The sequence below is a fragment of the Arcobacter thermotolerans genome (assembly GCF_983172305.1).
In genome coordinates this window covers 173,015-227,183 of the sequence record NZ_CFAFZJ010000003.1, presented here as the reverse complement: position 1 = coordinate 227,183, position 54,169 = coordinate 173,015, and the positions used below count along the sequence as shown (strand labels likewise).

At 27.9% G+C, this 54,169-nt stretch carries 53 protein-coding genes and 1 pseudogene; 30 read left to right on the top strand and 24 right to left on the bottom strand.

Going from position 1 to position 54,169, the window contains the following annotated elements:
* Window positions 1–272: 272 nt before the first annotated feature.
* Entirely contained in the window at window positions 273–473 is a 201-nt protein-coding gene (locus AC5LG6_RS04195; RefSeq protein ID WP_066167308.1) for a helix-turn-helix domain-containing protein, read from the top strand.
* A 51-nt stretch (window positions 474–524) separates the two neighbouring features.
* On the opposite strand, the gene prpF is transcribed toward AC5LG6_RS04195, so the two are convergent.
* From prpF to prpB, 4 genes are all read right to left on the bottom strand, one after another.
* Window positions 525–1,700: a 2-methylaconitate cis-trans isomerase PrpF gene (gene prpF / locus AC5LG6_RS04190; RefSeq protein WP_498585777.1), complete on the bottom strand. Its 1,176-nt coding sequence runs from the start codon at window positions 1,698–1,700 to the stop codon at window positions 525–527.
* A 278-nt stretch (window positions 1,701–1,978) separates the two neighbouring features.
* Window positions 1,979–4,570 (bottom strand): Fe/S-dependent 2-methylisocitrate dehydratase AcnD, encoded by a 2,592-nt coding sequence (acnD, locus tag AC5LG6_RS04185; protein ID WP_066405128.1) that lies wholly within the window; start codon window positions 4,568–4,570, stop codon window positions 1,979–1,981.
* Between the two features lie 76 nt (window positions 4,571–4,646).
* On the bottom strand, window positions 4,647–5,789 hold the full coding sequence (prpC, locus tag AC5LG6_RS04180; protein ID WP_373681281.1) for a bifunctional 2-methylcitrate synthase/citrate synthase: 1,143 nt from the start codon (window positions 5,787–5,789) through the stop codon (window positions 4,647–4,649).
* A gap of 57 nt (window positions 5,790–5,846) precedes the next feature.
* Complete coding sequence (gene prpB / locus AC5LG6_RS04175; protein WP_066167319.1) at window positions 5,847–6,734, bottom strand: methylisocitrate lyase; 888 nt, start codon at window positions 6,732–6,734, stop codon at window positions 5,847–5,849.
* A gap of 173 nt (window positions 6,735–6,907) precedes the next feature.
* On the opposite strand from prpB, the gene AC5LG6_RS04170 reads away from it, so the two are divergent.
* Both AC5LG6_RS04170 and AC5LG6_RS04165 read left to right on the top strand, forming a co-directional pair.
* On the top strand, window positions 6,908–7,885 hold the full coding sequence (locus AC5LG6_RS04170; protein ID WP_066167321.1) for a hypothetical protein: 978 nt from the start codon (window positions 6,908–6,910) through the stop codon (window positions 7,883–7,885).
* Window positions 7,886–7,938: 53 nt separating this feature from the next.
* On the top strand, window positions 7,939–8,865 hold the full coding sequence (locus tag AC5LG6_RS04165) for a D-2-hydroxyacid dehydrogenase (RefSeq protein ID WP_498585776.1): 927 nt from the start codon (window positions 7,939–7,941) through the stop codon (window positions 8,863–8,865).
* 27 nt (window positions 8,866–8,892) lie between these two features.
* Here AC5LG6_RS04165 and AC5LG6_RS04160 read toward each other — a convergent pair whose 3' ends face one another.
* From AC5LG6_RS04160 to serB, 3 genes are read right to left on the bottom strand one after another with little or no spacing between them, the layout of a single operon-like run.
* Entirely contained in the window at window positions 8,893–10,245 is a 1,353-nt protein-coding gene (locus AC5LG6_RS04160; protein ID WP_066220075.1) for a class II 3-deoxy-7-phosphoheptulonate synthase, read from the bottom strand.
* A gap of 60 nt (window positions 10,246–10,305) precedes the next feature.
* On the bottom strand, window positions 10,306–11,298 hold the full coding sequence (locus AC5LG6_RS04155; protein ID WP_498585775.1) for a transaldolase: 993 nt from the start codon (window positions 11,296–11,298) through the stop codon (window positions 10,306–10,308).
* A gap of 3 nt (window positions 11,299–11,301) precedes the next feature.
* On the bottom strand, window positions 11,302–11,928 hold the full coding sequence (serB, locus tag AC5LG6_RS04150; protein ID WP_066167331.1) for a phosphoserine phosphatase SerB: 627 nt from the start codon (window positions 11,926–11,928) through the stop codon (window positions 11,302–11,304).
* A gap of 79 nt (window positions 11,929–12,007) precedes the next feature.
* Here serB and AC5LG6_RS04145 point away from each other — a divergent pair, with 79 nt between their 5' ends.
* The 3 genes and pseudogenes from AC5LG6_RS04145 (at window position 12,008) to gltS (ending at window position 14,555) form a co-directional block, all read left to right on the top strand.
* Window positions 12,008–12,922, top strand: coding sequence for a methylenetetrahydrofolate reductase (locus tag AC5LG6_RS04145; RefSeq protein ID WP_498585774.1), 915 nt, complete (start codon window positions 12,008–12,010; stop codon window positions 12,920–12,922).
* Entirely contained in the window at window positions 12,919–13,308 is a 390-nt protein-coding gene (ruvX, locus tag AC5LG6_RS04140; protein ID WP_498585773.1) for a Holliday junction resolvase RuvX, read from the top strand. Before AC5LG6_RS04145 ends, ruvX begins: the two co-directional genes overlap by 4 nt.
* 21 nt (window positions 13,309–13,329) lie before the next feature.
* Window positions 13,330–14,555 (top strand): annotated as a pseudogene (gene gltS, locus AC5LG6_RS04135) (sodium/glutamate symporter).
* A gap of 21 nt (window positions 14,556–14,576) precedes the next feature.
* Here gltS and AC5LG6_RS04130 read toward each other — a convergent pair.
* The 4 genes from AC5LG6_RS04130 to acpS form a co-directional block, all read right to left on the bottom strand.
* Window positions 14,577–15,281 carry a DsbA family protein gene (locus AC5LG6_RS04130; RefSeq protein ID WP_260884432.1) on the bottom strand — a complete coding sequence of 235 codons (705 nt, stop codon included), beginning with the start codon at window positions 15,279–15,281 and terminating at the stop codon, window positions 14,577–14,579.
* Window position 15,282: 1 nt separating this feature from the next.
* The gene (locus AC5LG6_RS04125) at window positions 15,283–15,636 is read right to left on the bottom strand and encodes a DsrE/DsrF/TusD sulfur relay family protein (protein WP_498585772.1); all 354 of its coding nucleotides are present in this window, start codon (window positions 15,634–15,636) and stop codon (window positions 15,283–15,285) included.
* 10 nt (window positions 15,637–15,646) lie between these two features.
* On the bottom strand, window positions 15,647–16,234 hold the full coding sequence (locus AC5LG6_RS04120; protein WP_260910711.1) for an ML domain-containing protein: 588 nt from the start codon (window positions 16,232–16,234) through the stop codon (window positions 15,647–15,649).
* A gap of 161 nt (window positions 16,235–16,395) precedes the next feature.
* Entirely contained in the window at window positions 16,396–16,749 is a 354-nt protein-coding gene (gene acpS / locus AC5LG6_RS04115; protein WP_066220058.1) for a holo-ACP synthase, read from the bottom strand.
* 29 nt (window positions 16,750–16,778) lie between these two features.
* Here acpS and AC5LG6_RS04110 point away from each other — a divergent pair, with 29 nt between their 5' ends.
* Both AC5LG6_RS04110 and panC read left to right on the top strand, forming a co-directional pair.
* The gene (locus AC5LG6_RS04110) at window positions 16,779–17,738 is read left to right on the top strand and encodes an ABC transporter permease (protein WP_498585771.1); all 960 of its coding nucleotides are present in this window, start codon (window positions 16,779–16,781) and stop codon (window positions 17,736–17,738) included.
* A gap of 24 nt (window positions 17,739–17,762) precedes the next feature.
* Window positions 17,763–18,581, top strand: coding sequence for a pantoate--beta-alanine ligase (gene panC, locus AC5LG6_RS04105; protein ID WP_498585770.1), 819 nt, complete (start codon window positions 17,763–17,765; stop codon window positions 18,579–18,581).
* A 29-nt stretch (window positions 18,582–18,610) separates the two neighbouring features.
* Here panC and AC5LG6_RS04100 read toward each other — a convergent pair whose 3' ends face one another.
* Window positions 18,611–19,045, bottom strand: a complete 435-nt coding sequence (locus AC5LG6_RS04100; protein ID WP_081560786.1) for an META domain-containing protein — start codon at window positions 19,043–19,045, stop codon at window positions 18,611–18,613.
* A gap of 118 nt (window positions 19,046–19,163) precedes the next feature.
* On the opposite strand from AC5LG6_RS04100, the gene rimO reads away from it, so the two are divergent.
* On the top strand, window positions 19,164–20,504 hold the full coding sequence (gene rimO / locus AC5LG6_RS04095) for a 30S ribosomal protein S12 methylthiotransferase RimO (protein WP_498585769.1): 1,341 nt from the start codon (window positions 19,164–19,166) through the stop codon (window positions 20,502–20,504).
* 8 nt (window positions 20,505–20,512) lie between these two features.
* Window positions 20,513–21,499: a tRNA lysidine(34) synthetase TilS gene (gene tilS, locus AC5LG6_RS04090; protein WP_498585768.1), complete on the top strand. Its 987-nt coding sequence runs from the start codon at window positions 20,513–20,515 to the stop codon at window positions 21,497–21,499.
* 126 nt (window positions 21,500–21,625) lie between these two features.
* Here tilS and AC5LG6_RS04085 read toward each other — a convergent pair whose 3' ends face one another.
* Complete coding sequence (locus tag AC5LG6_RS04085; protein ID WP_498585767.1) at window positions 21,626–22,639, bottom strand: OmpA family protein; 1,014 nt, start codon at window positions 22,637–22,639, stop codon at window positions 21,626–21,628.
* A gap of 6 nt (window positions 22,640–22,645) precedes the next feature.
* Window positions 22,646–23,812, bottom strand: a complete 1,167-nt coding sequence (locus AC5LG6_RS04080; RefSeq protein ID WP_498585766.1) for a MotA/TolQ/ExbB proton channel family protein — start codon at window positions 23,810–23,812, stop codon at window positions 22,646–22,648.
* Between the two features lie 80 nt (window positions 23,813–23,892).
* Here AC5LG6_RS04080 and AC5LG6_RS04075 point away from each other — a divergent pair, with 80 nt between their 5' ends.
* Entirely contained in the window at window positions 23,893–25,125 is a 1,233-nt protein-coding gene (locus tag AC5LG6_RS04075) for a L,D-transpeptidase (protein ID WP_498585765.1), read from the top strand.
* Between the two features lie 2 nt (window positions 25,126–25,127).
* Here the strand turns inward: AC5LG6_RS04075 and AC5LG6_RS04070 are convergent, their stop codons facing one another.
* Window positions 25,128–25,721 carry an HPP family protein gene (locus AC5LG6_RS04070; RefSeq protein WP_066405155.1) on the bottom strand — a complete coding sequence of 198 codons (594 nt, stop codon included), beginning with the start codon at window positions 25,719–25,721 and terminating at the stop codon, window positions 25,128–25,130.
* Window positions 25,722–25,842: 121 nt separating this feature from the next.
* Here AC5LG6_RS04070 and AC5LG6_RS04065 point away from each other — a divergent pair, with 121 nt between their 5' ends.
* The 12 genes from AC5LG6_RS04065 to rpsI all read left to right on the top strand — a co-directional run bounded on the left by AC5LG6_RS04065 (window position 25,843) and on the right by rpsI (window position 36,334).
* Window positions 25,843–26,397, top strand: a complete 555-nt coding sequence (locus tag AC5LG6_RS04065; RefSeq protein WP_498585764.1) for a PhnA domain-containing protein — start codon at window positions 25,843–25,845, stop codon at window positions 26,395–26,397.
* A 62-nt stretch (window positions 26,398–26,459) separates the two neighbouring features.
* Window positions 26,460–27,515 (top strand): substrate-binding domain-containing protein, encoded by a 1,056-nt coding sequence (locus AC5LG6_RS04060; protein ID WP_498585763.1) that lies wholly within the window; start codon window positions 26,460–26,462, stop codon window positions 27,513–27,515.
* 67 nt (window positions 27,516–27,582) lie between these two features.
* Window positions 27,583–29,313 carry a GGDEF domain-containing protein gene (locus tag AC5LG6_RS04055; protein WP_498585762.1) on the top strand — a complete coding sequence of 577 codons (1,731 nt, stop codon included), beginning with the start codon at window positions 27,583–27,585 and terminating at the stop codon, window positions 29,311–29,313.
* 62 nt (window positions 29,314–29,375) lie between these two features.
* Window positions 29,376–30,308 (top strand): phosphate ABC transporter permease subunit PstC, encoded by a 933-nt coding sequence (pstC, locus tag AC5LG6_RS04050; RefSeq protein WP_066220023.1) that lies wholly within the window; start codon window positions 29,376–29,378, stop codon window positions 30,306–30,308.
* The gene (pstA, locus tag AC5LG6_RS04045) at window positions 30,305–31,492 is read left to right on the top strand and encodes a phosphate ABC transporter permease PstA (protein WP_498585761.1); all 1,188 of its coding nucleotides are present in this window, start codon (window positions 30,305–30,307) and stop codon (window positions 31,490–31,492) included. Before pstC ends, pstA begins: the two co-directional genes overlap by 4 nt.
* Before the next feature lie 14 nt (window positions 31,493–31,506).
* On the top strand, window positions 31,507–32,277 hold the full coding sequence (pstB, locus tag AC5LG6_RS04040; RefSeq protein WP_498585760.1) for a phosphate ABC transporter ATP-binding protein PstB: 771 nt from the start codon (window positions 31,507–31,509) through the stop codon (window positions 32,275–32,277).
* On the top strand, window positions 32,277–32,945 hold the full coding sequence (locus AC5LG6_RS04035) for a phosphate signaling complex PhoU family protein (RefSeq protein WP_066405166.1): 669 nt from the start codon (window positions 32,277–32,279) through the stop codon (window positions 32,943–32,945). The genes pstB and AC5LG6_RS04035 overlap by 1 nt, the downstream gene beginning before the upstream one ends.
* Window positions 32,946–32,969: 24 nt before the next feature.
* On the top strand, window positions 32,970–33,377 hold the full coding sequence (locus tag AC5LG6_RS04030) for a phosphate-starvation-inducible PsiE family protein (RefSeq protein ID WP_066360555.1): 408 nt from the start codon (window positions 32,970–32,972) through the stop codon (window positions 33,375–33,377).
* A 4-nt stretch (window positions 33,378–33,381) separates the two neighbouring features.
* Window positions 33,382–34,065: a response regulator transcription factor gene (locus AC5LG6_RS04025; RefSeq protein ID WP_066220011.1), complete on the top strand. Its 684-nt coding sequence runs from the start codon at window positions 33,382–33,384 to the stop codon at window positions 34,063–34,065.
* Window positions 34,059–35,444, top strand: a complete 1,386-nt coding sequence (locus AC5LG6_RS04020) for a sensor histidine kinase (RefSeq protein WP_498585759.1) — start codon at window positions 34,059–34,061, stop codon at window positions 35,442–35,444. The genes AC5LG6_RS04025 and AC5LG6_RS04020 overlap by 7 nt, the downstream gene beginning before the upstream one ends.
* A 75-nt stretch (window positions 35,445–35,519) precedes the next feature.
* The gene (gene rplM / locus AC5LG6_RS04015; RefSeq protein ID WP_024774422.1) at window positions 35,520–35,939 is read left to right on the top strand and encodes a 50S ribosomal protein L13; all 420 of its coding nucleotides are present in this window, start codon (window positions 35,520–35,522) and stop codon (window positions 35,937–35,939) included.
* A gap of 5 nt (window positions 35,940–35,944) precedes the next feature.
* On the top strand, window positions 35,945–36,334 hold the full coding sequence (gene rpsI / locus AC5LG6_RS04010; protein WP_066348181.1) for a 30S ribosomal protein S9: 390 nt from the start codon (window positions 35,945–35,947) through the stop codon (window positions 36,332–36,334).
* 80 nt (window positions 36,335–36,414) lie between these two features.
* On the opposite strand, the gene tenA is transcribed toward rpsI, so the two are convergent.
* Both tenA and thiM read right to left on the bottom strand, forming a co-directional pair.
* Window positions 36,415–37,092, bottom strand: coding sequence for a thiaminase II (tenA, locus tag AC5LG6_RS04005; RefSeq protein ID WP_390837706.1), 678 nt, complete (start codon window positions 37,090–37,092; stop codon window positions 36,415–36,417).
* A 16-nt stretch (window positions 37,093–37,108) separates the two neighbouring features.
* A complete protein-coding gene (gene thiM / locus AC5LG6_RS04000) occupies window positions 37,109–37,930 on the bottom strand; it encodes a hydroxyethylthiazole kinase (protein WP_498585758.1) in 822 nt (273 codons plus the stop codon).
* Between the two features lie 101 nt (window positions 37,931–38,031).
* Between thiM and AC5LG6_RS03995 the strand changes: the two genes are divergently transcribed.
* From AC5LG6_RS03995 to AC5LG6_RS03985, 3 genes are read left to right on the top strand one after another with little or no spacing between them, the layout of a single operon-like run.
* Complete coding sequence (locus tag AC5LG6_RS03995) at window positions 38,032–39,543, top strand: peptide-binding protein (protein WP_498585757.1); 1,512 nt, start codon at window positions 38,032–38,034, stop codon at window positions 39,541–39,543.
* Between the two features lie 11 nt (window positions 39,544–39,554).
* The gene (locus AC5LG6_RS03990) at window positions 39,555–40,211 is read left to right on the top strand and encodes an HAD family hydrolase (protein WP_260910749.1); all 657 of its coding nucleotides are present in this window, start codon (window positions 39,555–39,557) and stop codon (window positions 40,209–40,211) included.
* The gene (locus AC5LG6_RS03985) at window positions 40,212–41,246 is read left to right on the top strand and encodes an AbrB family transcriptional regulator (RefSeq protein ID WP_498585756.1); all 1,035 of its coding nucleotides are present in this window, start codon (window positions 40,212–40,214) and stop codon (window positions 41,244–41,246) included.
* A 21-nt stretch (window positions 41,247–41,267) separates the two neighbouring features.
* Here AC5LG6_RS03985 and AC5LG6_RS03980 read toward each other — a convergent pair whose 3' ends face one another.
* Genes AC5LG6_RS03980 through AC5LG6_RS03965 form a run of 4 tightly spaced genes read right to left on the bottom strand, consistent with a single transcriptional unit; the run spans window position 41,268 to window position 44,625 of the window.
* Window positions 41,268–41,864, bottom strand: coding sequence for an ABC-type transport auxiliary lipoprotein family protein (locus AC5LG6_RS03980; protein WP_498585755.1), 597 nt, complete (start codon window positions 41,862–41,864; stop codon window positions 41,268–41,270).
* Window positions 41,851–42,771 carry an MlaD family protein gene (locus AC5LG6_RS03975; protein WP_498585754.1) on the bottom strand — a complete coding sequence of 307 codons (921 nt, stop codon included), beginning with the start codon at window positions 42,769–42,771 and terminating at the stop codon, window positions 41,851–41,853. Before AC5LG6_RS03975 ends, AC5LG6_RS03980 begins: the two co-directional genes overlap by 14 nt.
* Window positions 42,771–43,508 (bottom strand): ABC transporter ATP-binding protein, encoded by a 738-nt coding sequence (locus AC5LG6_RS03970; protein WP_498585753.1) that lies wholly within the window; start codon window positions 43,506–43,508, stop codon window positions 42,771–42,773. Before AC5LG6_RS03970 ends, AC5LG6_RS03975 begins: the two co-directional genes overlap by 1 nt.
* Window position 43,509: 1 nt before the next feature.
* Window positions 43,510–44,625 carry an MlaE family ABC transporter permease gene (locus AC5LG6_RS03965; protein ID WP_498585752.1) on the bottom strand — a complete coding sequence of 372 codons (1,116 nt, stop codon included), beginning with the start codon at window positions 44,623–44,625 and terminating at the stop codon, window positions 43,510–43,512.
* 140 nt (window positions 44,626–44,765) lie between these two features.
* Between AC5LG6_RS03965 and luxS the strand changes: the two genes are divergently transcribed.
* The 3 genes from luxS to AC5LG6_RS03950 are packed head-to-tail and all read left to right on the top strand — an operon-like array spanning window position 44,766 to window position 46,892.
* Window positions 44,766–45,281: an S-ribosylhomocysteine lyase gene (luxS, locus tag AC5LG6_RS03960; protein WP_260908473.1), complete on the top strand. Its 516-nt coding sequence runs from the start codon at window positions 44,766–44,768 to the stop codon at window positions 45,279–45,281.
* A 1-nt stretch (window position 45,282) separates the two neighbouring features.
* On the top strand, window positions 45,283–46,032 hold the full coding sequence (locus tag AC5LG6_RS03955; RefSeq protein ID WP_498585751.1) for a tRNA (5-methylaminomethyl-2-thiouridine)(34)-methyltransferase MnmD: 750 nt from the start codon (window positions 45,283–45,285) through the stop codon (window positions 46,030–46,032).
* 47 nt (window positions 46,033–46,079) lie between these two features.
* Window positions 46,080–46,892, top strand: a complete 813-nt coding sequence (locus AC5LG6_RS03950) for a D-alanyl-D-alanine carboxypeptidase family protein (RefSeq protein ID WP_260958931.1) — start codon at window positions 46,080–46,082, stop codon at window positions 46,890–46,892.
* A gap of 4 nt (window positions 46,893–46,896) precedes the next feature.
* Here AC5LG6_RS03950 and AC5LG6_RS03945 read toward each other — a convergent pair whose 3' ends face one another.
* Window positions 46,897–47,394: a hypothetical protein gene (locus AC5LG6_RS03945; RefSeq protein ID WP_141051330.1), complete on the bottom strand. Its 498-nt coding sequence runs from the start codon at window positions 47,392–47,394 to the stop codon at window positions 46,897–46,899.
* Window positions 47,395–47,474: 80 nt separating this feature from the next.
* Here AC5LG6_RS03945 and AC5LG6_RS03940 point away from each other — a divergent pair, with 80 nt between their 5' ends.
* Window positions 47,475–50,021: an ABC transporter substrate-binding protein gene (locus tag AC5LG6_RS03940; RefSeq protein ID WP_498585750.1), complete on the top strand. Its 2,547-nt coding sequence runs from the start codon at window positions 47,475–47,477 to the stop codon at window positions 50,019–50,021.
* 24 nt (window positions 50,022–50,045) lie between these two features.
* Here the strand turns inward: AC5LG6_RS03940 and metH are convergent, their stop codons facing one another.
* Window positions 50,046–53,519, bottom strand: coding sequence for a methionine synthase (metH, locus tag AC5LG6_RS03935; protein ID WP_498585749.1), 3,474 nt, complete (start codon window positions 53,517–53,519; stop codon window positions 50,046–50,048).
* 46 nt (window positions 53,520–53,565) lie between these two features.
* A complete protein-coding gene (locus tag AC5LG6_RS03930; protein WP_066219969.1) occupies window positions 53,566–54,150 on the bottom strand; it encodes a hypothetical protein in 585 nt (194 codons plus the stop codon).
* Between the last annotated feature and the right edge of the window lie 19 nt (window positions 54,151–54,169).

Below are 54,169 nucleotides of genomic sequence, written 5' to 3'. Positions count from 1 at the left end.
AAAAAACAAACTAGCAACTACTAAAAATATCTTTGCACCAAGAATTAATCTTTGGCTCAATAGATAAAAATAGAGTATAAAAGTTATTGGTAAAAATAAAAATATGAATTCATATGAGTTAAATAACAATGAAGTTTCCCCTAATAGATATAAAATAGGAATAATATTCCGAAATAAGAAAAGATTATATACATATTTTTCCCAATATATAATTAATATAAGAAATATTTTCCGAATTTTTTTAATAGATTGTTTCTTGTAGAGTTTTCTTTATGAAACTAACACAACAAGATAAAGCAAGATTATTAGGAATTGATGCAAGGACTCTTAGAAATTGGAGAAAAGAGAAGACATATTTATACGATATTATAGAAAAAGGTTTTGCATTTGAAGAGTTTGTAAAAACTGCTCAAGAAAAAATTGATGATTTAAAAAAACTAGAAGATAGTTTGAAAAAAGATAAATTAAAGTGATTTAAAAGTTTATATAAAGAGTTAAAATTAAGGCTAAGCCTTAATTTTAATTTATCCCATAATATCAGCAGGTGCGTAAACTTCACCTTTCATAATAATTCTTGCACTTCGGCTCATTGTAGCTTTATCAACTATATATTTTCCATTTTCTTTTTTGATAACTGCTCCAACTTTTAGTGTTCCAGATGGGTGCCCAAACTCAACAGCAGTTTTCTCACCTCCACCAGCAGCTACATTTACTAAAGTTCCTTCAATACAAGCAGCAACCCCAATAGCTACTGAAGCTGTTCCCATCATAGCATGGTGAAGTTTTTGCATAGATAAAGCTCTTACATGAAGGTCAATTTCGCTAGCTTTTACCTCTTTTCCACTTGAAGTTGTAAAATCACTTTTTGGAGCAACAAATGCAATTTTTGGAGTATGTTGTCTAGTCTCTGCTTCTTTTAAATCACTTATAAGACCCATTTTTAAAGCACCATAAGATCTTATTTTTTCAAATCTTGCTAAGGCTTGGGCATCACTATTAATATCAGCTTGAAGTTCTGTTCCTTTATAACCAATATCAGCAGCATTTAAAAATATTGTAGGAATTCCTGCTGTTATCATAGTTGCTTTAAATGTTCCAATTCCAGGAACTTCTAAATCATCTACTAAATTTCCCGTAGGAAATAACTCTTCACTTGGATCAACTGGTTCTGCAAACTCTAAATTTATCTCTTGGGCAGGGAAAGCAACACCATCAATATAGTAATCTCCCATCTCTTTTACTTGTCCATCAACCATTGTTACATAACAAAGAATTGTTTTTTTGATATTTGCTTGCCAAATTCTTACACAACAAACACCATTTTGTGGAACATTATCAACAAGTCCTTCATGAATAGCAAAAGGTCCAACTGCTGAACTTAAATTTCCACAATTTCCACTCCAATCCATAAAATCTTTGTCAATTGCAACTTGTCCAAAATAGTAATCAACATCGTGGTTTGGAACAGTTGATTTACCAACTAAAATAGCTTTAGAAGTACTAGAAGTTGCTCCTCCCATACCATCCATTTGTTGTTTATAAATATCAGGACTTCCAACTATTCTTTGAAGAAGTTTATCTCTTTTTACTCTGTCTTCTTGAGCCTCTTTTGGAAGATCTGCTATATTAAAAAATGTACCTTTTGAAGTTCCACCTCTCATATATGTTGCTTTTACTCTTATTTGTGGTATGTATGCCATATTTATTCTCCTTTTAAAATTTTATAAAATAGTTCAAAAACTGCTTTATAAAAATTTATATAGGAAAGTTGTTTTGTAAGAAATGGGACACTTTGTCTTTTTAGGAAAAAGATTTTCGAGATAAATTTCGTTAAAAAAATGAAACTGTTTGAAGCAAACTTTAGTTTGCAAGTTTTTCATTTTTAGAAATTTATTGAAAAAATCCCTAAAAAGGCAACGGGTGTCCCGATTTTCTTTTGTTACTTTTCTTTGTAAAAAGAAAAGTAACAGCTTAATAGTTATTTGTTTTCAGCAATAACATCTTTTGCGAATTTTTGTAAAATTCCACCAGCTTTGTAAACTTCAACTTCTGCAGTTGTATCTAATCTACAAGTTACTTTGAACTCTACTTTTTCACCATTTGCTCTAGTCATAGAAACTGTTAAATCACCTCTTGGTTCAATGTTTCCTAATATATCAAATGTCTCTGTTCCATCTATGTTGTAAGTGTGTCTTGTATCACCTTTTTTAAATTGTAGTGGTAAAACACCCATTCCAACAAGGTTAGTTCTATGAATTCTTTCAATTGATTCAGCAATTACAACTTCAACACCTGCAAGTCTTACACCTTTAGCTGCCCAGTCTCTTGAACTTCCTTGACCATAGTTTGTTCCAGCAACGATAATTAATGGTTGTTTTCTTTCCATATAAGTCTCTATTGCTTCCCACATTCTTGACTCTTTGCCTTCTGGCATAATTTTTGTTAGGCTTCCTTGTTTAACTTTACCATTCTCATCTTTAACCATTTCATTGTATAGTTTTGGATTTGCTAAAGTTGCTCTAAGTGCTGTGTTATGGTCACCTCTATGTGTTGCATAAGAGTTTAAATCCTCAAGTGGCAATCCCATTTTTAAACAATACTCACCAGATGCACTGTTTGCTTGAATAGCATTTGAAGGTGATAAGTGGTCTGTTGTAATATCATTTGGGAATACTCCAAGTGGTCTTAAGTTTTTAAGAGCTGGCATACTCATAAATGCATCTTCCCAGTATGGTGGTTTTTGAATATATGTTGATTTTGCATCCCATTTATAAAATGGTTCAGCTTTTTCACCTTTGTCTGATTTTGCAAACATTGGATCATATATTTTTGCAAACATCTCTGGTTTTACAGATTTGTAAACAATTGCATCAATCTCTTCATCACTTGGCCAAAGATCTTTAAGTCTTACTTCATTTCCATTTTTATCAATTCCAATAACACCTGTTTCAATATTAACTCTAATACTTCCAGCAAGTGCATATGCAACTACAAGTGGAGGTGAAGCTAAGAATGCCTCTTTAATAAATGGGTGAATTCTTCCATCAAAGTTTCTATTTCCTGATAAAACAGCAGTTGTATAAACACCACTTGCTGTTGCTTCAGCTTCAATTTTAGGATCAAGTGCACCACTCATACCGTTACATGTTGTACATGCAAATCCTACAATTCCAAATCCTAATTTCTCTAATTCACCTAAAAGACCTGAATCTTTTAAATAAATTTCAGAAACTTTTGAACCTGGAGCAAGTGAAGATTTTACCCATCTTTTTCTTGTAAGTCCAAGCTCATTTGCTTTTTTAGCTAATAATCCAGCTGCAACAACGTTTCTTGGATTTGATGTGTTTGTACATGATGTGATAGCAGCAATTAAAACCGCACCATCTGGCATAACATCATTTGAAATTTCGATTTTTTTAGCAATTCCTCTATCATCAAGAGCTGATACAGGAAGAAGTTTATGTGGTTGAGATGGACCTGCTAATGTTCTTGTAACAGTAGTTAAATCAAATTTAATTGTTCTTGCATATGTTGCTTCACTTAAAGTATCTGCCCATAGACCATTTGCTTTTGCATAAGTTTCAACTAATTTTACTTGCTCAGGACTTCTTCCAGTGATTCTTAAATAATCAATAGTTCTATCATCAATAGCAAACATAGCAGCACTTGCACCATACTCAGGAGTCATATTTGAAATAGTTGCTCTATCTCCTAAATCAAGATATTTAATTCCGCTTCCATAAAACTCTAAATATGCAGAAATAACATTGTTATCTCTTAGAAAAGAAGTTAAAGATAAAGCTATATCAGTAGCCGTAATTCCAGCACCTCTAGTACCAGTAATTTCAACTCCAATGATTTCTGGAACCCTCATATAAGATGGATTTCCAAGCATTACATTTTCAGCTTCAAGTCCACCAACTCCAACAGCAATAACTCCAAGAGCATCAACATGAGGTGTGTGTGAATCAGTTCCAACAAGTGTATCAGGAGATGCAATACCATCAATATTGTGAATAACTGGAGACATTTTCTCAAGGTTAATTTGGTGCATAATACCATTTCCTGGAGGAATAACATCTACATTATCAAATGCTTTTTTAGTCCAGTTAATGAAATCAAATCTATCCGCATTTCTTCTATCTTCAATATCTCTATTTTTTTGGAAAGCATCTGGATCAAATCCACCACACTCAACTGCTAATGAGTGGTCAACGATTAATTGAGTTGGAACAACTGGATTAATTTTTTGTGGATCTACACCTTTACTTGCAACTGCTTCTCTTAGCCCTGCTAAATCAACGAAAGCTGTAAGCCCTAAGATATCATGACAGATAACTCTTGATGGATACCAAGGGAAATCTTTGTCTGTTCTTTTTTCTATTAATTGAATAAGTGAATCTTTTAAATCTTCACTTGGACATTTTCTAAGTAAGTTTTCTGCTAATACTCTTGATGTGTAGTTAAGTTTTGCAAAAGAACCAGGAGTGATATCTTCAACTGCACTTTTTACATCATAATATTTAGTATCTAAACCATCTAATTGTTTAAGATATTTTTCGTTTGTCATTTTATTTTCCGTTTTCTATTTTTTAAAGTTTATTGTAAAAAAAAATTTAGGCTAAATTTAGCCTAAATTTTAAAGATTATTTTCTATCTTCTAGTGGGACATAAGCTCTTGGCTCTGGTCCTGTATAGTTAGCTGATGGTCTAATAATTTTTCCATCTTCTCTTTGTTCAATTACGTGTGCACCCCATCCTGTAACTCTTGCGATAATAAAGATTGGAGTAAACATATCTGTTGGAATTCCCATTTGATTATATGAAACAGCAGAGAACCAGTCAAGATTTGGGAACATTTTCTTTTGATCCCACATAACTTCTTCAAGTCTCGCAGCTACATCATACATTAACATATTTTTATTCTCTTCAGATAGCTCTTTTGCAACTTTTTTGATAACTACATTTCTTGGATCTCTTGTAGCATAAACAGGGTGTCCAAATCCAATGATAATCTCTTTTTTAGCAATTCTTTCTTTAATATCTTTTTCTGCTTCATCTGCTGAAGAGTATCTTTCTTGAATTCTAAATGCAACTTCATTAGCACCACCGTGTTTTGGACCTCTTAAAGCACCAATAGAACCAGTAATACAAGAATACATATCTGAATTTGTTCCAGCAATTACTCTTGAAGTAAATGTTGAAGCATTAAATTCATGCTCAGCATATAAAATTAAAGATACATGCATAGCTTTAACCCAAGATTCTCTTGGTTTTTCACCATGTAATAAGTGTAAGAAATGTCCACCAATTGTATCATCATCAGTTACAACATTAATTCTTTTTCCATTGTATGCAAAATGATACCAGTATAAAAGCATAGAACCAAAAGATGCCATTAATTTATTGATAATATCTTGAGCTTCAGCTTTTGGATGAGACTCATCTTCTTGATTTAATGCTCCAAGAACTGAACAACCTGTTCTCATAACATCCATTGGATGACAAGTTTTTGGTAATTGCTCTAATGCAATTTTTACACCTTCTGGAATATCTCTAAAAGATCTAAGTTTTGCTTTATATGCTTTTAACTGCTCTTTATTTGGTAATTCACCATGAACGATTAAATATGCAATCTCTTCAAATTCAGCTTTTTCAGCAAACTCTAAAATATCATATCCTCTATAATATAAATCATTTCCTGTATTTCCAACTGTACATAATGCTGTACTTCCAGCTGCTACACCTGAAAGTGCAACAGATTTTTTTGGTTTAAACTCTGTACTCATAGTACTCATATTTTCTCCTTAGTTTGATTTAATTTTAAATAAAATGTTCAAAGCTAATTACTTAGCTTTACCTTTAGAAAATAATTCATCCATTTTTTGCTCATAAGCGTGGTAGTTTAACATATCGTATAACTCCATTCTTGTTTGCATTGTACTAATAACACCTTCTTGAGTTCCTTTATCTTTTAACTCTTGATAAACATTTAATGCAGCTTTGTTCATTGCTCTAAATGCTGAAAGTGGGTAAAGAACCATTGCAATTCCAACACTTGCTAACTCTTCAGTTGTAAATAAAGGAGTTGCTCCAAACTCAGTAATATTTGCTAAAACTGGTACAGTCATAGCATCTGTAAACTCTTTATACTCTTTTAAAGTGTGAACAGCTTCAGCAAAAATAGCATCAGCTCCAGCTTCAACATAAGCTTTAGCTCTAGCAATTGCAGCAGCTTGTCCTTCACTTGCATGTGCGTCAGTTCTTGCAATAATGTAGAAATCAGGATCTAACTCTTTTTTAGCATCAACAGCAGCTCTGATTCTATCACACATCTCTTCAGTAGATACTAACTCTTTATTTGGTCTATGACCACATCTTTTTGCAGCAACTTGATCTTCAATGTGCATTCCAGCAGCACCACTTCTAATAAACTCTTTAACAGTACGAGCCACATTAAATGCATGTCCCCAACCTGTATCAGCATCAACGATTAATGGAGTATCACAAATAGAAGTAACTCTTCTAATATCAATACAAACATCTTCAATCATTGTCATACCTAAATCTGGTAAACCATAAGAAGCATTTGCAATTCCTCCACCACTTAAGTAAATAGCTTTGTGACCTACTTTTGTTGCTTGTAATGCTTGGTATGCATTAATTGTTCCAACAATTTGTAGTGGACTTGAAGCTTTTAGGGCTTCTCTAAATTTTTTTCCTGCACTTGTCATCTTTTATATCCTTTAAAAATATTGTAAGAAAATTATATCAATTTTGTTTTTTTTTGTATGTACTATTTTGTTTTAAGAATTTACAATTTTTATACATTTTTTATTATTTGAACATAATTTGTTTTTATGTATTATTTTTGTACAATATACGAAAATTTTATTAAAGGAAGCTTATGGATTTTAAAAATTCAATAGAAAAATTTATAGAGATATTTAATCGTTCAAACTTAAGTATTTCAAAATTTGCTAGCTTAATTGATAAGGATAGAAGAACTATAACATCGTGGATTGATAGAGTTAGTAATGTAGAAATAAGTAACGATATAAAAACTAAAATCTGCAAAGAGTTTAGATATCCTGAGTATATTTGGGAAGATGCTTGTAGTGGTGATGAATTTTTAAAATCTATTACATCTATACCTCAAAAAGAGGTTAGAATTATTGATGAAGATTATAAAGGAAGACTTCAATATATAATTGAACATGAAAAAAATAGAAGATTTGTAATTCAAGCACAGTTTCCAGGACCAATGTATAGAGATAGTGCTGTACGAAAAGTGTACAAAACAACAAATAGTTCTGAAATAGAAGAGTTAAAACAAGAAAGAATTAACCAAATGCTAAGATATGACTACGATACAACTGAGTGGTACTCTATAAAATCAGTCCTTAGCTTTTGTTTTGCAAGTATTGGAAACTTTTTTACAAGAGAAGAAAAAATAAAAGTATTAGAACTTATGCATGAACTTTTTAACAATAACTACAATAAAAAACTATTTTTATTTGACTCATTCTCAAGAAAAATATATGGAATGGAGACAACATATATATCTATAAATGTAAAAAATAAAATACTATTTTTTAAATCCCCAATTGAATCTGTTTTTATAGAGATAAGAAATAAAAGCTTAGTTGAAAGAATGCACAAATATTATAGTTCATCAATAGAAGCACCATCTCATGTAAATTTTTTGGATTCTGTAAAGATTTTAAAGATACTTCAAGATGCTGTAAAATACAATAACACAATAACTCAAGCTTATGAAACAATAAATCGTGAAACAAACTATGGAGAGCTTTTTTACAATAATCTTAGTATTGATTTACAAAAAGAGGTAACTCCACCACGAATTGCCCATAGACGAGATTAATATGAAAAATTCCTTTTAATTTATTAGGAATATACAAACTAAAGGATAAAAAAATGAAAATAGTAATTTTAGATAGAAAAACATTGGGTTATGATATAGATGTATCAGTTTTTGAAAAATTTGGTAGTGTAATCTCTTTTGATGTAACAAAACCAGATGAAACAAAAGAGAGAATAAAAGATGCAGATATTATTTTAACAAATAAGGTTTATGTAGGAAAAGAGGAGCTAGAAGAGTCAAAAGTTAAACTAATTTGTATAACTGCAACAGGTACAAATAATGTAGATTTAATTTATGCAAAAGAGGCAAATATAAATGTAAAAAATGTGGCAGGTTATTCAACTTCAAGTGTTGTGCAGTTAGGGTTTTCAATGATTTTTTACTTTGTTCAAAAACTAGACTATTATAAAAAATATGTAGATAACGGTAATTGGCAAAAAAGTGATATTTTTACTCATATAGATATGCCTTTTTTTGAACTTGATGGAAAAAAAGTTGGAATTATTGGTCTTGGAGAAATAGGAAGAGATTTTGCAAAAAAAGCCAAAGCCTTTTCTTGTGAAGTTGTTTACTACTCTACAAGTGGGAATAATCAAAATAGCGAATACAAAAGTGTTAGCTTAGAAGAGTTATTAAAAACTTGCGATATTATATCTGTTCATGCACCTTTAAATGAAAAAACAAAAGATTTACTAGGATATAAAGAACTAAATCTTTTAAAAGATGGTGCTATTTTACTTAATCTTGGTCGTGGTGGAATTATAAACGAAACAGAATTAGCAAAAATTTTAGATGAAAAAGAGATTTATTGTGGTCTTGATGTTGTTACAAAAGAGCCAATTGAACAAAACAATCCACTTTTAAGTGTAAAAAATAAGCAAAGACTTCTTTTGACTCCTCATATTGCATGGGCTAGTATTGAAGCTAGAAAAAGATTAATAGAAAAAGTTGCTAAAAATATAGAAGATTTTTTAAAGTAAAAAAGTAGATAAAATCTACTTTTTTACCTATTTTCTAGCTTCTTTTAAAGTATTTGCTATCATAAATGATAGTTCTAAAGCTTGATCAGCATTTAATCTTGGATCGCATTGTGTATGATATCTACTAGCTAAATCACTTTGTGTAATAGCTGCTGATTTACTTCCTGTACACTCTGTAACATTTTGTCCAGTCATTTCAAGGTGAATTCCACCAGCATAAGAACCTTGAGCTTTATGAATTTGGAAAAACTGTTTTACCTCTCCTAAAATTGCTTCAAAATCTCTAGTTTTATAACCATTTTCAGCTTTTATAGTATTTCCATGCATTGGATCACTTGACCATAAAACTTTTTTACCCTCTTTTTCAACTCTTGCTAAAAGTTTTGGGAAATATTCAGCAATTTTTTCATTACCCATTCTTACAATTAAATTTAATCTTCCAGCTTCATTTTCAGGATTTAAAACATCAATTAGTTTGATTAACTCATCCTCTTTCATAGATGGACCAACTTTACAACCAATTGGATTTTTAATACCTCTAAAATATTCAATATGAGCACCATCTAAATCTCTAGTTCTATCTCCAATCCAAAGCATATGAGCTGAACAATTAAACCAATCTTTTGTGATTGAATCTCTTCTTGTAAGTGCCTCTTCATAATTTAGTAAAAGTGCTTCATGAGATGTAAATAGAGTTGTTTGGTTTAGCTGTGGAGTATTTTCACTTGTAATTCCACATGCTTTCATAAATGCTAAACTTTCACTAATTTTATTTGCTATCTCTTCATATTTAGCACCTAAAGTATTATCTTTTACAAAGTCTAAATTCCATAGATGAACTTGATTTAAATCAGCCATTCCACCTCTTGCAAATGCTCTTAAAAGATTCATAGTTGCAGCACTTTGATTATATGCTTTCAGAAGTTTTTTTGCTTTTGGCTCTCTTGAACCAATATCAAAATCTATATCATTTATAATATCTCCTCTGTATGAAGGAAGACTTAATCCATCTATATCTTCAAAATCAGAACTTCTTGGTTTTGCAAACTGACCTGCAACTCTTCCTACTTTTACAACAGGACAACCTCCTGAAAAAGTTAAAACTACTGCCATTTGCATCATTACTTTAAATAAATCTTTTATATTTGTCGCATTAAATACATTAAACGATTCAGCACAATCTCCACCTTGAAGTAAAAAAGCTTCACCATTTACAACTTTAGCAAGTTGTTTTTTAAGATTTAAAGCCTCTCCTGCAAAAATAAGTGGAGGATAAGATGCTAACTCTTTTTCTACTTGTTTTAAAGTTACTAAATCATTATAAGTTGGTTGTTGTTTTATTGGAAAATCTCTCCAGCTACTTGGACTCCATGTTTTCATATTTTACCTTTTATATATTTATTATTGGAAAAATTTTATCCAATATATCTTAAATCAAAATTAATGTTTTAATTTTGATAATAACTCTTTAAATGATACTTTAAATGCATCAAGACCTTCACTTAAAAGCTTTTCATAAACATCTTTTAATTTAATCCCATTTTGCTCTAAACTTTTAAAGTATTTATCACACTCATCTTCACTAATAATAACACTTTGCTCTTTTTTCCCATCTTTTAACCAATCTTCAATAGTTCCAAGAGGTGCTGTATTTACAGAATTTGGATATATCAAATTATATATATAATATGTAGGACTTAACTCATTCCCTTTTACTCCAGTACTTGCAAAAAGTGTTCTTATATTTGAGTTCTCTAATTTATTTACTTCATAGTAACATTTTGTAGCATTTACAATCCCTAATTTAGATGTAGCAAGACCTTTAGCACCTAGAGTTGTATCCATTAATCTATCAAATCTTGAAACAAAAACAGATACAACACCTTTTGTATCTTTGTTTGAAGCTTTAATTCCATCATCAAGTGCAATTGCACAATTTCTAGCTTGTTGTGGTGAAAAAATTAAAGTTGCATTTATATGAATTCCTCTACTACTTAACTCTCTCATAGCAATATATCCAGCATCAGTTGCTGGAATTTTTATCATTACATTATCAGCATTTAAACTTTTGTAAATTCTAAGTCCTTCTTCTATAGTTCCAGCTGCATCATCACATAAAAGAGGGTCAACTTCAATAGATATAAATCCATTATTTGTATCAATTTTATAAAGTGGTTCTAAAAGTTCAGCTGCTCTTCTTATATCTTTAAATGCCAACTCTTCATATATTTTTTTTTGATCATTTGCTTGTAACATATCAAGTTGCTGTTTATAAGCAACAGAACCTGTAATTGAAGCTTCAAAAATAGCAGGATTTGATGTTGCACCTTTTATAACTTCGTCATTAATTATCTCTTGGAATCTATTCTCTAAGAAATCTCTTTCAATAAAATCACACCAAATTGAGTAGTTTATATCTTCAAACTCTTTCATCTTTTAAGCCTTAATATGTTCTAAAATTTTTGTTAAATCTTTTGTATCTACTATAATATTTGCCTCTTTTTTAAGTACATCTTTTGCACAAAAGGCAACTCTTGTATTTGCTTCTGCAAACATAGATAAATCATTTGCTCCATCTCCACAAACCAAAGTATTCTCTTTTGAGATTTTTAAAAGATTTTGTAATCTTCTTATCATATCTCCTTTTGAGTAACCAAACATCATGTCTCCACCAACAAGTCCTGTTAAAATTCCATCTTTTTCATGTAAGATATTTGAAAAATCAGCATCAAGTCCTAGTTTTTCCCTTGCTGGGCTTGTTCCAACTCTAAAACCACCACTGAAACAAACAACTTTATAATCCATCTTTTTCAACTCTTTTACAATCTCATAAGAACCTTTCATTAAAGGTAAATTTGCACAAATTTCCACAACTTTTTTGTGTTCCATTCCTTTTAAAAGTGCAACTCTTTGAATTAAAGATTCAAAAAAATCAAGTCTTCCACTCATAGCCTCTTCTGTAATTTTTTTAACTTCATCACCCAAACCAAACTCAAAAGCTAAAATATCAATTGTTTCCCCATCCATAAGTGTTGAGTCAAAATCAAAAACTGCTAATTTCATAAATATCCTAAATATTAAATATTAAAAGGTATAATATTAACCAAAATTAACTAAAATAGTTTAAAAGGAATATATTAAAATGTTTGAAACACTTATTTCTAAACTTCAAGAGGATAAATATTTAACACTTGAAACAACACCTCAGCATGAGCCATCAATGCATAATATTGTTGAGAAAATCAAAAAATTTAAAATTGATACAAAAGTAGATGGTTTTACTTGTACAGACAATCCACTAGCGAAACTTAAATACAACTCACTTTTTGCAGCACTAAAACTTCAACAAGAGTTTAAAAAACCAGTAATTGCAACAATGACAATGAGAGATAGAAATAAAATAGCTTTACAATCAGATTTGCTTGGTGCAAATGATTTTGATATAAGAGCAATTTTAGCTCTTACAGGAGATCCAGCAAATATGAGCGATCAGCCAAATAGTAAAGGAGTTTTTGAAGCAAACTCTTTAATGCTTTTAAAAATGATTAAATCTTTTAACTATGGTATGGATTTTGCAGGTCGCCCTTTTAAAATTGAGCCTAAACAAATTTTTCCATTTGCAGTTGTAAATGCCTATGCCAAAAATTTTGGTTCATTAGAGAAAAAAATGCATCTAAAGATACAAAACGGTGCTGTTGGGGTTATTACTCAACCTGTTTTTGATATTGAAAATGTAAAAAAACTTTTAGAAAATTTTGAAAATGCAAAAGAGAATGTAGAAGGTGATAAAAGAAAAGCTCAATTAATTTTTGGAGTTTTTCCTATTACAAAACTTAGAACTGCCCTATTTTTATCTGCACAAGTTCCAGGTATTCATGTACCTCAATTTTGGATAGATGAATTGGAAAAAGCTCATAACATAAGTGAGGAAGAGGAGTATAAAGTTGGAATGCAGTTAAGCAAAAATCTATTTAAAGAGATTAATAAAATTCATCCAAAAATTCATCTAATGACTGCAAACAATAAATTTGAAGTTGCAAGTGAGATTTTAGATTGAGATTAGCTTCAATTGATGTTGGTCTAAAAAGAATTGGGGTTGCAATCTCTCTTATGAGTGATATTGTAACTCCACAAAATGCTATTATTAGAAAAAATAGAAATCAAGCTGCTCTTGAAGTAAACAATTTTTTAAAAGAGTGGCAAATTGAAAAACTAATTATTGGACTTCCAAGCTCAAATATAGATACTCAAAACAGAATAAAACACTTCACAAGCTTACTAGAACTTAAAATTCCTTATGAATTTTGTGAAGAGAATCTTAGCTCAATAGAGGCAAAAGAGCTTATGAAAGGTGAAGTAAAACAAGTAAGAGATGGAAGAATTGACTCAATTGCTGCAAAAATAATCTTAGAAAGATATATAGATTTAATAAAAAAGAATTAAATATTTGAAAAAGGAAAGTTTATGAATTTTACATTTAACGCCTACTACACATTAATAGCAGCAGTAATAGTTTTACTTATTGGTAAATTTTTAGTAAATAGAATTGAATTTTTAAGAAAGTATAATATTCCAGAACCTGTTGCTGGTGGTCTTGTAGCAGCTACAATTTCTACTTTAGTATATAATTTTTGGGATATAGTATAACAACAAGTAGTGAACTTCAAACAAGTTTTATGCTTATATTTTTTATCTCAATTGGTCTTAGTGCAAATTTTGCAAAACTAAAAGAGGGAGGAAAATCTCTTTTTATTTTTCTTCTTGTAGTTTCTGGTTTTATTATAATTCAAAACTTTGTAGGAATATCTCTTGCTACAGCTTTAGGAATTGAGCCTTTAATTGGTCTAATTGCTGGTTCTATAACTCTTACAGGAGGGCATGGAACAGCTGGAGCTTGGGGTTCAATATTAGAGACAAAATATGGAATTGAAGGAGCTATGGGGCTTGGAATGGCAGCTGCAACTTTTGGTCTTGTAATGGGTGGAATTATTGGAGGACCTCTAGCAAAATTTTTAATAAATAGATATAAACTTTCAAATGAAAAAGAGTTACAACAAAATAACTCTAAAGATGAGAAAGTAATTGATGAGTTTGTTCCATTTGAATATCCAAAAGCTGTAAGATTAATTACTACAAATAGTGCAATATCAACCTTAGCTCTATTTGCAGCTTGTTTAGCATTTGCTGATTTTATGACAAACTTTGCAAAAGGTTCAGCATTTGAACTACCTACTTTTGTCTGGGCACTTGCAGGTGGTGTAATTTTAAGAAACAGTTTAGAAAATATCCTAAAAATTGAGATTTTTGATAGAGCTATTGATGTATTTGGAAATGCATCATTATCTTTATATCTTGCAATGGCTTTACTATCTTTAAAACTTTGGCAACTATCAAACCTAGCTGGTGCTTTAACTGTAATTTTAATTTCTCAAGTTCTTATTATGATTTTATATGCTTATTTTGTTACATTTAGAGTTATGGGAAAAAATTATGATGCAAGTGTTTTAGCAGCTGGACATTGTGGTTTTGGTTTAGGAGCAACTCCTACAGCAGTTGCAAATATGCAAGCAATTACAAATATGTATGGACCTTCGCACAGAGCATTTTTAATAGTTCCATTATGTGGAGCATTTTTTGTAGATTTAATAAATACTACAGTTATTCAAACCATCTTTAATATTTTTGAGTAATTATTTAAACCTAAAGAACTTTTACAAGCTCTTTAGGTTTTTGTTTATTCTTGAAATTACCTCTTCTAAACTACTATATCCAATAGATATATTTACTTTTTGTTTTTTATTTACAAGAATTAAACTAGGGAAAGAACTACTTAAATTTCTTCCAAATATAAACTCATTTTGAAGTTTTTTATCCAAAGATTTATCTTCAAATAGCTTAGAAAACTCTTCAAAATCAAGATTTAAATCTTCACAAATTAATTTATAAAACTCTAATTTTTTTGTATCTTGTGAATTTGCATAAAATTTTTCTTGAATTTTAGAAAAAAACTCTAAAACTATCTTACTATTATTAAAACTTAAAATTTTTGAAATCAAAACAGCCTTACAAGCTGGTGTTGTATCATAATCAAAATTTAATAAATCAAGTATTTCAAAAGAGAACTTTTTGCCTGTCCTATTTGAAATATTTGTCCATTCTTCTTTTAAAAAGCCTTTAAATCTTTTATCCCATAAAACTTGACCACTAGCTCTTAGTCCTGCAACAATAGTTTGGAATTTTATACCATTTTTAGCGCAGTACTCTTGAGTATCTTTTAAAATATCACTCATTCCATAACACCAAGAACACATAGGATCACCAATATAAAATAGTGTTGGTTGTTCTAGCTCCAACTCATCTTTTAAATCAACTTCCTTAACAGAGCAAACTCCTAATTTTTCATCACAAACTATCATATTAATATGTTAAAACTCTCTTTGCATTTATTGTCCACTCGCCTAACAAGTCCAAGCTTCCTCTTATATCGTCATTTAAATATGGTTCATTTTTATAATCACCAGACCTTTTAAGACTTGTTCCACAAGCTTTTATCTGCACACCTAAAGTCAAAATCTCTTTTATCATAGCTTGTAAATCTATATCATAAGTATCAGGTTTTTTTGCAATTGCACGCACCAAATCTACAGCATCACTAATACAAAAAATTTTTACTTCTTGCTTCATCTCGACTAACTTTTTAACTAATCTCAAAGCATCATAAATGTTATCACTTCCATCATATGGTTTCGTACTTAAAATAAATAGTGTCATAAAAGCTCCTTTATATAAATTTTATAACTTCATCTTTATATTTTAATAAAATCTCACTAACTCTTTTTTGCCAAGCAGAGCCAAAAGTTTCAAGCTCCTCTTTTGTAGCAATTTTTTGTAAACCTTTTTGCATCAAATTTCCATCAAAACCACTCAAAGAGATATTTGATAAATCATAGAGAACTTCAACTTTTTCTTGATTATCAACTCTTGTAAATCTCATATCACCTTTTATAGGTGCTTCATATTTAAGTAGATTATTTCTAAAGTATTGCCCTTGAAGTCCTTTAAATCCATCTTCCTCTTTTGCTCCTGTTATAAATGAAGCTACATTTGCTAAAACTCCAGTTGTTCCAGAACTTTTTGAATCTCTTAGCTCAACTCTTATTTCACCACGAACTGGTAACTCATCTTTGTATAACTCTTTTAAAGCTTTTATAGTCATAAGATAAGCTCCAGCAACTGTTGGACACGAATGACCGCTTAGTTTTACAACATCTTGAAAAGTATATACAAAATCATCATCAACACCAAGAAATCTTCCTAATTTATCTTTTAAAATAATTGTTTCAACATCTTGAAAAAAATCTATATTCATATAATTTACCTTATTTTGATTTTTATAATTTAATAGAACAAAAATTGTACGGTGGACTTATTAGGAGAGATTTAGGGGCAAGTCCACTCGTACAAGCTCTATGTTAGAGTAAAGAAATTCTAATATATTATTTAGACTCTTTTGTTGATTTATATCAAACATTATTTTTTTAAACTATTTACTACAACTGCTATTGCAAAACCACCATCATGTGTGATACTAATACTTGATTTTTTAATTTTAAATCTTTTTTTTAATTTTTTACTATATTTAATCTTTGGAGCATTGTTCTTATCTTTTTTAATTTTTATATCATAAAATGAACAAATCTCTCCAATTCCAACCCCAATAGCTTTACTAGCAGCCTCTTTTGCAGCCCAAAAACCAGCTGCATTTTGAGGAGATTTTATAAACTCTTTTTCATCTTCACACAAAAATCTATCATAAAATTTATCACCAAACTTTTCATGCATCTTTTTTATTCTATCTATGCTAACTATATCTATACCTATCATTTAATCCTATCTTTTGTATAATCTTAACTATGAATATATTTATAAAAAAACTATTATATCTTATCATTATGCTGTTTATTATTAGCCTAATATCTTTTGTTGCTATAAATTTAGCTCCTAACTCATTTTTTGCAAGTGGAGAGCTAAATCCAAATATAACTCCTGAAGCAATAGAGGAACTAAAGGCTATATATGGTCTTGATAAACCGCTATATATACAATTTTTCTCTTGGATTTACTCAATTTTACAACTAGATTTTGGAATATCTTTTGCAAGTGGAGAAAAAGTAAAAGAGGAGATATTAAGTAGAATTCCAATAACTTTGACAATAAATATTGTATCTATGATTTTAATTTTTATAATAAGCCTTTATTTTGGGATTAAATCTGCTATGAAAAAAAATTCAATATTTGATAGATTTACAAATCAACTTTCACTTTTGAGTTTTTCGATGCCATCTTTTTATCTAGCACTTGTTTTGGTTTTAATTTTTTCAATAAAGTTTGAACTTTTTCCAATAGCTGGACTTCATAGTGTACCAAATGATGGAAGTTTAAATTACTATTTAGATTTTGCTTGGCATTTAACTCTTCCTATATTTATAATAGTTTTTGGTGGAATTGGAAGTTTGATTTTATATATAAGAGCTTTAACTATTGAGATTCTAAAAAGTGATTACATATTTTTTGCACGTGCTAGAGGATTGGATAATAAAAAAATCTTAAGATACTATATTTTACCAAACTTATATCCGCCAGTTATTACACTTTTAGGACTTTCTCTTCCTGGAATTATTGGTGGAAGTGTAATTTTAGAGACAATATTTTCAATAGATGGAATGGGACTTCTATTTTATCAAAGTGCTTTAAGCCATGACTATCCAGTAATTATGGGAATACTTATAATTGGAGCATTTTTAACACTAATTGGAAATATGTTTGCAGATTTAATTTTATTAAAATTAAATCCAAACTACAATGAAAAATAATTAAAACTTTTAAAGGAATATATATTGCAAATAGTTAAAACTATAGAAGAGTTACAAAATATTAGAAAAAATTTGAATGGAAATATTGGATTTGTTCCAACAATGGGTGCTTTACATGATGGACATATTTCACTAATCAGAAAAGCAAAAGATGAAAATGAGGTTGTAATAGTATCTATTTTTGTGAATCCTACACAATTTTTAAAAGGTGAAGATTTAAATAAATATCCAAGAAAAGAGGAAGCAGATATAAAAATTTGTCAAATGTGTAAAGTTGATTATCTTTTTATGCCAAATATAGAAACTATGTATGAAAAAGATGAAGTTTTAATAAAAGCTCCTATTAATAGTTATGTACTTGAAGGATTTACAAGACCAGGACATTTTGATGGAGTATTGCAAGTTGTTTTAAAATTGTTTAATCTCACACTTCCTAAAAATGCTTACTTTGGTAAAAAAGATGCCCAACAACTAGCACTTATACAACAAATGGTAAAAAATCTATTTTTACCTATAAATATTATTGCTTGTGATATTGTAAGAGAAAGTAGCGGATTAGCTCTTAGTTCTAGAAATGTATATTTAACTCCTGAACAAAAAGAGGAAGCTCTTAAAATTTCAAAATCTATTTATATGGCTGGAAATCTAATAGCAAAAGGGGAGCGAGATTCAAAAATTGTAAAAGATAAAATCTATGAAATTTTAGAAAATCTTGATGTAGAGTATGTGAGAGTTGTAAATAAAAGATTTGATGAAATAGAAAAAATAGAACCATCAAACACAATAATTTTAGTTGTTGTTAGATTTGGAAATGTAAGACTTCTTGATAATATTTGGATGTAAATTAATAAAATAAAAAGATAGTATTTAAACTATCTTTTTATAAATCTTGCTATCTCTTTATTGTTCTTATCAAAAAATATTAAACTGTTTCCATCTATTTTATAAGTTGTTACTGTATTTAAAACTTCCATATAATCACGTTCTACACTCATATCAGAACACATCATCATAGTGCTACCAACTTTAGAGATATTAATATTGTTTGGTTTTATGTCAACTTTTCCAAAAAAGCTATTACAACCTAAATTTCCAAAAACTTTATTCTCTTTTTCAAAATTTATAATAGCAACTTTTTCAACTTTTTTTATATCTTTTTTATTTAAGCTTTTAAGTTCCCACTTTGTATTTTTTAAGACTTGATTATTACTTGCTGTCTCTAATCCTTTAGTTGAACTAAAAGAGTTTAAAGCTAATCCTAAAATAAGTATCAAAATAGTCAAAAAGAAATTTGATTTCTTAAACATAATTTTCTCCTAAATTTTATTTAGAGTTTTATAATACTATTTTTGTACTTATTAATTTATATAAATGCAAAAGTTAGCTAAAATCTTTCAAAAATTTATAAATGATGGATAATGTTAGATGAAATTTAGTGAAGAAAAACCAAAGAAAAAACTACATATGGTAAGCCTTGGATGTACAAAAAATTTAGTTGATAGTGAAGTAATGTTAGGAAAACTAAAAGATTATGAACTAACAGATGATGAGAGTGAAGCTGATTTAATTATAGTAAACACTTGTGGATTTATAGATAGTGCAAAAGAAGAGAGCATAAATACAACTTTAAATTTACACAATGAAAGAAAAAAAGATTCTGTTTTAGTTATGGCTGGATGTTTAAGTGAAAGATATAAAGATGATTTACAAAAAGAGCTTACTGAAATAGATATTTTCACAGGTGTTGGAGATTATGACAAAATAGATAGATTGGTTCATGAAAAAAGAAGTAGTTTTTCAAATGAGGTTTTTCTAGCAAGTGAAGAAAACGATAGAGTAATAACAGGTTCAAACTATCATGCTTATGTAAAATTAAGTGAAGGATGTAATCAAAGTTGTTCATTTTGTGCTATTCCATCATTTAAAGGAAAACTTCACTCAAGAACACTTGAATCACTTGTAAAAGAGGTTACGAACCTAGTAAAAAAAGGATTTAAAGATTTCTCTTTTGTATCACAAGATTCATCATCTTATTTAAGAGATTTGGGACACAATGATGGATTAGAACAATTAATTGATGCTGTTGAAAAAATAGATGGAGTAAAAACAGCCAGAATTTTATATCTATATCCTAGTACAACTACACACAATTTGATAGATAAAATTGCAGACTCAAAAGTTTTTGTAAACTACTTTGATATGCCTCTTCAACATATATCTCAAAATATGTTAAAAATTATGAAAAGAGGTAAAGGTGCTGAAAAATTAATTGAACTCATGAACTATATGAGATCAAAACCAAACTCTTTTGTAAGAACAACTTTTATAGCTGGACATCCAGGAGAGAGTGAAGATGATTTTGAAGAGCTTTGCTCTTTTGTAGAAGAATTTGGATTTGATAGAGGAAATGTTTTTTCATATTCTGATGAAGAAGGAACATCAGCAGAAACTAGAGATGATAAAATTGAGCAAGAGTTAATAGATGAAAGAGCTGAAATTTTAGGTGATATAATTTCTCAAACAACTATTAAATCTTTAGAAAATGATATTGGAAAAAGTTTTGAAGTTTATATTGATGGAGAAAGCCAAGAGCATGAATATCTTTTAAGTGCTAGAAAAACTATTTGGGCTCCACAAATTGATGGAGAAATATATATAAATGATAATGAAGATAATATACCAATAGTTTTTGGTGAAATTTATGAAGTAGAAGCAACTGAACTAGCTGGTGATAAACTTCTAGCAAAGATTATAAGAAAAGTATAAAATAGATTATGATTTTTGATTTTAGTAGGATAAAAAATAGCAAAAATCTTCTAGCCTTTTCAGGTGGAGTTGATAGTAGTGCTCTTTTTTTCTTACTTCTAAATCACAAAATTGATTTTGATATCGCAATTGTAAACTATAATACAAGAGAACAATCAAAAGATGAAATAGAATATGCTTTAAATTTAGCAAAAGAGTATAAAAAAGAGATATTTATTAAAGATGTTAAACTAGAAAATAGTTCAAACTTTGAAAAAAATGCAAGAGATATAAGATATATTTTTTTTGAACAAATTATAAAAGAAAATTCTTATGAAACTCTTATAACAGCACACCAACTAAATGACCGTTTAGAGTGGTTTTTAATGCAACTATCAAAAGGTGCTGGACTTGTTGAACTTTTTGGAATAAAAGAGTTTGAAGAAAAAAAAGATTACAGTATTTTTCGCCCACTTTTAAATGTAAGCAAAGATGAGTTAGAAAAATATTTAAAAGAGAATAAAATAAAATATTTTATAGATAACTCAAATATAGATGAAAAATATAAAAGAAACTACTTTAGACACAATTTTTCAGATAAATTTTTAAATGAGTTCAAAAGTGGAATTAAAAATAGCTTCTCTTTTTTGGAAGATGATTTAAACTCTTTAAATATTAAATTAGAACCTGTAATAACTATTGAAGATTTAGAAGTTTTTGAGAACTTAGAAGATGATAATCTAAACCTTAGAGTTATTGACAAATCTTTAAAAAGAAGAGGAGTTTTGATAAGTAAAAAACAAAGAGATGAGATAATCAAACAAAAAGAGATAACAATTTCTCACAAAATAAATATTGCAATTACTCAAAAATATATCTTAATAGCTCCAAAAGTAGAAATTATATTGCCAAAAGAGTTTAAAGAAGTTTGTCGAATTCAAAAAATCCCACAAAATATGAGAGCTTATATTTTTTCTAAAGATATTTTAAAAGAGCTAAAACTAAGTTTTATTTAGCTCTTTTTCTTACCAAATAAAAACTTAAATATCTTTTGAAAGATATTTAGGTTTTTTTCTACAATCTTTTGCTTTATCTCTTTTGAAAGTTCTTCCAAATGAGTAGGTGTATATAATGGTTTTTTATCACTGAACTCTATTTTCATTTTGTTTATCCAAATAGTTTTGTATCTCTTTTATAGCTTCTTCATTTTTAATATTAAACTTAATCTCAATTCTTCTTGAAGCATCTTTATCTTCAACACCTTTTTTATCTAAAATCAAATCAGCAGAACTTCTTCCGCTTGAGTTTACAAAAATACTTAAAAGCTTTTTATCTACAATATTTGATTCATATAAAAACTGCATAACTGCAAGTGCTCTTTGTTGAGATAATAAAAGATTTGCCAAATATGTTCCATCACTATTTGTATGACCTTCAATAGTTATATTTTCTATATATTTTGATATCTCTTTATCATCTAATAAAAGTGAAAGATAGTTTTTCAAAACACTACTTAACTCTTTTTTTGCTTCCTCTTTTAAAATATAAGAGTTTTGGTCAAATAATATATTTGATGAAAATTTTATAGCTCCACTTTTCTCATCTACATGTATAGAGCTACCTAGTTTCTCTTTTAATTTAGCTATAACATTTAACTTTATTCCTGTTAAAGTTTTTATCTTTAATTTTGCAATATCAAAATCCTCTACCATTTTTTGGTGAATTTGAGTTTGTACCAAAAGTTTATCTGCTAAAAGTTTTAACTCCTCATCTTTTAAAGCAATTTGATTTGAACTATCATTTAAAGCTAAATTTAAACCATCATTTTTACTCTTCTCATCTTTGATATTAATCTCGTACTCAAGCAAAAGAGCTTTTAGTTTTTCAACCTCTTTATTGCTTAAAACTATTTTTTGGTTTGCATCTTTTAAATCTTCTAAACTCTTTTCATACATATTTTTTGTTTTTGCTAACTCATAAAATAGCTTTGATTTTGCATCTTCACTATCTGCAAGGCTATGTTGAGTATATAGATATTTTATAACTATTGATGCAATTACCAAAATAAATACAAAAAGCAACCCCGCCATCAAATCAGCATAAGAAACCCAAAAGTTTTCCTCTTGATTTTTGTTTTTTTCATTTTTTTTATACATCATTTTCTACTTTGATAAATCTTTAAAAATAGTCAAATCTTTTACTATATTTGCTGTTTGTAAATCTATTTGTCGTAAAGACTCTTTTAATCCCTCTTCAAATTTCCACTCTATTTTTTCCATATCACTTTTCATAGTTTCAATACTTTTTACGATATTTGTATATATTGCTTTTAGATTTTCGCTACTTAAGTTATTCATATGAGAATTTAATTCAAGAATATTTTTATTTAAGTTATCTGAAACATCTTTGAAAATCATTGTTTGTGAATTTGATTGTAGAGATAATTTTTCAACTGCACTTGCTAATTTTTCAAAATTTGAAATATTCTCATCAATTCGTAAAGACAACATATACTCTTTTTGTAGTAATTCATCAAGGCTTTTTGCTCTTTGTTCTATTGATCTATTTATATCATACATAGCTTGGCTAGAAGTTAACTCTTCAAAAATTTTACTCATGCTAGAAAAGTTATCTATATTACTTTTTATATGAATTGACTCTATATCTATTTTTGTCCAAAAAAAGTTTTTTGTACTCTCTTTTATAATATAACTATCGTGATGAAATCTACTAAGACCAAATTTTTCAAAAAATATCCACCAAATAGATAAAAATATTCCATAAATTGATACATAAAAAGCTGTTCCAACTCCACTTAAAAGTTTAGTAATTTCACTATCAAGTGCCGCAATATTATTTGATGTAAAATCTGGCATAGATAAGGCTATTGATATAAAAGTTCCCAAAATTCCTAAAGTTGGAAAAATTCCACTTGCAATACTTGAAAAATTACTATTTCTTAAATTACTTGTATAATCTTGTAAAAAATCATCTACACTTCCATTTGCTTTTGAAGTTTGAGCAATTGTTAAAAGATTACTGTTTATATAATCAAGTAAAGCTATTTGTAAATCTGCATATAAAGTTCTAAACTTACAAGCTACAAAATAAGCATTGTGTCTAATAAAAAATAGATATATAAAATATATTGCACCAATCAAAATAACGCTATGTATCTCAACTTTTAGTGGCAAAACTCCAAAATAACATAAAATAACCAAAATAAATAATAAAGTAGGCACAGTAAGTAGTGTGAAAATTCTTGAAAGTGGTTTACAATTTGTATAAAATCTTGAGTTTAACTCAATTAAATCTTCCTCTTTAAACATAATATTTCCTTCAAATTTTTAAAATAACCTCCATTTTATCTAAATTTAGTAAAATAACAAAAAAAAATTTAGGGATTTATATGAAAAAAAGTCTGTTTTTGATTTTGATTTTACCTTTTTGTCTATTTGCAAATGAGAAAAAATATACTGTTTCAGTTTGTACAACTTCAACTTTAGAAAATGCACTTGTGTGTAAAAAAAGAATCTATGATAATACTATTGGCGAGGTTTTCATAGTAAAACAAAATCAAAAATACTACACATATTTAAATACTTACGATGACAAAGAGATAGCAAAAGTTACAATACAAAATGCTTCTAAATATGTAAAAGATCAAAAACCTTACATAAAAGAGATTGATATAAAAATTGTAAATCAAATTGATAAAAGAAAACTTTTTATAGATATGGATAATCCAGTTAGTTTAAATAGTACAAAAGATAACTCTTTAAATAAAAATAAAAAAAATAGAGAACAAGAAGAAAAAGAGTTTGAAAATAGGAAACCTGAAGCTGTAAATATTCCAATAGTTTCAATGTTGCCTGAAAATATTGAAATTTTGGGACTTTTGCCTTATGATAATCAAAATATAGAAAAAAATGAAAAAAATCCTGAAACTAAAATAGAATATGAACTAAAAAGTGAGATAGATTTTGGCAATCAATCTTCAAACGATATTTTAAGCCAAGAGGATGAAGAAGAACTTTTGCAAACGAGTCTAAATGAGTTTGATGAACAGATAAAAAAAGGCTCAAAAAGTAATCAAACTTTTACAAAATCTTATGAAAAAAAGGTTTCAAAATCAAATTTACCAAAAGAACAAAGAAGAAATCTAAATAACTACGATGAATTAATAATAAGAGTAGATTCAAAAACAAATATTATGGAACTTTTTGCAAAAAATGGTGAAAATGAAGAAAAAATAAAAAGCTATATTGTTTCAACAGGAAAAGATAGTATAAAAAAACCATTAGGAGTTGGAAGAATTTCACAAATTTCACTAAATCCAGTTTGGTATCCAACTGCTGATACTAAAAAAAGCTTTGCAAAAAAAGGGATAATTTTACCAAATGTTGTACCACCAAATCATAAATATAACTATATGGGAATGGCAAAATTAAATCTAACTCATAGTGTTGATGGAAATACAACATATAGAATTCATGGAACTTTAAATGAAAAAACTCTAGGAAGCAACGAAAGTGCTGGATGTATTAGAATGAGAAACAATGATGTTGTAGAACTAGCAATTTTACTAGAAGAGTTTGCCAATATTAAAACTTTAAATAAAATAAAGGTAGTTTTAATCTAAAACTACCTTTTGTCTCTTTTCAAACTTCTTCTTTTATACCTTTGATACTTCTTTTTTAAATAATGTTTAAAACTCTCTGGATATGCCCTATTTTTAGGAATATTATTTACTATAAATGCAATTAAAAATAGAATTAAAGCTCCACTAAAAACTGGAATTAAAATATAAAAAAATTCAAGCTCATGTATTTGTTCACCTCCAATAACTGCTATTAATGAAGTTGCACCTCCTGGAGGATGTAAAGTTAAAGTTAATTGCATAATTAATATAGATGTTGAAACAGCAATTGCTGTTGCTAAAAATAGATTTGAAGAGAAAAGCTTATATGAGATAACTCCTACAATAGCAGATAATAAATGTCCTCCTATTAAATTTCTAGGCTGAGATAAAGGAGAATTAGGAACTCCATAAATCAATACAGCACTTGCTCCAAAAGAACCAACAACTAAAGTTAAATCTTTATCATCTAAAATATCCATGTGAAAATATGAAATTGCAATAATCCCTAAAAAAGAACCTATCCAAGCCCAAAACATATTTGATTTATCAATATTTTCTAAACTTATTTTTCTAAACTCTTTATTAAAAAAATTCATTTTTTATACCTTTTTGAAAAAATACATACTAATAAATTTTTTTCCTAATTTGTATGATTTATATCAAAAAAGATTCTATTTGGTATAATAAAGACTATTTTTAAAAAATGAGGTAATTTTTATGGGTATTTTAGAAGATTTAATAAAAAGATCAGAAAATAGTTGCGAACTTTGTAAATGTGAAAATGATTTAGATATTTTTGAAGTATCACCAAGTGATGGAACAGCAGAACAATCTGCACTTTTATGTCCAAAATGTAAATCACAATTTGAACAAAATTGTGAACTTGATCCAAACCATTGGTATTGTCTAAGCGAAGCTATGTGGAGTGAAACTCCTGCAGTAAAAGTTTTATCATATAGAATGTTAAAAAAACTAGATAATCAAGAGCTATTGGATATGATTTATTTAGATGATGAAACTTTAAATTGGGCAAATAAAGGTTTAGAAGAGTTTAACACTAGCGTTGTACAAAAAGATTGTAATGGTGTTGTTTTAAGTGCTGGAGATACAGTTACTATAATCAAAGACCTTGAAGTAAAAGGTGCTGGATTTACTGCAAAAAGAGGAACTGCGGTAAGAAATATCTCATTAGGAAGTGAAGAAGGTCAGATAGAAGGTCGTGTAAATGGTGTTAAAATAGTTATTCTAACTCAATTTGTAAAAAAATCTTAAAGGTAACCAAATTGTAACCAAGCGAAACTAAACTTCCAAATATCAAATTATTAGGAAGTAAAATGAGTTTCAAAAAAACATCTATGGCTTTAATAGCAAGTACACTTTTAGTTACAACTTTAAGTGCAAGAGATCAAATCAAAATTGTTGGTTCATCAACAGTTTATCCTTTTTCATCTTCAGTTGCTGAAGAGTTTGGTGCTACAACATCTTTTCCAACACCAGTTGTTGAATCAACAGGAACAGGTGGAGGAATAAAACTATTTTGCGCTGGAGTAGATATAAATACTCCTGATATTGCAAATGCTTCAAGACAAATGAAAGCAAGCGAATTTAAAATGTGTCAAGAAAATGGTGTTACAGATATAACTGAAGCATTAATCGGTTTTGACGGAATCGCTATTGCACAAAGTTCAAAAGTACAAGGTTTTAATGTAACAAAAGAGCAATTAGCACTAGCTGTTGCTGCACAGGTTCCATCAGCTGATGGAAAATCACTTATTGCAAACCCTTACAAAAAATGGTCAGATATTAGTAATAATTTGCCTGCTAGAGAAATTATAGTTTATGGTCCACCAAAATCATCAGGTACTAGAGACTCTTTTGAAGAGTTAGTACTTCAATCTGTGTTTGAGAAAAAAGCAGTTTATACAGATTTATTTAAAAAAGATGAAGTTGCAAATAAAAAATATAAAGCATACTCTGAAATTAGAACAGATGGTGTTTATGTTGAAAGTGGTGAAAATGATAATTTAATAGTACAAAAGCTTACAAAAAATGAAGCTGCTGTTGGTATTTTTGGATACTCATTTTTAGCTGAAAACAAAGATAAAGTTGTTGGTTTAAGTATTGATAATATTTTCCCAACAGTTGAAACTATTGCAAATGGTAGCTATCCAGTTGCAAGATCTATGTATTTTTATATCAAAAATCAACACTCTAAAGATGTTCCAGCTTTAAATCAATTTAATAAACTTTTCGTATCTGAAAAGATGATTGGAAAAGATGGAATTTTAACAGAGTTAGGACTTATTCCATTAACTGATGATGTAAGAACAAAAGCTAGAGCAAAAGTTTTAAATAACGAAAAATTAAAAGCTGAAGATTTAAAACACTAACAACAAAATAAAAGGAGCTTAAAGCTCTTTTTATTACCTCTTTTCAAAATAACTTTAGGATACACTTATGATAAATTGGGATGAAATAATAGATAAATTAGATTATGCTTTTCAACCAATAATCTACGCACAAAGTGGAAAACTATATGCTGTTGAAGCACTATTACGAAATGTTCAAGATATACCAAATATTACAACTATTGATGATCTATTTGATTTAGTTTTTAGTAATGACTATTTATATGAATTTGATTTACTTTTAAGAGAAAAAGCTATTAAAAAATTTGCAAATATAAATATTCCAAATCTAAAACTATTTTATAATCTTGACAATAGAATAATCTACAACAAAAATTATAGTTCTGGAAATACCCAAAAGATTCTTACAAAACACAATTTAAGCAAAGATAAAATAATTTTCGAATTAAGTGAAAAAGGTACTTCAATAGAGCAGAATGCTCTTTCAACTATGCTTCAAAGATATAAACAAAGTGGTTACTCTATTGCAATAGATGATTTTGGAATAGGAGTTTCTGGACTAAAACTACTTTATTTTAGTGAAGCAAATATTATAAAAATTGACAGGTTTTTTATATCAAATATAGATCAAGACTCAAAGAAAAAACTTTTTTGTTCTTCTATAATTGATATGGCACATATTATGGGAATGCAAGTAATTGCAGAAGGTGTAGAAACACAAAAGGAATTTTATACTTGTAAAGATATTGGTGCTGATTTTATACAAGGATTTTTAGTTCAAAAACCAACAAAAAATATTGATGAAATACTACCAATTTACAATGATATTTCAAATCTTATTTTAGATGATAAAAGAGAAGATCAAAATAAATTTATAGATGAACAATTTATAGATAAAATTGAACCATTACCTGTAAATAGCTCTTTATATGACATAATTTTACATTTCAAAAAAAATACTGAGCATAACTTTGTTCCAATAGTTGATGAGTTCAAATATTTTCTTGGAATTATATACGAAAGCGACATAAAAAAAATATCTTATTCTCAATATGGATTATCTTTAGCACAAAATCAAAATTTTTCAACAACACTTTTAAAATATTTAAAACCTGCTTTAAGTGTTGAAATATCTTGGGGAATAGACAAAATTTTAGAGATGTATAACCTAAATTTTCAAAACTCTCTTGGTATTTTTATAACTCATTGCGATAAATATTTGGGATTTATAAATTTAAACTCTCTTTTAACAATGTCTTATAAAAGAAATATTGAAATAGCAACAAATCAAAATCCACTAACAAAACTACCTGGAAATAAGCAAATAGAGAGATTTATTGGAAACTCTTTTAGAAATATTCAAATAAATACAACCCATATAATCTACTTTGACTTTAATGATTTCAAACCTTTCAATGATATTTATGGTTTTAGACAAGGTGACAGAGCAATTCTTATATTCTCTGAATTATTACAAAAAAGATATCCAAACAATAGTTTTATAGCTCATATTGGTGGAGATGATTTTTTTGTAGGATTAACAGATTTTGCTTTTGAAGATGTTTTTAAATTAACTTTAGATGTTCAAAATGAGTTTGAATATAGTGCAAGAAATTTGTACTCGAAAGAGGATAAAGAGATTGGTTATATTGTCTCAAAAGATAGATTTGGAACAACTAGAAACTTTAATCTTTTATCTGTCTCTTGTTCAATTATAGAGATAAATTCCCAATCAAATATTCTAAATTTTGATGATACTTTAAATAGTATGAAAAAAGAATCTAAGAGTTCAAAAGAACCAGTTTATAAAGTTTTATAATCTGTAATCGTACTGTAATCAAACTCTATTAAACTTCCCTAAAATTAACATAAAGGTAAAGTTTGTTAAGTAGTCTTCAATCAGAAAAAAAACGAAGAGAACTAAATGAAAAGCTTATAAAATCTGCTCTTATTCTTGCAGCTGCTATATCTATACTAACAACTTTTGGAATTTTATTTTCAATATTATTTGAAGCTGTAGAGTTTTTCAAGTTAAGAAGCTTTTGGTACTTTTTAACAGGTACAACTTGGTCTCCTGGAGTTGCAAATAGCCAATTTGGTGCATTACCAATATTTGCAGGAACATTTGTAATAACAATAATAGCACTTCTTGTTGCTATTCCTATTGGTCTTGGAAGTGCTATTTATATGAGTGAATATGCAAGTCCTAAATTAAGAGATTATCTAAAACCTATTTTAGAAATTCTTGCTGGTATTCCAACTGTTGTTTATGGTTTCTTTGCTGCGATTACAGTTGCTCCACTTGTTGTGAAAGTTGCTGCTTTTTTTGGACTTGAAGCTACTTTTAACAGTGCTTTAGCATCAGGAATTGTTATGGGAATTATGATTATTCCTTTAATTTCATCTTTAAGTGATGACGTTATAAGAGCTGTTCCTGATAGTCAAAGAAAAGCAGCATTTGCTCTAGGAATGACTCATGGAGAAACTATAAAAAATATAGTAATTCCAAGTGCAATGCCTGGAATTATATCTGCATCACTTCTTGCACTTTCACGTGCTTTAGGAGAAACAATGATTGTTGTTATGGCAGCAGGTTTAAGACCAAATCTCTCTTGGAATCCACTTGAAGATATGACAACGGTTACAGTTACAATAGTAAACTCTTTGGTTGGAGATTTTGAATTTAACTCTCCTGAAACTCTTTCTGCTTTTGCTTTAGGATTGATGTTGTTTATTGTAACTTTGATTTTAAATATGATCTCGTTGTCAATGATAAGAAAATTTAAAGAAAAATATAAAGTGAATACATTATGATAAAAAGAAAAAAGAAAAATAAAGAACACAATCCATTTTATGACCCAACTCTAAAAAAAAGGCATTTAAGTGCAAAAAGATTTAAAAAGTTTACTCTAACTTCTTTAATCTTTTCAGTAGCATTTTTGGCATTTTTCCTTTTTGATATGATAGGAAAAGGTATTCCTGCATTTAATATAGCTTACATAAAAACAGATGTAACTTTTAATGAAAAAACTTTAGAAGATACAAGATTTGCAGTTCCAACCGAATATAGAAATTTAGTTTCAAGAGCAGCACTTAGGGATTTACCAAAATTATTAGAAGAAAATCCAACATATATGAATTCAACTCAAAATATTTGGATTTTAGCAAGTAGTCAAGTTGACCAATATATAAAAAATCACAATCATAATCTAAAAGATAAAGATATAGCAAAAGTTGATGAACTTTATGCTCAAGGTTTAATAGATAAAAAGTTTAATGCTATATTCTTTGAGAATGGTGATTCAAAAATTCCTGAATATGCTGGTATATTTTCAGCTGTTATAGGTTCTATTTTGACTTTAATTATAACAATGGCAGTTGCATTTCCAATTGGAGTAATGACAGCTATTTATCTTGAAGAGTTTGCGCTAGATAATAAATTTACAAGATTTATTGAAATAAACATAAATAATCTTGCAGCAATTCCTTCAATTTTATTTGGACTTTTAGGACTTGCAATATTTATTAATCTATTTGGAATGCCAAGAAGTTCACCTTTAGTTGGGGGATTAACTCTAGCACTCATGACTCTACCTATTATAATAGTTAGCTCAAGAGCAGCTTTAAGAGCGGTTCCAGATAGTATAAGACAAGCAGGATATGGTTTAGGATTAAATAAAATTCAAGTAACTAAAGATCATGTTTTACCACTTGCATTTCCTGGGATAATGACAGGTTCAATTATTGGTTTAGCACAAGCTATGGGAGAGACAGCACCATTGATTATTATAGGAATGATTGCATTTATTCCAGATGCTCCTTCAATGGTTACACAAGCGGCAACAGTTATGCCTGCACAACTATTTACTTGGGCTTCTATGCCTGAAGGTATGTATATAGAAAAAACAGCAGCAGGAATTTTAGTTTTATTAACAATATTAATTTCACTAAATGCAATAGCTATATATCTTAGAAAAAAACTTGAAGTAAAATGGTAAAAGGAAAATATTAAATGAATAAAGATATAAAAACAAAAATAGATGTTAAAAATCTAAATCTTTTTTATGGCTCAAATCAAGCTTTGTTTGATATAGATGTTAATTTATATCAAAATAAAATTACAGCATTAATTGGACCATCAGGTTGTGGAAAATCTACATTTTTAAGATGTATAAACAGAATGAATGATTTAATTCCAAGTGTTAAAATTGATGGAAAAATTGTAATTGACAAAAAAAATATTTATGATAAAGATGTTGATGAGGTAAGTGTTAGGAAAAGAGTTGGAATGGTATTTCAACAACCAAATCCATTTCCAAAATCAATTTATGATAATGTTGCTTATGCACCTTTAAAACATGGTATGGTAAAAAAAGGAAAAGATTGTGATGAGTTGGTTGAAACATCTTTAATAAAAGCTGGACTTTGGAATGAAGTAAAAGATAAATTAACAACTCCTGGAACATCACTTTCAGGTGGTCAGCAACAACGACTTTGTATAGCTAGAACAATTGCTATAAAACCAGAAATTATTTTAATGGATGAGCCAACTTCAGCACTAGATCCAATTTCTACAGAAAAAATTGAAGCACTTATGCTTGAGTTAAAACAAGATTATACAATAATTACGGTAACTCACAATATGCAACAAGCTGCACGAGTTGCAGATTATACAGCATTTTTCCACTTAGGAAAACTAATAGAGTATGATGTAACAGAGACTATCTTTGTTAATCCAACAAATAAAAAAACAGAAGATTATATTACAGGGAGATTTGGATAATGTTAAAACCATATGAAGAGAAATTAAAACTTATAAAAAGTGAAGTAGAAAAACTAGGATTAGATATTGTTGAGGCTTTAGAGGTTTGTTTAAAAGCTTTAAATGAGAGAAAAATAGAGAATCTAAAAAATGTTGAAGTTAGTGAAAAAAAATTTCTAGTAAAATCAAATGAAATTGATAATCTTATAATTACAACTTTAGCTTTATATACTCCAGAAGCAAGAGATTTAAGAAGAATGGTTGCATTTTTAAAAATCACAAATGAGATAGTAAGAACAGCGGCAAATACAAAAGATTTTGCAAAAATGTTTAGAAGATCTTATAGTGAAGATTTAAATACAAATACTATTTTGGAGTACACAATACCACTTCTAAAATCAGCTTTATTATCTACAAAAACTGCAATTTCAATAATAGATGAACAAGAACACTCTAAAGTTGAAGAGAAATATCAAAGAGTTATTGTTGAAGAGAGTAAAACAGATGATTTATACTTGATGATAGAGAAAAATATTTTAAAACTAATAACTCAAAAACTTGACCTTTCAAAAGAGTATTTTGACCTTTTAAGTAGTCTAAGAAGATTAGAAAAAATTGCAGATAGATCAGTTTCAATAGCTAGTTTACTACAATTTGCAAAATTAGGAGGAGATATAGTTCAATCATAAAACTCTTTATGATATACTTTTTACATGAAAAAAGCTATAAATAAAATATCGAACTACTTTAGTTCAAACTTCGAAGTTTTGGTTGCTACTGTTATATTTTTAACTGTTGTTATAGCTGGAAATGACTTCTATAGTGCAATTATCCTAATGCTTGAATTCATTGTGATTATGGAAGTTGTAAAAATGATTTCAGATTTTATTAGAAAAGAGACATTAAGACTTAGATATGTTCTTGATATTTTTATAATCTTTTTAATCAGAGAAGTTATTATTCTTTCAGCCAATAAGAATAAAGATTATTTTGATATTGTATTTTTATTGTTTGTTATTTTTATATTTTTTATTTTTAGAATATTGTCTATTAAATTCTCTCCATTTGGAAAAGATGAAAATAAAAAAATAGATGAAATTAAAGATGATGAAATAAAGTGAAACAATGGTTGAAGGTAAAAATAGATTAATTTTAATAATAGAAGATGAAGAAGATATTCTAGAACTTCTTGAGTATACTTTACAAAAAGAGGGATATGAAACTATTGGATTTTTAAATGCAAATGAAAATGTAAAAAAAGTTTTAGATGAAGAGAAGATTGATTTAATTCTAATGGATAGAAATCTACCAAATATAGAAGGTACCTCTTTTATAAAAGATTTAAGATCAAATGGTTATCAAAATCCTGTTATTTATGTTACTGCAAAAGATAAATCTGAAGATATTTTAGATGGATTTGAAGCACATGCAGATGACTATATTACAAAACCATTTAATATTCAAGAGCTACTAGCCAGAGTTAAATCTGTAATAAAAAGATCTTCAAATGATATTGAAGTTTTAAAAGTAAGAGATATAGTTTATAACTTTTCAAGTAAAACATTCTCTATCGAAGAGAAAGATATTGAGCTAACTTCTCTTGAAACTACTCTTCTTTTAGAGTTTATAAAAAATAAAAATATTCTTCTTTCTAGAGAGTATTTATTAGAAAAAGTATGGCAAGACTCTTTTGATAAACAAGAAAAAACAGTAAATGTTGCTATAAAAAGATTGAAAGATAAGATAGATCCCAATTCAAAGAAAAATTATATAAAGTCAGTTAGAGGAGAGGGTTATATTTTTTGTTAAAAATTCATCAACTTTTTTTACGAACTTATCTTGCAATATTTGTTGCAATTTTAATAACTGTTACTCTATCAACTTATTTTTGGGCAAAAAATCTCTACTTAAATCAAGTTGAAAAAAACTTAATCCAGAATATAGATATATTATCCGTAATTTTAGAAGATACAAAAGATATAAATAGTATTAAAGATATTATTAAAGATTTAAGTAAAAAACTGAACCTAAGGATTTCAATTATAAATGAAAATGGTGAAGTAGTAGCAGAGAGTCACAAAAATATTGAAGATATAAAAAATCACTCAAATAGAGTTGAGATTATTGAAGCAAGAAATATAGGTCTTGGAAAAAATACAAGAGTATCTGAAACTCTAAATAAAGATTTGATATATATTGCAAAAAAAGTATCTTTTAATGAAGAGATTTATTACTTAAGAATGGCTGATTATACAAATAAAATTACTGATAATTTCAAAAAACTAACTTTTGAAATTTTTATTTATATCTCTTTTTTCTTAATAATTGCATTTATTTCAACTTACTTTATAAGTATCAAAATACAAAGAGAAACTGACTCAATATTATACTTTTTAAAAGAGATAACAAATAAGAAGAAACCAATATTTTTACAATCAAATTATACTTTTGAATTTTATAAAATAGCAAAACTTTTAAACAAAGTTGCAAAAAAAATATCAAAAAAAGATGAAATAAAAGCAAAGCATACTGCAAAATTAACTTTAGCAAATAGACAAAAAGATGACATTATCTCTGCTATTTCACATGAATTTAAAAATCCTATAGCAATAATTTCAGGATATAGTCAAACTTTAATAGAAGATGAAAATTTATCACAAACTTTAAAAATAAAGTTTTTAAATAAAATATTATCTAACTCAAATAAAATGTCACGAATAGTTGATAAACTAAGACTTACTTTGAAGCTTCAAGATAACAATCATAAACTAATCTTAAACAAAGTTTCTATTAAAAAAATAGTAGAAAACTCTATTAGTGATTTAAAAATAAAGTATAAAAATAGAGAAATCAAAGTTTTCGGAGTCGATAAAGAGATAAATGCTGATGAGATTTTAATAGGAATTGCTATTTCAAATCTTATAGAAAATGCCTTAAAATATTCACAAGAAGATGTAATTATAGAGATAAATGAAAATTCGATATCAATTACAGATAAAGGAATCGGTATTTCTCAAGAAAATTTGGAAAATATTTTTAAAAAATATTATAGAGCAACTAGTAATAACTGGAACAACTCATTAGGTTTAGGACTTTTTATAGTTAAATCTATTTTAAATGTTCACAATTTTAAATTAGAAATTAACTCAAAAATTGGAAATGGATCAACTTTTAAAATATATTATTAATTTATACTTAATTTAAGCAAAAATTTAGGATAACTTAAATATTATTCGACCCTAATATTGAAAGGGAGTTAATAAATGAAATTTACTCAAATGGCTAAAGCCAACGAAATCGAAAGATCTTGGGTTGTAGTAGATGCTGAAGGTAAAGTATTCGGAAGAATAATAACTGAAGTTGCTACAATTTTAAGAGGTAAAAATAAACCTTGTTTTACACCAAACGTTGATTGTGGTGACTATGTAGTTATAATCAATGCAAGTAAAGCTAAATTTACTGGTGCTAAATTAGAAGTTAAAAATTACTATACACACTCAGGTTATTTTGGAAGTACAAAAACTCACAAAATGTCAGATATGATTGAAAAAAACCCTGAAAAACTGTTTAAATTAGCAACTAGAGGTATGCTTCCAAAAACTACTCTTGGTAAAGCTATGTTAAAAAAATTAAAAGTATATGCAGGAAGTGAACACCCTCATACTGCTCAAATTAAAGGATAATAGTAATGGCAAAAGTATATGCAACTGGAAGAAGAAAAACAGCAATAGCTAAAGTTTGGTTAGAGAATGGAAATGGACAACTAACTATAAATGGACAATCTTTAGATCAATGGCTTGGTGGTCATGATTCAATCAAAAAAAGAGTAATGCAACCATTACATGTTTCTAAACAAGAATCAAGTGTAAATATCATTGTAAAAACTCTAGGTGGTGGATATTCAGCTCAAGCTGATGCTGCTAGACATGGAATTTCAAGAGCTTTAGTAGCTTATGATGAGCAATTTAGAACTATTTTAAAACCTCATGGATTACTTACAAGAGATGCTAGATCTGTTGAGAGAAAAAAATACGGAAAGAAAAAAGCAAGAAAATCTTCTCAATTCTCAAAAAGATAATTGGAAGTTTAAAAAGATTTTTCTTTTGTATCTTTTCAAAGGAAGCGATTTTATCGCTTCCTTTTTTTATGCCAAATATTTTAGCTTTTTACATAACTCATCTGTTTATTATAAGCCATATCCCAAAACATATACTCAAACTCAACACTTGAAATAAAAATATCTTCAACAACTTTTTTCTCAGCTTCACTTTTATTTGCTACAAGCTCATCAAGTGCATCATAAAACCACTCAAACGACTCTTCAAACTCTGCTCCTGAGTAAGTCTCTATCCAAGATTTATAGAAGTTATTTTCTAAACTATCTTTATATTGCTCTTTTAATCTTTTACCATAATCACAATATGTCCAAGCGCAAGGAAATACAGTTGCTAAAGTTTGTGCTAAATCACCTTTTAGAGCAGTTGCAAGCATATTTGCAGTATAAGTTCTATTAAACAAACTAGCTCTTACATTTTGAACCTCTTCATCACTAATACCAAACTCTTTCATGTATAAATGGTGAAGTTTCATCTCATCAACTAAAGTTGCCTTTGTAATAGCACTTAGGTTACTCAACATCTTCTCATCATCTGCTTTTGTCAAAGCCATTGCGAAAACTTTTGCATACTCTAATAAATATAGATAATCCTGTAGCAAATAAAATTTAAACTTATCTTTTGATAAAGTTCCAGCTCCTAACTCTTGTACAAATGGATGATTATAACCATCTTCCCAAACTTTTATTGCTTTTTGTTTTAAACTTCTAGAAAATGACATTTTTATTCCTTTATAATTATTTTATATCTTGAAAATTTGCTTTTTTTATTAATATCTCTTCATTAAAATTACTTATTGCATTAAATAACTCTTTATGAAAAGTTCCAAGTCCTTTATTATTACTATTTTCATAAGCTATTTCACCTGCAATTCCCATTGTAATTACTCCTAAAACTGTAGCTTCAAATATTTTATCATTTGAAGCTCCACAATAACTAGCAACTAAAGAGCTACACATACAACCTGTTCCTGTAATATATGGCAAAAGATAGTTACCATTTTTTATTGCAATTACTTTTTTTCCATCAGATATAACATCAGTTTCTCCAGTAATTGCAACAACTAAACCTAACTTATTTGCTAACTCTTTTGCTATATTTAGTGTATTATCAATTGATTCCAAATCCTCTTTAGAAGCATCTGCACCTTTTGTGTTTGAGCTTAAATTTAATATAGACTTTATTTCAGAAATATTTCCTCTAATAGAAGATATTTTGTATGTTTCAAGTAACTCATTTATAAAATCTTTTCTAAACTTAGAAGCACCTACACCAACTGGATCCAAAATAACTGGAACATTTAATTCATTTGCTTTTTTTACAGCTTTTAGTATAGAATTTTTTACATTTTTATTTAATGTTCCAATATTTATTAAAAGAGCTGAAGCAATATTCACAAACTCTTCAACTTCTGCTTCATCATCTGCCATAGCAGGACTTGCACCAACTGCTAAAGTTACATTTGCACAATCATTTACTGTAACATAGTTTGTAATGTGATGAATTAATGGGTTCTGTTTTTTTGTATTATTTACAATATCAATTAAATTATCTATCAAAGTAATGCCTTAAAATATATTAATAAAGTAGCTATTCTATCACAAAGAAAAATGAAAAGCTAATTTATAATACTTTTTATAAAAAAACTATACAATACGCAATGAAATTTTTAATAACTTCTTTAATATTTTGTACTCTTTTTGTTAATATGCAAGCAAGTACACTAAACTTATCTATGAGTTCCAGTCCAAGTAGATTAAATCCTATTTTAGCAAATGATAGTGCAAGTGGTGAAATATCTGATTGGCTTTTTAATGGTCTTTTTAAATATGATAAAGATGGAAATATAACAACTGAAATAGCTTCTTCATACACTTTTGAAACACCAACAAAACTTATAGTTAAACTAAAAGATAATGTTTTATGGCATGACAAAGAAAAACTATCTTCAAAAGATGTAGTTTTTACTTATGAACAAATAATAAGTCCAACTGTTTTTAACTCTATAAAATCAAATTTTAGTGAAGTTGCTAGTGTAAAAGCTCTTGATGATTTAACTCTTGAAATAATCTATAAAAAACCATATTTTAAAGCCTTAGAAATTTGGATGGTTGGTCTTTTACCATACCATATTTTAAAAGATGAAAAAAATCTTATGACAAGTAGCTTTAATAAAAATCCAATAGGTACAGGCTCTTATAAATTAAAAGAGTTTAAAACTGGACAAGATATAGAACTTATTGCAAATGATGATTTTTTTGAAGGTCGTCCTAAAATTGATAGGATTTTATATAAATTTTTACCAGACCCAAATACATCTTTTTTGTATCTTAAACAGAACAAACTTGATATTGGAAGCCTAACTCCAATGCAAGTATCAAGACAGTTATATAGTAGCTTTAAAAATAATTTTGAAATTTTAAATAGACCTAGTTTTGGATTTACATATTTAGGATTTAATTTAGAAAATCCCAAATTTAAAGATATTAAAGTAAGACAAGCTTTATCACTTGCTATAAATCGACAAGAGCTAGTTGATATTTTGTTTTTTGGATATGGAGAGGTTTGCAATGGACCATTTATGCCAAACTCTTTTGCCTACAATGATGATGTAAAACCAATAACACAAGATTTATTAAAAGCAAAAGCTTTGTTAAAAGAGGCTGGATATGATGAAAAAAATCCTTTAGTTTTTGAAGTGGTTACTAATACAGGAAATGATATAAGAGTAAACACTGCACAAATCCTGCAGTATCAACTCTCAAAAATTGGTGTCCAGATGAAAATAAGAGTTATGGAGTGGCAAGCATTTTTAAATACAGTTGTTCATCCACGAAAATTTGAAACTGTACTTTTAGGATGGTCTTTAGCTTTGATGCCAGATGCTTATCCTTTGTGGCATAGCAAAAGTGCAAAACTAGGTGGATTTAACCTAGTAAATTACAAAAATGAAAAGGTTGATGAATTAATAGAAAAAGGAAGTGGAACTATAAATAAAGATGAACTTGGCGCAATTTATAAAGAGATTTTTAAAATTGTTACCAATGATTTACCATATCTATTTTTGTATATTCCAGATGGAATAACTGCTATAAATAAAAAAATAGAAAATATTGATCCAGCATTTATAGGTATTATGCACAATCAAAAAGATTGGGAAATAAAAGAGTAAGGAAGATTTTTATGAACAAAAAAGATAAGATTATTTTATTTGATTTAGATGGTACTTTAATAGATTCAACAGATGCAATAACTGATACATTTTTACACGCTTTTTCAAAACATAATTTTGATTTTAAAGGAACTATTGAAGATATAAAGATTCAAATTGGTTATCCACTTGATATTATGTTTGAAAATTTGGGTGTAGATAGAAAAATAGTTTGGGATTTCGTAGATAGTTATAAAATGCGATATAAAGATATTTCAGTTGCTCAAACACTACTTTTGGAAAATGCTTTTGAAGCAGTTACTCTAGCTTCAAAATTTGCAAGGCTTGGAGTGGTTACTACAAAAACAAGAATCTATTCAACTCCAATATTAGAAAACTTTGATATTTTAAAACATTTTGAAGTAATAATTGGAAGAGAAGATGTAGAAAACCCAAAACCTCACAAAGAGCCAATTTTAAAGGCTTTAGATGCTTTTAAATATGATGATAAAAAACATCAAGCATTTATGGTAGGAGATACAAAACTTGATTTAATCTCTGCTTCAAATGCCTCTATAAACTCTGTTGGAGTATTATGTGGTTACTCAAATGAAGAAGAACTTTTAAAATATACTAATACTGTAAAAAAAGACTCTTTAGAAGCTGTAAAACATATCTCACTACTTTAAATGATAAAAAATATTTTTCAAATGATACTAGCTTTGTTAGTAGCTTTTTGTGGTTCACTTATTTTTATATATTTGCATCTTCCACTTCCTTGGCTTTTAGGAAGTATTTTTGCTACAAGCATATTAATAAGATTTCAAAAAATTCCAATACAAAGCCCAAAACTATTTTCAGCACCTGCTAGAATATTAATTGGTCTAGCAATTGGAAGTGCCTTTACTCCAGCAATTTTAAACTACATTCCACAATACACTATTAGCCTACTTTTGGTTGTTCCTTTTACCATTTTGGTTATATTTTTTGGAACATACTATTACTATAAAGTTTTAAAATATGATTTAAAAACTTCATATTTAGGCTCAATGCCAGGTGGTGTTATTGAGATGGTTATAATTGGACAAGAGTTAAAAGCAAATACAGCAAAGATAACTTTAATGCAAAGCTCAAGACTATTTTTTGTAGTTGTATCTTTACCTTTTATTATTCAATATATTTTTCAAATTGATATAAGAGGTAACCAGCTTTTAACAACACCAATAAAAGATATAAATATGTTTCAGTTCTTATATATCTATGTTTTAGCAGTTTTTGCAGCACTGTTTGCAAAAAAGATAAAATTGACAGCTGCATATTTGATTGGTCCTATGATTATAAGTATTATTTTATATTCAGGCGGATTTGTAACTACACATATACCAGATGAGTTACTTAAATTTATTCAAGTTGTTTTTGGCTCAATTATAGGATTTACATTTAAAAATGTTGATTTAAAAACTATTTTTAATACTTTAGTTGCTACTTTGGGACATTTTGTTATTTTAATAATTTTGTGTGGAATTTTTATTTTTATTATTCACCACTTTTTTGGTTTTGCTACTTTAGATATATTACTTGCTTTTGGACCTGGTGGTCAAACTGAGATAAATTTAATAGCTCTTTTAGTTGGTGCAAATTTACCTTATATAACTTTGCACCATATTGTAAGACTATTTTTGGTTATGAATATCGCACCAATCATTGCTAAAAAGTTAAAGTAATTAAATTTTTATAAATAAAAATTAAAAACTACTCAATAAGCTATTTATACTCTCTTCAAAAGCTTTATTTGTGGCTTGTACAAAACCATAAGCATTGCTTGATTTGCATAATACTTTTTTATCAAAATTAAAAGATTTTACTATCTTTTCATCTTTTACTAAATCAAATTTAAGTTTTAAAACTGCATAAGATTTATCTTCTTCAAAAGTTTGATAAAGTTTTATAACTTCAGTTTTTAAACTATATTCATGCTCGATTTTTTTATCTTTTAAAACTACATTTTCAAAAATATTACTTGTAATAAAAGAATCCGTCAATTGATTATAAATCATATTTGAAGGCAGATTTATCCATCTATTTTGTGCATACTCCTCAAATAAATATGGTTTTGTACTATAGAAAATAGATGTTAGATTAAAACTTTTATTTACATTTACCTCTTCAATTAAAATTGATTTTACTTTTGAAACCTCAGCTTTTTTTTGAGTTTTAAAATCTATTCCATAATGATTTATAGATAAACTCTCTTGTTTTAATCCACATCCACTAAATATAAAAAATATTATAAAAACTAAAAAAGTACTTTTACTTGCAAACAAGATTTTATTTTGTTTCATTATCTTTTTCTCCTGGTCCATATTTTATTGCCTTTTGTTTAAATATCAAATCACTTGGGCTTTCATTTAGATTATTCATTAAGTCTTGAGTTTGATTTAAAGTATTATCAAGATTTTTTAAAACTGTTTCTAAATTATTAATACTCTCTTGAGCCATCCCTTTTATATCAAAATTTCCTTTGTCAAAATCCTCTTTCATCTTTGTTGTTAATGCTTTAAAATTATCAGCTGAAGTTTTTACACTAATAAAAGATGAACTTCCAATAGTAGCAAAGTTTTTCATACTTAATAAAAGTTCATCAATATTACTTTGATTTTTTACTAAATAATCAGAAAACTTTTCAATATTTGCCATACTTTTTTGGCTATTTTCAAGAAGTATTGAGAAGTTTTTTAAATTATCTTCATTTAAAACATCTCTAAAAGAGTGAAGTAAAAAAGTAAGCTCTTTTGTAATATCTTCAGTTGAATCAACAAGATTACTCAAAGCTGATTTTTTTGAATTTATTATTTTTAGACCATATTTATTTTCTTCCAAAGGTTTTGCTTCATTACTTCCACCTTTTAATTCAACATACTTTAATCCTGTAATTCCAAGATTTCCCAAAATTGCATAGTTATCCTCTTTTAATGGAGTACCTTTTTGAATCTGTATTTCTACTTCAATTTGTTCTAAATTATGAGGACTTATTTTTATATACTTTACAAGTCCAACATCAAAACCTTTGTATTTTATAGGTGAACCTATATTTAATCCAGAAATAGACTCATCAAAATAGATATAATAAGTATCATATTTTTTATCTTCTAAACCATATTTTCCCAACCAAAATATTGCAAGAATTAGTAAAAAAGATATTACACTTACAAATAAACCTATTCTAAAAAAATTAATTCTTGTATCCATTAATCTGCCTTTTTATGTGTTAAAAAATCTTGTATAAACTTGTCTTTGGAGCTCATAGCTTCAGTTATATTCCCATCAAATATCTTCTCTTTTCTTATAATTATAAACCTATCAAGAACTGTTTTTATTGTCTCTAAATCATGAGTTATTATAACTGTTGTAATATTTAGATTTTTCTTTAAATATAGCAAAAGCTCATTTACACTTTGTGTACTAGCAGGATCTAATCCACTTGTTGGCTCATCCAAAAATAGAAGTTTTGGTTGCATTGCAAGACTTCGTGCAAGAGCAACTCTTTTTTTCATTCCACCACTAAGCTCACTTGGATATAGTTTTGCTGTATGTTTTGGAAGACCCACAATATCCAAATTTGTGTAAGCAATTTTTTCTATCAAATCTTTTGGTAAATTTGTATACTCTTTTAACATCACACTTATATTTTCAATAACATTTAAAAAAGAGTACAAAGCGCCAAACTGGAAAAGATAAGAAAAATTCAACTTCAAACTCTCTAAATCATCTATTCCTAGTTTTGAAATATCTTTATTAAAAATCTCAATTTTACCTTTTTGTATCTGATTTAGCATAACTATTTGTTTTACCAAAACACTCTTTCCACTTCCACTTCCACCTAAAACTCCAAATATTTCACCCTCATTTACACTAAAAGATATATCATTGTGTACAATATTATCTCCAAAAGCTGTGTGAAGATTTGAAACTTTTATTATTTCCATCTTATATTCCCATTTGAGTAAATATTACAGAGAAAACCGCATCTAGTAAAATAACAACAAATATTGCATTTACAACACTTATTGTTGTATATTTTCCAATACTTGTAGTATTATTTTCAACTTGAAAACCTCTAAAACAACCAATAATTGCTATAGAAAATCCAAAAAATAGAGCTTTAAAAACTCCTAATAATAAATGTTTTACAGGAACCTCATTTTGAAGTCTATTTATAAACTCTATATATGTGATATCTAAACTTGTATATGCGATTACCATTCCACCCATTACTCCAACAATATCTGCAAAAAATACTAAAAGTGGCAAAGATATACACAAAGCAAAAATTCTAGGAATTGTTAAAAATATTATTGGCTCAAAGTTCATAGTTCTCATAGCATCTATCTCTTCTGTTATTTTCATAGCCCCTATTTCTGCTGTGTAACTACTTGCACTTCTTCCAGCTATTACAATAGCAGTTACAAGTGGCGCTATCTCTCTAAACATAGTGATACTTATCATCTCAACTACAAAAATATTTGCCCCAAACTTTTCAAGCTGAACTGCTCCTTGGTATGCAATAACAACTCCAACCAAAAAAGCAGTCACAGCAACAATCAAAAGTGCATCTACTGCTGATGTTTCAATATATTTTAAAGTGGCTTTAAATCTAATCTTTTTTGGATTAAGTACTAAATAAAAAAGGAAATAAAAAACTTTTCCTAGAAAATCAATAAAAAGTTTTGTAGATTTTGATATATCATATACTTTTTTTCCAACATTTTCAAAAAATCTATTTAATATCTTTTTCTCTTTAAGAAACTCATTTTGATAATGTTTTTGATAAAAGTCAAAAATTTGCTCATACTTTTCAAAGTTCAAATATGAAATATTTTGCTTTTTGAATTTTTTTAAAAATGAGATTAAATAAATAATAGCGATACTATCAAGCTCTTTTAAATTTTCAAAATCTATATACATTTTTTTATTTGGATGAAATTTTAAGCTTTTAATCTCTTCTATAATATTTGGAATAGTCTCTTTATTCCAACTATTTAAAAGATTTATTTTATATCCATCTTCTAATTTTTTTAAAATAAAATATTCTGTACTTTTCATAATTTTCGCTATTTTCTCTTTTAAATTAAAATAGTTTATATTATCCAAAATTTACAAAAATAATCTTTTTTAAGAAAACTATCTTTAAATTTCTTTGGCTATAATCACTCAAAAATTAAAATATATTCAAAGGATTTTATATGCCACTACTAGATAGTTTTAGAGTTGATCACACAATTATGCCAGCACCTGCTGTTAGAGTTGCAAAAGTTATGCAAACACCAAAAGGAGATGCTATTACAGTTTTTGATTTAAGATTTTGTAAACCAAATGAAAAGATGCTAAGCGAAAAAGGTATTCATACTTTAGAGCATCTGTTTGCTGGATTTATTAGAAATCATTTAAACTCTCCTACAGTTGAAATCATAGATGTTTCACCAATGGGTTGTAGAACTGGATTTTACATGAGTTTAATAGGAACTCCAAAAGAGGAAGAGGTAGCTCTTGCTTGGAAGAAATCTATGGAAGATGTGCTTAAAGTTGAGAAACAAAGCGATATTCCAGAGCTAAATATTTTCCAATGTGGAACTTGTGCTATGCACTCGCTTCCTGAAGCAAAAGATATAGCACGAGATATTTTAGCCTTAAATATTGGAGTTATGTCAAATGAGAAACTATTTTTAAGTGAAGAGAAATTAGAGAGTTTAGGAAACTAATTTGCTAGAAGATAAACTGGTTACCACAAATGATGGTAGCCATACACTTTTCTCTTTAAAGTATAATCAACACTTTCACAACACCGAAGATGGTGGATTTAGTGAAGCTTTGCATAAGCATATTATTCCAGCATTTTCGCACTCTTATAATAAAAAAGAGTTAAATATTTTAGATATCTGTTTTGGTTTGGGTTACAATAGTTTTGCAACTATCTTTTATATTTTAGAAAACAAACTTGATATTAAAATAAATATCTACTCTCCAGAGCTTGATTTTGATTTAATAAAATCTTTACAAAATTTCTCATATCCAAAAGAGTTTGAAAAGTTTAAAAATATTATAAATCAACTATCACTTAATCAAAAATATGAAGATGAGAAGATAAAAATAGAGATTTTTATAGGCGATGCAAGAGAGTATCTAAAAACTTTTCCAAAAGATTTTTTTGACATAGTTTATCAAGATGCTTTTTCAAGTGAGGTAAATAAAGAACTTTGGACAAAAGAGTATTTTGAAGATATTTACAAGATTTCAAAAGAAGACTCTATTTTAACAACTTATGCAATCTCTACAAATATAAGATTGTCTATGTATGAAGCTGGATTTTATATCTATGAAACAAGACCAACAAAAAGAAAAATAACTCTAGCTTTTAAAAACAAACAAGATAAAATTGGAAAATATATAGATATGGAGTTAAAAAAAATTAGAAATAAAGATGCAAAAGCCCTATTTGATAGCTTTATTTAATTTTTTTTTCAATATAATGCAAACTCAATAAAACAACAGGAAAATTCATGAGAAACTTTTTAAAAATATTTATCTTGCTTTTAAGCCCAATAATTGCCCTTGCTTACAGTGATGCAAACGTTTTTCAAAAAATTGAAAAAGATTTAGACTCAATTATTGTAAAAGACTTAAACAAAAAACAGTTAATTTTTCAAAAAGATGCAAATCAACTAATAAGACCTGCTAGTTTAACAAAAATTATGACATCAATAATAGCCATTGAAAGCGGTAAAATGGATAGTGTTGTTACAATTACTGCTGAAATGAAAAAAGTTGAACCTACAATCATGAATTTTAAAGTTGGAGAGAAATTTTACTTAAGAGATTTAGTAAATGCCGCTATGATAAAATCAGCAAATGATGCAGCAAATGCTATTGCAATTTATCTTGGAAATGGAAGCAAACAAAAATTTGTAACTATGATGAATGTAAAAGCAAAAAAACTAGGTATGATAAATACTAATTTCGAAAATCCTTGTGGTTTTGATGCTCCAAATCATAAAAGCACTGCAAGTGATTTATTGAAGCTTACAGAATACTCTATCAAAAATAGTACTTTTAATAATATTGTAAAAAAAGAGAGTTATAGTTTTAAAGCAATAAATACGAAAAGATCGTACTTTGCACATACTAGCAATAAACTTCTTCCAAAAGAGAAATATATGATTGGAGTTAAAACTGGTTATACAAGTAAAGCTGGACCTTGTCTAATTGCAAGAGCAAAAGAAGGGAAAAAAGATATTTTGCTAGTAATGCTAAATTCTCAAAATAGATGGGCAAATACAAAACTAGCTTTAGATACAGTTTTAGATAAAAGATAGATTACTAAATATTAGTCAATCTATCTAAAATATATTTTTGTAAATCTCTTTTTGAAACCTCTTCTCTCATAGCCTCTTCAAAAATCTCATTTACTTTATTAGCATACTCTTCATAATCAAAAAAAGGGAAATGTAAACTCCAAGCCTTTTTTAATCTACTTTTTGTCATCTCTTTTTTTACAATATCTTTAAAATAGTTAAATCCCATAAATATAAGTGCTGTGATAATCATCCCACCAACAATTGATATGTGTGAGTCTATTTTTGCCAACAATTTGTGCGTAAGAAGAGAAATAGGTAGAAGAACTGCTAAAACTAACCAAACATAAACAAGATAAGCCCTTGTTAATCTCAGTCTAAATCCTAATCTTGAACTATCAACTTCCATATCATTTCTGTATTGAACTGAAGCAACCAACATATCTTTTAATAAAATTGGTTGTTTTGAAGTTGCATAAATATAATTCAATATGTAGTTTTTAATATTTTTTTCTCTATTCATAATATTTCCTCAAATAAATTGTCACAATTCTATCTTAGTTTGCTATAATAATTGTTAAAATTTTAAAGCTAAGGTGGATTTTGAAAAAGATATTTATTCTTATTTTACTTTTCAAATACCTATATTCTACAGATTTACAAAAAGTTTCGCTTCAACTTATGTGGCTTGACCAGTTCCAGTTTGCTGGATTTTATATAGCAAAAGAGAAAGGCTTTTATCAAAAAGTTGGACTTGATGTTGAGTTTAAAAAATTTCAAAATGAAACAAATGTGTTGCAAGAAGTTACTCAAAATAGAGCAACTTTTGGACTTGCTTCTAGCTCTTTAATAGTGCATAAATCAAATGGTGCAGATATATCTATATTTGGAGCTATTTTTCAAACTTCACCTCTTGTGATTTTGGCTTTAAAAAATTCAAATATAACCTCTATTAAAGATTTAAAAGATAAAAACTTAATGATTGCAGATGAGCATCTAAATTTTGCAAATTTACAAGCTATGTTTAGTAGTCAAAACTTTGATATTAAATCTGTAAAACTAATTCCTCACTCTTTTAATGTTGATGATTTAATAAATAAAAAAGCTGATTTAATGGCTTCTTATACTACAAATGAACCTTTTTTACTAAAAGAAAAAGGTTATGAAAGCAAAATTTTCTACCCAAAAGATTATGGATTTGACTTTTACGAAAATATTATGTTTACAAATAGTGAATTTGCAGAAAAAAACCCAAAAATTGTATATGATTTTTATAAAGCTTCAATAGATGGTTGGAAATGGGCATTTGAAAATATTGAAAAAAGTGTTGATATTGTTTTTGAGAAATATAATCCACTAAATAAAAGTAAAGAGGCACTACTTTTTGAAGCAAATGAGATAAAGAAAATTATTTTTGATAAAAACGGAGATATTGGAACAATTTCTAATGAGAAAATGAACCTAATAATAAATACATATAAAGTAATGGGTTTAATAAAAAATGATATAGATTTAAAAAGTTTTGTTTTACATAATAGTTTTCAAAATGAACTAAATAGTGAAGAAAAAGAGTATCTAAAAACAAAAAAATCTTTTACTTATTGTTCTCATAACGACTTAATGCCATTTGAAGCTACTTTAAATAATAAACATATTGGAATTATAGAAGAGTATCTTGTAGAAATTTCAAAAAATTTAGATATAGAATTAAATTTTGTACCAACTTTAAATTGGCATGAAAGTTTTGAAAAAGTTGTAGAAAATAAGTGTGATATCTTAACAACAATTGCAGATAAGAAAAATAGAGAAAAGCTTTTTAATTTTACAAATCCTTATCTGGATTTTCCTTTTGTGATTGCTACAGATATTTCTAAACCTTTTATTGAAGATTTAAAAACTCTAAAAAGAGTTAAAATTGCTCTTGTGAAAGATTTTGCAACAAGCAATATAATAAAAAATAGATATAAAAATATCAATTTCGTAGAGTATCCAAATCTTTATGAAGCTTTAGAAGCTGTAAGAAAAGGTGAAGTTTATGCTGCTATTGACTCTCTTGCTGTTATTGGATATGAGATACAAAATCATTTTGTAGGAGATATCAAAGTATCTGGGAAAATAGATGAAAATCTAAAACTTTATATGGCAACAAATATTGAAAATAAAACTCTTGCCTCGATTTTAAATAAGGCTTTGAATTCAATAAACGAAAATCAGAAACATGAATTTTTTAATAAATGGGTATATATAAACTATCAAAATAGTATTGATAAAGATGCAGTTCTTAAGTTATTTATTTTAATTTTAGCTATATTTTTTATTCTAGCTATTATTTATAGAGCTTATTTACTCAAAAAAACAAATCAAGAATTAGAAAATAGAGTTGCTTTTGAGATAAAACAAAATGAAGAGAAAAATGGAATTCTTTTACAACAATCAAAAATGGCAGCAATGGGTGAAATGCTTGAAAATATAGCTCATCAATGGAGACAACCACTATCAACTATTGGTATTTGTACTTCAGGAATGGAGCTTAAAAAAAATCTAAATATGCTAGAGGATAAAGATTTCTATGATTCAATAAATCATATAAAATCTTCTATATCTTACTTAAGTAATACTATTGAAGATTTTAGAAGCTTCTTAGATAAAGATAAAGTTTTATCTAATGTAAATATAAACCATTTAGTACAAAAAGTACTCGATATTTTAAATCCATCTTTACAATCTCATCATATTGAAGTTATAAAAAATATAGATGATTTTGAGTTTGTAACTATTGAAAATGATTTAATTCAAATTTTAATGAATATTATTACAAATGCAAAAGATGCCTTGAAAGATTTAAAAGATGAAGAGCCAAGATATATTTTTATTAATATTTCTAAAAATCAAAAAAATATAGTTATTGAAATTTTTGATAATGCAATGGGTATAAAAGATGAGATTATATCTAGAATTTTTGAACCATATTTTACAACAAAACATAAATCTCAAGGTACAGGAATTGGTCTATATATGTCAAAGATTTTGGTGGATAATAATCTAAAAGGTACTATTTTTGTAGAAAACTATAAATTCTTATATAATAATATAGATTATAAAGGTACAAAATTTAATATTTTGTTACCTATTAACCTTGATAAGAATTAGATTTAAGAAGTAAACTTCTTAAATCTACACATTATAATAGTTTGCCTCTTTGTTGTGAACAACAATTGCACAAGTAGTTTGTTCTGGGTGCATTTGGAATGTTTCACTAAGCTCAATTCCAAACTCTTCAGGATTAAGTAAATCAAAAATATCTCTATTTTGTGATAATTCAGGACAAGCTGCATAACCTGGAGAGTATCTACAACCAACATATTGTTTCATTTGAACATCACTTAATTTATGTCCCTCTTTAGGAACAATATCCCAATCAAGTCTTATTTGCTTATGTAAAACCTCAGCTAAAGCTTCAGCTAGTTCAACTCCAAGACCGTGAATTTGATAATATTTTGTAAACTCTCCACGATCATAAAACTCTCTTTCATAATCACTTATTTTAAGTCCAGCACTTGCAAGTGTAAACCCTACAACATCTAATCTATCATTTGCAAAAAAGTCAGCTATACATCTAAAAGGTTTTCTTTTTTGTCTTGGAAACTCCATCACTTTTATAGCTTCACTTAAAGGTGGAACATTTTTTGCCTCTTCAAGATTGTTGTAAATATATTTTTTATCAAAAATATATAGCTTATTGTCATGAGATATACAAGGATAATACTCATATATAGCAATTGGTTCAAATATATTTTTTGAGATTAACTCATCTTTTAAAGAGTAATAAAGTGGCTCAACAACATCTTTTTCATACTTCATAAATGCTTCAGGTGTTTGTTTTCCTCTTTTATATCCCCATCTTTGTCTAAATAAAACTCTGTGATTTATCCAAGAGAATATCAACTCTTTATCTAGCTCATCTCCAGTTTTTGCAACTTTATTCCAATATGGAGGAACTATAAACTCTCTTTTTGGCATAGATATCTCTTCATAAGGAGGAATTATAGCCTCCTCTTTTTCAACTCTATCGCTTGTATCAATTTTTTCAATTAAATCAGCAGCTAGTTTTGTATCAAGCTCTCCACCTTTTTCAATTCTTTGCATAGATACTACACCATCAAAAGCATCTCTACAGTAAAAAATTGCTCCATCATAAATTGGTCTACAATAATCATCAACAAAGTTTTTTGTTAAAGCAGCACCACCAAGCATAACTGGAATTTTTATTCCAAGTCTTTGCATCTCTTCAAGATTCTCTTTCATTACAGCTGTACTTTTTACAAGTAGTCCACTCATTCCAATAGCATCTGCATTGTGTTCTTTTGCAGCTTCTAAAAATTGGTTTAAATCAGCTTTTATCCCAATATTTACTACTTTAAATCCATTGTTACTTAAAATAATATCAACTAAATTTTTACCAACATCGTGAACATCACCTTTAACTGTACCAATTACAACAGTAGTTTCAGTACTTTTTTCTTGTTTTGGTAAATATGGATTTAAAGTATCAACAGTAGCTTTCATAGTTTCTGCACTTTGAAGTACAAATGGAAGTTGCATTTGACCACTTCCAAATAGCTCTCCAATTATTTTCATTCCATCAATTAGCCACTCATTTACAATTAATTCAGGAGCTATAGTATCTTTTAGCTCTAAAACTAAAGGAATCATTCTCTCTTTGTCACCATCTAATAAAAGTTTTTTAACTTTTTCAATAGGTTCCATTTTTTGATACTCTTCATCACTTTGTTCATCTTGAGATTCAACATTTGAGAAGTGTTCTATAAATTTAAATAGTGGGTCACCATTTTCTTGATTATTAAATATCAAATCATCACAAGCTTTTTTATCTTCAGGGCTTATTTTATTTAGTGGAATAATATGTTTAACATTTACAATAGCAGTTGTAAGTCCTGCTTTTACACAGTGATCTAAATATATTGAGTTTAGATAAATTCTTGCATTTTGAGCTAAGCCAAATGAGATATTTGAAAGTCCCAAAGTTGTTCCAATTTCTGGATGAAGAGTTTGAAACTCTCTAATAGCTTCCATAGTCTCAATTCCAGCAGTTCTATACTCATCATCACCAGAACCAATAGTAAAGGTAAGCATATCAAAAACTAAATCAGCTGGATCAAATCCATGCCTATTTACACATAAATTATAAATTCGTTCTGCAACTTCGAGTTTTCTCTCTTTTGTTTTTGCCATTCCAATCTCATCAATCACAAGGCAAACAAGTGCTGCTCCAAATTTTTTTGCTAATTTACAAACTTCATCAAACTTCTCTTCACCATCTTCAAGATTAACAGAGTTTATAATACATCTTCCACCAATTTGTTTTAAAGCAGCTTCTAGTGCTTTTATTTGAGTAGAGTCAGGCATTAGCGGAAGTGAAATTTTTTGAGAGTATAAAGATACAACTTTATCCATATCGCCAGTTTCATCACGACCTGCAAAACCAACACTCACATCAATTACATGAGCCCCTGCACGAACTTGTTGTTGAGCAACACTTAAAGTTCCTTCATAATCATTTGCTTTTAAAAGTTCTCTAAAAGCTTTACTTCCAGTTGCATTACTTCTCTCACCAATAAGTAGTGGAGCTGGTTCTTGTTTTAGAGGAACAACATTAAATAGTGAAGCAAGTGAAGCTTTTAAAAATCCACTAGGTTTTTTTGGAACAACACCTTTTACTGCATCACTTAAAGTTTTTATATGTTCAGGTGTAGTTCCACAACATCCACCTAAAAATGCAACACCATTAATATTTAAAAACTCTTTTTGTAAAGATGTAAACTCATCTGGACCCATAGGATAAAAAGTTTTTCCAACTCTATTTTGAGGAAGCCCAGCATTTGCATGAACTGAAATTGGAAATTTTGATACTTCACTTAAAGCTTTTACATGTTTTTGAACTTGAATTGGTCCAGTTCCACAGTTAAATCCTAAAGATAAGATATTAAATGGTTTTAAAATAGCTGCAATTGTTAAAGCATCTGTTCCAATTAGCATTGTTCCATTTAACTCAATTGTAACTGAAACCATAATTGGAATATTTGGTGCTACATCATTTAGTGCATGAAGTGCGGCTTTTATTTGAAGTGGATCTTGACAAGTTTCAAGTAAAAAAACATCAGTTCCTCCATCAACTAACCCAGAAGCCATAGTTTTATAACCTTCATACATAGCATCATAAGTAATATGTCCTAAAGATGGGAGTTTCGTTCCAGGTCCAATAGATGCTAAAACAAATTTTGGATCCTCTTTTGTGCTATATTTTTCACAAATCTTTTTTGCACTACTAGCTGCTAGCTTTGATAACTCATAACTTAAATGACCTATTTCATACTCATCTAAAACCCAAGGCATACTTCCAAATGTATTTGTGCTAATAAAATTTGCACCAGAAATGGCGTAGTTTTCATAAATTGTCTCTAAAATATGTGGAGCTGTAAGATTTAAAAGCTCATTACACCCTTCTAAATCTTTATTTTCATATTGCCAAAATTTACTCTCTATATCAACTGCTTGAAGCTGCGTTCCCATAGCTCCATCAATTATTAAAACTCTCTCTTTTATTAAATCTTCTATTTTTTCTTGCATATCATCTTCTTATATTTATTTAAAGTTATATTATATTTTAAAATTGCTAAAAAGCTTGAATTAAAGCATTACTACAATTTGTTTTTAAATTATCTATTAAGGTAATATAATATTTTTTATCAATTTTTGTAATATAAAATATAGTGTTATTTGTAGCAATAACTTCATAGCTAATATTTTTAACTTTTTGTGTAAACTCTTTTTCTTCTTTGGTTTTATCATTTAGAAAATTATCTAAATAGTTAGTTTTTGGTTCAAAAATAAAAACTCCATCTTTATTCCAGCCATAAAAAGCATCATTGTAAGGACTACAATTAAATGAAACTTCAATATTTTGTATATCAAAACTCTCTATGTAAGTATCAATCTCATCTATTTGATATTTTTTTACTATTTGTGGTTTATTTTCAAGCTCATTTAAATTTACTTCAAAATAACCATAATTTTTATTGATATATATCTCATTTAGATTTTTCAAATCATTTGTTTGTACTAAATACAATATATAACGAACATGGCTCAAAAGCTCTTCATCTATTGGCTCTTTTTTTATTGGTTCCAATCTATTTTGATTTACTGCACAAGAGCTAAAGAGTAGTAATATAAAAATTAGTATTATGTTTTTTATCATTTTATTTCCAATATATTTT

What these genes read in the sequence shown, in the direction of transcription:
- AC5LG6_RS04195 (WP_066167308.1), top strand. Translation starts at nt 273, where the DNA reads ATGAAACTAACACAACAAGATAAAGCAAGATTATTAGGAATTGATGCA.
- prpF (WP_498585777.1), bottom strand. Translation starts at nt 1,700, where the DNA reads ATGGCATACATACCACAAATAAGAGTAAAAGCAACATATATGAGAGGT.
- acnD (WP_066405128.1), bottom strand. Translation starts at nt 4,570, where the DNA reads ATGACAAACGAAAAATATCTTAAACAATTAGATGGTTTAGATACTAAA.
- prpC (WP_373681281.1), bottom strand. Translation starts at nt 5,789, where the DNA reads ATGAGTACAGAGTTTAAACCAAAAAAATCTGTTGCACTTTCAGGTGTA.
- prpB (WP_066167319.1), bottom strand. Translation starts at nt 6,734, where the DNA reads ATGACAAGTGCAGGAAAAAAATTTAGAGAAGCCCTAAAAGCTTCAAGT.
- AC5LG6_RS04170 (WP_066167321.1), top strand. Translation starts at nt 6,908, where the DNA reads ATGGATTTTAAAAATTCAATAGAAAAATTTATAGAGATATTTAATCGT.
- AC5LG6_RS04165 (WP_498585776.1), top strand. Translation starts at nt 7,939, where the DNA reads ATGAAAATAGTAATTTTAGATAGAAAAACATTGGGTTATGATATAGAT.
- AC5LG6_RS04160 (WP_066220075.1), bottom strand. Translation starts at nt 10,245, where the DNA reads ATGAAAACATGGAGTCCAAGTAGCTGGAGAGATTTTCCAATAAAACAA.
- AC5LG6_RS04155 (WP_498585775.1), bottom strand. Translation starts at nt 11,298, where the DNA reads ATGAAAGAGTTTGAAGATATAAACTACTCAATTTGGTGTGATTTTATT.
- serB (WP_066167331.1), bottom strand. Translation starts at nt 11,928, where the DNA reads ATGAAATTAGCAGTTTTTGATTTTGACTCAACACTTATGGATGGGGAA.
- AC5LG6_RS04145 (WP_498585774.1), top strand. Translation starts at nt 12,008, where the DNA reads ATGTTTGAAACACTTATTTCTAAACTTCAAGAGGATAAATATTTAACA.
- AC5LG6_RS04130 (WP_260884432.1), bottom strand. Translation starts at nt 15,281, where the DNA reads ATGATAGTTTGTGATGAAAAATTAGGAGTTTGCTCTGTTAAGGAAGTT.
- AC5LG6_RS04125 (WP_498585772.1), bottom strand. Translation starts at nt 15,636, where the DNA reads ATGACACTATTTATTTTAAGTACGAAACCATATGATGGAAGTGATAAC.
- AC5LG6_RS04120 (WP_260910711.1), bottom strand. Translation starts at nt 16,234, where the DNA reads ATGAATATAGATTTTTTTCAAGATGTTGAAACAATTATTTTAAAAGAT.
- acpS (WP_066220058.1), bottom strand. Translation starts at nt 16,749, where the DNA reads ATGATAGGTATAGATATAGTTAGCATAGATAGAATAAAAAAGATGCAT.
- AC5LG6_RS04110 (WP_498585771.1), top strand. Translation starts at nt 16,779, where the DNA reads ATGAATATATTTATAAAAAAACTATTATATCTTATCATTATGCTGTTT.
- AC5LG6_RS04100 (WP_081560786.1), bottom strand. Translation starts at nt 19,045, where the DNA reads ATGTTTAAGAAATCAAATTTCTTTTTGACTATTTTGATACTTATTTTA.
- rimO (WP_498585769.1), top strand. Translation starts at nt 19,164, where the DNA reads ATGAAATTTAGTGAAGAAAAACCAAAGAAAAAACTACATATGGTAAGC.
- tilS (WP_498585768.1), top strand. Translation starts at nt 20,513, where the DNA reads ATGATTTTTGATTTTAGTAGGATAAAAAATAGCAAAAATCTTCTAGCC.
- AC5LG6_RS04085 (WP_498585767.1), bottom strand. Translation starts at nt 22,639, where the DNA reads ATGTATAAAAAAAATGAAAAAAACAAAAATCAAGAGGAAAACTTTTGG.
- AC5LG6_RS04080 (WP_498585766.1), bottom strand. Translation starts at nt 23,812, where the DNA reads ATGTTTAAAGAGGAAGATTTAATTGAGTTAAACTCAAGATTTTATACA.
- AC5LG6_RS04075 (WP_498585765.1), top strand. Translation starts at nt 23,893, where the DNA reads ATGAAAAAAAGTCTGTTTTTGATTTTGATTTTACCTTTTTGTCTATTT.
- AC5LG6_RS04070 (WP_066405155.1), bottom strand. Translation starts at nt 25,721, where the DNA reads ATGAATTTTTTTAATAAAGAGTTTAGAAAAATAAGTTTAGAAAATATT.
- AC5LG6_RS04065 (WP_498585764.1), top strand. Translation starts at nt 25,843, where the DNA reads ATGGGTATTTTAGAAGATTTAATAAAAAGATCAGAAAATAGTTGCGAA.
- AC5LG6_RS04060 (WP_498585763.1), top strand. Translation starts at nt 26,460, where the DNA reads ATGAGTTTCAAAAAAACATCTATGGCTTTAATAGCAAGTACACTTTTA.
- AC5LG6_RS04055 (WP_498585762.1), top strand. Translation starts at nt 27,583, where the DNA reads ATGATAAATTGGGATGAAATAATAGATAAATTAGATTATGCTTTTCAA.
- pstA (WP_498585761.1), top strand. Translation starts at nt 30,305, where the DNA reads ATGATAAAAAGAAAAAAGAAAAATAAAGAACACAATCCATTTTATGAC.
- pstB (WP_498585760.1), top strand. Translation starts at nt 31,507, where the DNA reads ATGAATAAAGATATAAAAACAAAAATAGATGTTAAAAATCTAAATCTT.
- AC5LG6_RS04035 (WP_066405166.1), top strand. Translation starts at nt 32,277, where the DNA reads ATGTTAAAACCATATGAAGAGAAATTAAAACTTATAAAAAGTGAAGTA.
- AC5LG6_RS04030 (WP_066360555.1), top strand. Translation starts at nt 32,970, where the DNA reads ATGAAAAAAGCTATAAATAAAATATCGAACTACTTTAGTTCAAACTTC.
- AC5LG6_RS04025 (WP_066220011.1), top strand. Translation starts at nt 33,382, where the DNA reads ATGGTTGAAGGTAAAAATAGATTAATTTTAATAATAGAAGATGAAGAA.
- rplM (WP_024774422.1), top strand. Translation starts at nt 35,520, where the DNA reads ATGAAATTTACTCAAATGGCTAAAGCCAACGAAATCGAAAGATCTTGG.
- rpsI (WP_066348181.1), top strand. Translation starts at nt 35,945, where the DNA reads ATGGCAAAAGTATATGCAACTGGAAGAAGAAAAACAGCAATAGCTAAA.
- tenA (WP_390837706.1), bottom strand. Translation starts at nt 37,092, where the DNA reads ATGTCATTTTCTAGAAGTTTAAAACAAAAAGCAATAAAAGTTTGGGAA.
- AC5LG6_RS03995 (WP_498585757.1), top strand. Translation starts at nt 38,032, where the DNA reads ATGAAATTTTTAATAACTTCTTTAATATTTTGTACTCTTTTTGTTAAT.
- AC5LG6_RS03990 (WP_260910749.1), top strand. Translation starts at nt 39,555, where the DNA reads ATGAACAAAAAAGATAAGATTATTTTATTTGATTTAGATGGTACTTTA.
- AC5LG6_RS03985 (WP_498585756.1), top strand. Translation starts at nt 40,212, where the DNA reads ATGATAAAAAATATTTTTCAAATGATACTAGCTTTGTTAGTAGCTTTT.
- AC5LG6_RS03980 (WP_498585755.1), bottom strand. Translation starts at nt 41,864, where the DNA reads ATGAAACAAAATAAAATCTTGTTTGCAAGTAAAAGTACTTTTTTAGTT.
- AC5LG6_RS03975 (WP_498585754.1), bottom strand. Translation starts at nt 42,771, where the DNA reads ATGGATACAAGAATTAATTTTTTTAGAATAGGTTTATTTGTAAGTGTA.
- AC5LG6_RS03970 (WP_498585753.1), bottom strand. Translation starts at nt 43,508, where the DNA reads ATGGAAATAATAAAAGTTTCAAATCTTCACACAGCTTTTGGAGATAAT.
- AC5LG6_RS03965 (WP_498585752.1), bottom strand. Translation starts at nt 44,625, where the DNA reads ATGAAAAGTACAGAATATTTTATTTTAAAAAAATTAGAAGATGGATAT.
- luxS (WP_260908473.1), top strand. Translation starts at nt 44,766, where the DNA reads ATGCCACTACTAGATAGTTTTAGAGTTGATCACACAATTATGCCAGCA.
- AC5LG6_RS03950 (WP_260958931.1), top strand. Translation starts at nt 46,080, where the DNA reads ATGAGAAACTTTTTAAAAATATTTATCTTGCTTTTAAGCCCAATAATT.
- AC5LG6_RS03945 (WP_141051330.1), bottom strand. Translation starts at nt 47,394, where the DNA reads ATGAATAGAGAAAAAAATATTAAAAACTACATATTGAATTATATTTAT.
- metH (WP_498585749.1), bottom strand. Translation starts at nt 53,519, where the DNA reads ATGCAAGAAAAAATAGAAGATTTAATAAAAGAGAGAGTTTTAATAATT.
- AC5LG6_RS03930 (WP_066219969.1), bottom strand. Translation starts at nt 54,150, where the DNA reads ATGATAAAAAACATAATACTAATTTTTATATTACTACTCTTTAGCTCT.